General features: G+C 35.4%; 53 protein-coding genes (2 of these 53 running past the window's edge). 45 read left to right on the top strand and 8 right to left on the bottom strand.

The annotated features are described in order from the left end of the window. The 3 genes from copZ to NSQ08_RS16940 all read left to right on the top strand — a co-directional run. Window positions 1–167, top strand: the 3' portion of a protein-coding gene (gene copZ, locus NSQ08_RS16950; protein WP_002033654.1) for a copper chaperone CopZ. 40 nt of this gene lie to the left of the window's left edge; 167 of the gene's 207 nt are visible here — the last part of the coding sequence; its start codon lies off the left edge, out of view; it ends in the stop codon at window positions 165–167. Window positions 168–261: 94 nt separating this feature from the next. Beyond that, complete coding sequence (locus NSQ08_RS16945; RefSeq protein ID WP_340777157.1) at window positions 262–2,682, top strand: heavy metal translocating P-type ATPase; 2,421 nt, start codon at window positions 262–264, stop codon at window positions 2,680–2,682. Window positions 2,683–2,900: 218 nt separating this feature from the next. Then, window positions 2,901–3,380, top strand: coding sequence for a GNAT family N-acetyltransferase (locus NSQ08_RS16940; RefSeq protein ID WP_002142798.1), 480 nt, complete (start codon window positions 2,901–2,903; stop codon window positions 3,378–3,380). A gap of 19 nt (window positions 3,381–3,399) precedes the next feature. On the opposite strand, the gene NSQ08_RS16935 is transcribed toward NSQ08_RS16940, so the two are convergent. Both NSQ08_RS16935 and NSQ08_RS16930 read right to left on the bottom strand, forming a co-directional pair. Next, a complete protein-coding gene (locus tag NSQ08_RS16935) occupies window positions 3,400–3,672 on the bottom strand; it encodes an HU family DNA-binding protein (protein ID WP_002033657.1) in 273 nt (90 codons plus the stop codon). Between the two features lie 140 nt (window positions 3,673–3,812). Further along, window positions 3,813–4,628 carry a formate/nitrite transporter family protein gene (locus tag NSQ08_RS16930; RefSeq protein ID WP_002014675.1) on the bottom strand — a complete coding sequence of 272 codons (816 nt, stop codon included), beginning with the start codon at window positions 4,626–4,628 and terminating at the stop codon, window positions 3,813–3,815. A 196-nt stretch (window positions 4,629–4,824) separates the two neighbouring features. Between NSQ08_RS16930 and NSQ08_RS16925 the strand changes: the two genes are divergently transcribed. Beyond that, window positions 4,825–5,718: a metallophosphoesterase gene (locus tag NSQ08_RS16925; protein WP_002033659.1), complete on the top strand. Its 894-nt coding sequence runs from the start codon at window positions 4,825–4,827 to the stop codon at window positions 5,716–5,718. A 124-nt stretch (window positions 5,719–5,842) separates the two neighbouring features. Beyond that, window positions 5,843–7,054, top strand: coding sequence for a M20 metallopeptidase family protein (locus NSQ08_RS16920; protein WP_215590088.1), 1,212 nt, complete (start codon window positions 5,843–5,845; stop codon window positions 7,052–7,054). Window positions 7,055–7,108: 54 nt separating this feature from the next. Here the strand turns inward: NSQ08_RS16920 and NSQ08_RS16915 are convergent, their stop codons facing one another. Continuing rightward, window positions 7,109–8,191 carry a chitinase gene (locus NSQ08_RS16915; protein WP_002128633.1) on the bottom strand — a complete coding sequence of 361 codons (1,083 nt, stop codon included), beginning with the start codon at window positions 8,189–8,191 and terminating at the stop codon, window positions 7,109–7,111. Between the two features lie 270 nt (window positions 8,192–8,461). Here NSQ08_RS16915 and gabP point away from each other — a divergent pair, with 270 nt between their 5' ends. The 8 genes from gabP (at window position 8,462) to NSQ08_RS16875 (ending at window position 17,476) form a co-directional block, all read left to right on the top strand. Next, on the top strand, window positions 8,462–9,856 hold the full coding sequence (gene gabP, locus NSQ08_RS16910) for a GABA permease (RefSeq protein ID WP_340777143.1): 1,395 nt from the start codon (window positions 8,462–8,464) through the stop codon (window positions 9,854–9,856). Window positions 9,857–9,989: 133 nt separating this feature from the next. After that, window positions 9,990–10,328: a hypothetical protein gene (locus tag NSQ08_RS16905; protein ID WP_078175321.1), complete on the top strand. Its 339-nt coding sequence runs from the start codon at window positions 9,990–9,992 to the stop codon at window positions 10,326–10,328. Window positions 10,329–10,644: 316 nt separating this feature from the next. Then, the gene (locus tag NSQ08_RS16900) at window positions 10,645–11,187 is read left to right on the top strand and encodes a DUF420 domain-containing protein (protein ID WP_000228316.1); all 543 of its coding nucleotides are present in this window, start codon (window positions 10,645–10,647) and stop codon (window positions 11,185–11,187) included. Between the two features lie 118 nt (window positions 11,188–11,305). Next, window positions 11,306–12,469 carry an iron-containing alcohol dehydrogenase gene (locus NSQ08_RS16895; RefSeq protein ID WP_002142793.1) on the top strand — a complete coding sequence of 388 codons (1,164 nt, stop codon included), beginning with the start codon at window positions 11,306–11,308 and terminating at the stop codon, window positions 12,467–12,469. A 159-nt stretch (window positions 12,470–12,628) separates the two neighbouring features. Further along, window positions 12,629–13,381 carry a DeoR/GlpR family DNA-binding transcription regulator gene (locus NSQ08_RS16890; protein WP_002142792.1) on the top strand — a complete coding sequence of 251 codons (753 nt, stop codon included), beginning with the start codon at window positions 12,629–12,631 and terminating at the stop codon, window positions 13,379–13,381. Beyond that, the gene (gene pfkB / locus NSQ08_RS16885; RefSeq protein ID WP_002142790.1) at window positions 13,378–14,289 is read left to right on the top strand and encodes a 1-phosphofructokinase; all 912 of its coding nucleotides are present in this window, start codon (window positions 13,378–13,380) and stop codon (window positions 14,287–14,289) included. Before NSQ08_RS16890 ends, pfkB begins: the two co-directional genes overlap by 4 nt. Window positions 14,290–14,302: 13 nt before the next feature. Beyond that, entirely contained in the window at window positions 14,303–16,162 is a 1,860-nt protein-coding gene (locus NSQ08_RS16880; protein WP_002142789.1) for a PTS fructose transporter subunit IIABC, read from the top strand. A 348-nt stretch (window positions 16,163–16,510) separates the two neighbouring features. Continuing rightward, complete coding sequence (locus tag NSQ08_RS16875) at window positions 16,511–17,476, top strand: SH3 domain-containing protein (RefSeq protein WP_340777128.1); 966 nt, start codon at window positions 16,511–16,513, stop codon at window positions 17,474–17,476. A gap of 62 nt (window positions 17,477–17,538) precedes the next feature. Here NSQ08_RS16875 and NSQ08_RS16870 read toward each other — a convergent pair whose 3' ends face one another. Then, the gene (locus NSQ08_RS16870; protein WP_002033671.1) at window positions 17,539–17,784 is read right to left on the bottom strand and encodes a hypothetical protein; all 246 of its coding nucleotides are present in this window, start codon (window positions 17,782–17,784) and stop codon (window positions 17,539–17,541) included. A 181-nt stretch (window positions 17,785–17,965) separates the two neighbouring features. Between NSQ08_RS16870 and miaA the strand changes: the two genes are divergently transcribed. Both miaA and hfq read left to right on the top strand, forming a co-directional pair. Beyond that, the gene (miaA, locus tag NSQ08_RS16865) at window positions 17,966–18,919 is read left to right on the top strand and encodes a tRNA (adenosine(37)-N6)-dimethylallyltransferase MiaA (protein WP_340777125.1); all 954 of its coding nucleotides are present in this window, start codon (window positions 17,966–17,968) and stop codon (window positions 18,917–18,919) included. Between the two features lie 21 nt (window positions 18,920–18,940). Continuing rightward, window positions 18,941–19,165 carry an RNA chaperone Hfq gene (gene hfq, locus NSQ08_RS16860; RefSeq protein WP_000813896.1) on the top strand — a complete coding sequence of 75 codons (225 nt, stop codon included), beginning with the start codon at window positions 18,941–18,943 and terminating at the stop codon, window positions 19,163–19,165. An 81-nt stretch (window positions 19,166–19,246) separates the two neighbouring features. On the opposite strand, the gene NSQ08_RS16855 is transcribed toward hfq, so the two are convergent. Together NSQ08_RS16855 and NSQ08_RS16850 are read right to left on the bottom strand one after the other, a co-directional pair. Next, window positions 19,247–23,158, bottom strand: a complete 3,912-nt coding sequence (locus tag NSQ08_RS16855; RefSeq protein ID WP_340777123.1) for a Gly-Xaa-Xaa repeat protein — start codon at window positions 23,156–23,158, stop codon at window positions 19,247–19,249. 116 nt (window positions 23,159–23,274) lie between these two features. Beyond that, on the bottom strand, window positions 23,275–24,237 hold the full coding sequence (locus tag NSQ08_RS16850) for a tyrosine-type recombinase/integrase (protein ID WP_002128613.1): 963 nt from the start codon (window positions 24,235–24,237) through the stop codon (window positions 23,275–23,277). A 113-nt stretch (window positions 24,238–24,350) separates the two neighbouring features. Here NSQ08_RS16850 and spoVK point away from each other — a divergent pair, with 113 nt between their 5' ends. Beyond that, a complete protein-coding gene (spoVK, locus tag NSQ08_RS16845) occupies window positions 24,351–25,307 on the top strand; it encodes a stage V sporulation protein K (RefSeq protein WP_002014481.1) in 957 nt (318 codons plus the stop codon). Between the two features lie 31 nt (window positions 25,308–25,338). Here the strand turns inward: spoVK and NSQ08_RS16840 are convergent, their stop codons facing one another. Continuing rightward, window positions 25,339–25,476, bottom strand: a complete 138-nt coding sequence (locus tag NSQ08_RS16840; RefSeq protein ID WP_002087943.1) for a hypothetical protein — start codon at window positions 25,474–25,476, stop codon at window positions 25,339–25,341. A 99-nt stretch (window positions 25,477–25,575) separates the two neighbouring features. Beyond that, entirely contained in the window at window positions 25,576–26,199 is a 624-nt protein-coding gene (locus NSQ08_RS16835) for a trimeric intracellular cation channel family protein (protein WP_002014478.1), read from the bottom strand. A 92-nt stretch (window positions 26,200–26,291) separates the two neighbouring features. On the opposite strand from NSQ08_RS16835, the gene hflX reads away from it, so the two are divergent. The 29 genes from hflX to NSQ08_RS16690 form a co-directional block, all read left to right on the top strand. Beyond that, window positions 26,292–27,563 (top strand): GTPase HflX, encoded by a 1,272-nt coding sequence (hflX, locus tag NSQ08_RS16830; RefSeq protein WP_340780181.1) that lies wholly within the window; start codon window positions 26,292–26,294, stop codon window positions 27,561–27,563. Then, complete coding sequence (locus NSQ08_RS16825) at window positions 27,556–28,827, top strand: methionine gamma-lyase family protein (RefSeq protein ID WP_002142781.1); 1,272 nt, start codon at window positions 27,556–27,558, stop codon at window positions 28,825–28,827. The genes hflX and NSQ08_RS16825 overlap by 8 nt, the downstream gene beginning before the upstream one ends. A gap of 173 nt (window positions 28,828–29,000) precedes the next feature. Beyond that, a complete protein-coding gene (glnR, locus tag NSQ08_RS16820) occupies window positions 29,001–29,390 on the top strand; it encodes a transcriptional repressor GlnR (protein WP_002014475.1) in 390 nt (129 codons plus the stop codon). Between the two features lie 48 nt (window positions 29,391–29,438). Further along, the gene (gene glnA / locus NSQ08_RS16815; protein ID WP_002014472.1) at window positions 29,439–30,773 is read left to right on the top strand and encodes a type I glutamate--ammonia ligase; all 1,335 of its coding nucleotides are present in this window, start codon (window positions 29,439–29,441) and stop codon (window positions 30,771–30,773) included. A 270-nt stretch (window positions 30,774–31,043) separates the two neighbouring features. Next, on the top strand, window positions 31,044–31,784 hold the full coding sequence (locus NSQ08_RS16810) for a YveK family protein (RefSeq protein WP_012261458.1): 741 nt from the start codon (window positions 31,044–31,046) through the stop codon (window positions 31,782–31,784). After that, entirely contained in the window at window positions 31,733–32,395 is a 663-nt protein-coding gene (locus NSQ08_RS16805; protein WP_002128609.1) for a CpsD/CapB family tyrosine-protein kinase, read from the top strand. Before NSQ08_RS16810 ends, NSQ08_RS16805 begins: the two co-directional genes overlap by 52 nt. Window positions 32,396–32,700: 305 nt before the next feature. Then, on the top strand, window positions 32,701–34,527 hold the full coding sequence (locus tag NSQ08_RS16800; protein WP_340777107.1) for a polysaccharide biosynthesis protein: 1,827 nt from the start codon (window positions 32,701–32,703) through the stop codon (window positions 34,525–34,527). A gap of 32 nt (window positions 34,528–34,559) precedes the next feature. Beyond that, a complete protein-coding gene (locus tag NSQ08_RS16795) occupies window positions 34,560–35,717 on the top strand; it encodes a glycosyltransferase family 4 protein (protein ID WP_061689934.1) in 1,158 nt (385 codons plus the stop codon). After that, on the top strand, window positions 35,702–36,811 hold the full coding sequence (locus NSQ08_RS16790) for a glycosyltransferase family 1 protein (protein ID WP_012261455.1): 1,110 nt from the start codon (window positions 35,702–35,704) through the stop codon (window positions 36,809–36,811). Before NSQ08_RS16795 ends, NSQ08_RS16790 begins: the two co-directional genes overlap by 16 nt. Before the next feature lie 5 nt (window positions 36,812–36,816). Beyond that, the gene (locus NSQ08_RS16785; RefSeq protein ID WP_012261454.1) at window positions 36,817–37,710 is read left to right on the top strand and encodes a glycosyltransferase family 2 protein; all 894 of its coding nucleotides are present in this window, start codon (window positions 36,817–36,819) and stop codon (window positions 37,708–37,710) included. A gap of 35 nt (window positions 37,711–37,745) precedes the next feature. Continuing rightward, window positions 37,746–38,810: an EpsG family protein gene (locus NSQ08_RS16780; RefSeq protein ID WP_012261453.1), complete on the top strand. Its 1,065-nt coding sequence runs from the start codon at window positions 37,746–37,748 to the stop codon at window positions 38,808–38,810. Between the two features lie 42 nt (window positions 38,811–38,852). Continuing rightward, the gene (locus NSQ08_RS16775) at window positions 38,853–40,001 is read left to right on the top strand and encodes a glycosyltransferase family 1 protein (protein ID WP_012261452.1); all 1,149 of its coding nucleotides are present in this window, start codon (window positions 38,853–38,855) and stop codon (window positions 39,999–40,001) included. A gap of 80 nt (window positions 40,002–40,081) precedes the next feature. Beyond that, complete coding sequence (locus NSQ08_RS16770; protein ID WP_012261451.1) at window positions 40,082–41,284, top strand: glycosyltransferase; 1,203 nt, start codon at window positions 40,082–40,084, stop codon at window positions 41,282–41,284. A 67-nt stretch (window positions 41,285–41,351) separates the two neighbouring features. Continuing rightward, complete coding sequence (locus tag NSQ08_RS16765; protein ID WP_340777097.1) at window positions 41,352–42,539, top strand: glycosyltransferase; 1,188 nt, start codon at window positions 41,352–41,354, stop codon at window positions 42,537–42,539. Between the two features lie 111 nt (window positions 42,540–42,650). Beyond that, a complete protein-coding gene (locus tag NSQ08_RS16760; RefSeq protein ID WP_012261449.1) occupies window positions 42,651–43,850 on the top strand; it encodes a glycosyltransferase in 1,200 nt (399 codons plus the stop codon). A 151-nt stretch (window positions 43,851–44,001) separates the two neighbouring features. Then, window positions 44,002–45,180 carry a glycosyltransferase gene (locus NSQ08_RS16755; protein ID WP_340777093.1) on the top strand — a complete coding sequence of 393 codons (1,179 nt, stop codon included), beginning with the start codon at window positions 44,002–44,004 and terminating at the stop codon, window positions 45,178–45,180. 22 nt (window positions 45,181–45,202) lie between these two features. Next, the gene (locus NSQ08_RS16750; protein WP_061689942.1) at window positions 45,203–46,177 is read left to right on the top strand and encodes a glycosyltransferase family 2 protein; all 975 of its coding nucleotides are present in this window, start codon (window positions 45,203–45,205) and stop codon (window positions 46,175–46,177) included. Further along, on the top strand, window positions 46,174–47,073 hold the full coding sequence (locus NSQ08_RS16745; protein WP_012261446.1) for an SP_1767 family glycosyltransferase: 900 nt from the start codon (window positions 46,174–46,176) through the stop codon (window positions 47,071–47,073). Before NSQ08_RS16750 ends, NSQ08_RS16745 begins: the two co-directional genes overlap by 4 nt. A gap of 52 nt (window positions 47,074–47,125) precedes the next feature. Continuing rightward, the gene (locus NSQ08_RS16740; protein ID WP_316281592.1) at window positions 47,126–48,664 is read left to right on the top strand and encodes a lipopolysaccharide biosynthesis protein; all 1,539 of its coding nucleotides are present in this window, start codon (window positions 47,126–47,128) and stop codon (window positions 48,662–48,664) included. Between the two features lie 265 nt (window positions 48,665–48,929). After that, a complete protein-coding gene (locus tag NSQ08_RS16735) occupies window positions 48,930–51,260 on the top strand; it encodes a right-handed parallel beta-helix repeat-containing protein (RefSeq protein ID WP_002137802.1) in 2,331 nt (776 codons plus the stop codon). Further along, window positions 51,235–51,435: a hypothetical protein gene (locus NSQ08_RS16730; protein ID WP_002137801.1), complete on the top strand. Its 201-nt coding sequence runs from the start codon at window positions 51,235–51,237 to the stop codon at window positions 51,433–51,435. Before NSQ08_RS16735 ends, NSQ08_RS16730 begins: the two co-directional genes overlap by 26 nt. 70 nt (window positions 51,436–51,505) lie before the next feature. Next, window positions 51,506–52,120, top strand: coding sequence for a sugar transferase (locus tag NSQ08_RS16725; RefSeq protein WP_078185604.1), 615 nt, complete (start codon window positions 51,506–51,508; stop codon window positions 52,118–52,120). After that, a complete protein-coding gene (locus NSQ08_RS16720) occupies window positions 52,117–52,749 on the top strand; it encodes an acetyltransferase (protein WP_215577300.1) in 633 nt (210 codons plus the stop codon). The genes NSQ08_RS16725 and NSQ08_RS16720 overlap by 4 nt, the downstream gene beginning before the upstream one ends. Window positions 52,750–52,765: 16 nt before the next feature. Further along, window positions 52,766–53,911, top strand: coding sequence for an aminotransferase class I/II-fold pyridoxal phosphate-dependent enzyme (locus NSQ08_RS16715; protein ID WP_078185602.1), 1,146 nt, complete (start codon window positions 52,766–52,768; stop codon window positions 53,909–53,911). 282 nt (window positions 53,912–54,193) lie between these two features. Continuing rightward, a complete protein-coding gene (locus NSQ08_RS16710) occupies window positions 54,194–56,131 on the top strand; it encodes a lasso peptide isopeptide bond-forming cyclase (RefSeq protein ID WP_012261441.1) in 1,938 nt (645 codons plus the stop codon). A gap of 14 nt (window positions 56,132–56,145) precedes the next feature. After that, window positions 56,146–56,271, top strand: coding sequence for a paeninodin family lasso peptide (locus tag NSQ08_RS16705; RefSeq protein WP_040963111.1), 126 nt, complete (start codon window positions 56,146–56,148; stop codon window positions 56,269–56,271). A 93-nt stretch (window positions 56,272–56,364) separates the two neighbouring features. Further along, window positions 56,365–57,342 (top strand): aldolase, encoded by a 978-nt coding sequence (locus tag NSQ08_RS16700; protein ID WP_340777078.1) that lies wholly within the window; start codon window positions 56,365–56,367, stop codon window positions 57,340–57,342. Beyond that, the gene (locus NSQ08_RS16695) at window positions 57,293–57,598 is read left to right on the top strand and encodes a lasso peptide biosynthesis PqqD family chaperone (RefSeq protein ID WP_012261439.1); all 306 of its coding nucleotides are present in this window, start codon (window positions 57,293–57,295) and stop codon (window positions 57,596–57,598) included. Before NSQ08_RS16700 ends, NSQ08_RS16695 begins: the two co-directional genes overlap by 50 nt. A gap of 36 nt (window positions 57,599–57,634) precedes the next feature. Further along, on the top strand, window positions 57,635–57,671 hold the 5' portion of the coding sequence (locus NSQ08_RS16690) for a lasso peptide biosynthesis B2 protein (RefSeq protein ID WP_061689952.1). 437 nt of this gene lie beyond the right edge of the window; 37 of the gene's 474 nt are visible here — the first part of the coding sequence; its start codon is at window positions 57,635–57,637; the stop codon falls past the right edge of the window.

The raw sequence follows: 57,671 nt of genomic DNA, 5'->3' as shown, positions 1-57,671 counted from the left end.
GGCATTGTGTAAATTCTATTGAAAGTAATGTGAAAGAACTAAACGGCGTTGAACAAGTAAAAGTTCAATTAGCAGAAGGAACTGTTGAAGTTACTATCGACTCATCAGTTGTAACGTTAAAAGATATCGTTGCTGTAATTGAAGATCAAGGCTATGAAATTCAATAATAATTTTTAATATAGAAATAAATCGTACTTTATATGGAGTACGATTTATTTTGCTAAAAATTATACCTTATAAGGGTATATAGAGGTGAGAGACATGAATGAGCAAAAAGAGGCCAATCTCCAAATATCAGGCATGACATGTGCAGCCTGTGCAAATAGAATTGAAAAAGGCCTGAAAAAAGTAGAAGGTGTTCATGATGCAAATGTAAATTTTGCACTTGAAAAAACAAAAATAATGTATGATCCCCATAAAACAAATCCACAACAATTTAAGGAAAAAGTTGAGTCGCTAGGATATGGAATTGTAAGTGATAAAGCTGAGTTTACTGTTTCAGGGATGACATGCGCAGCATGTGCGAATAGAGTAGAAAAGCGTTTAAATAAGTTAGAAGGTGTGAACGGAGCGACAGTAAATTTCGCTTTGGAATCAGCTACAGTAGATTTTAATCCTGATGAAATTAATGTAAATGAAATGAAGAGTGCAATCACGAAATTAGGATATAAATTGGAAGTGAAATCAGATGAGCAAGATGGATCAACAGATCATCGCTTACAAGAAATTGAACGACAAAAGAAGAAATTTATTATTTCGTTTATTTTATCATTCCCGTTATTGTGGGCAATGGTGAGTCATTTCTCATTTACATCGTTTATTTATTTACCTGATATGCTAATGAACCCTTGGGTGCAGCTAGCTCTTGCAACTCCTGTTCAATTTATCATTGGTGGACAGTTTTATATTGGAGCGTATAAAGCGCTACGCAATAAAAGTGCAAACATGGATGTTCTTGTGGCACTTGGAACGTCCGCAGCTTATTTCTATAGTGTGTATTTAAGTATTAGGTCGATTGGTTCTTCAGAACATATGACAGATTTATATTTTGAAACGAGTGCGGTACTTATTACTTTAATTATTTTAGGTAAATTATTTGAGGCGAGAGCAAAAGGGCGTTCATCAGAAGCTATTAAAAAGTTGATGGGACTACAAGCGAAAACTGCCACAGTTGTGCGAGATGGAACAGAGATGAAAATTTTAATCGAAGAAGTGGTAGCTGGTGATGTTGTCTATGTTAAACCTGGTGAAAAAATCCCAGTAGATGGAGAAATTGTAGAAGGAAAATCAGCGATAGATGAATCGATGTTAACAGGCGAGAGTATTCCAGTTGATAAAACAATTGGGGATGTAGTAATTGGCTCTACAATGAATAAAAATGGATTTTTAAAAGTTAAAGCAACTAAGGTAGGAAGAGATACTGCATTAGCTCAAATTATTAAAGTAGTAGAAGAGGCTCAAGGTTCAAAAGCTCCTATTCAAAGGGTAGCAGATCAAATTTCAGGTATTTTCGTACCTGTTGTAGTTGTAATTGCTATTATTACATTTGCGGTGTGGATGATATTTGTTACACCTGGTGATTTTGGCGGAGCACTTGAGAAAATGATAGCAGTACTTGTTATCGCTTGTCCGTGTGCATTAGGTCTTGCAACACCTACATCTATTATGGCGGGATCAGGAAGATCAGCTGAGTATGGTATTTTATTTAAAGGTGGAGAGCATTTAGAAGCAACGCACCGATTAGATACAGTTATTCTAGATAAAACAGGTACTGTGACAAACGGGAAGCCTGTTTTAACAGATGTAATTGTAGCAGATGGATTCCATGAAGAAGAAATACTACGTTTAGTAGGTGCGGCAGAAAAAAATTCTGAACATCCACTTGCAGAAGCGATTGTAGAAGGAATTAAAGAAAAGAAAATTGATATCCCAAGTTCAGAAACGTTTGAAGCGATTCCAGGATTCGGTATCGAATCAGTCGTAGAAGGGAAACAATTATTAATTGGTACACGTCGATTAATGAAGAAATTCGATATTGATATTGAAGAAGTTTCTAAATCGATGGAAGAGCTAGAACGAGAAGGAAAAACAGCAATGCTTATTGCGATCAATAAAGAATATGCTGGTATAGTGGCCGTTGCAGATACTGTAAAAGATACTTCAAAAGCAGCTATCGCAAGACTTAAGAAAATGGGTCTAGACGTTGTTATGATTACAGGAGATAATACACAAACTGCTCAGGCAATCGCTAAGCAAGTTGGTATTGATCACGTAATTGCAGAAGTATTACCTGAAGGAAAAGCAGAAGAAGTGAAAAAACTTCAAGCGCAAGGTAAGAAAGTAGCAATGGTTGGAGATGGAATAAATGATGCTCCTGCACTTGCTACGGCGGATATCGGTATGGCAATTGGAACAGGTACGGATGTAGCGATGGAAGCGGCAGACATTACGTTAATCCGTGGTGATTTAAATAGTATTGCTGATGCAATTTTTATGAGTAAAATGACGATTAGAAATATTAAGCAAAATCTATTCTGGGCGTTAGCTTATAACGGCCTAGGAATTCCAATTGCGGCGCTCGGTTTCTTAGCTCCTTGGGTTGCAGGTGCAGCAATGGCATTTAGCTCTGTATCAGTCGTATTAAATGCATTAAGATTACAAAGAGTTAAATTGAAATCTTAAACACTTTCAGCTATAAAGCGAATTTAATATGCTTTTTTACAATAAACAATACTTTGTATGAGTATTGTTTATTGTTCGTTTAGAAGGAAAAGTCGATATAATATAGAAAGAGCAGAAGTAGAATCATATATAGTGGAAGAAACTGTTTCGAAAATAAACACGAAATAATTATCCGGATAACCGAAATAAAAGAGTTAGTTTGATAAGGAGTTTTACATATGTTTAAAGATATTAAAATTAGAACATTCCAGAAGGAGGATTTAGAGCAAGTATTACAATTGTTCTATGAAACGGTTCATACGGTGAATGCAAAAGATTATAACGAGTTACAGCTACAGGCGTGGGCCCCGGAGCGACTAGATAGAGAGAGATGGCTACAGTCTTTAGAAAAGAATATTTGTTACGTTGCTGATTATAAAGGTGTGATAGTGGGATTTGGGGATTATAATGATGATCATTACGTAGATCGCTTATTTACGCATAAAGATTATCAAGGAAAAAGGATAGCATCATACATACTACAGAAGTTAGAAAAAGAAGCAGTGAACTTGCAGCATAGGGATATGTATACAGAGGCGAGTATTACAGCAAAACCTTTCTTTGAAAGCAAAGGTTTTATTTGCATAAAGGAACAAAATAAGCAGCATAATGGTCAGATTTTTATTAATTATGTCATGAAAAAAATAGCCTTCTCATAAATGAGAAGGCTATTTTTCATTATTTTACAGCTTCTTTTAGTTCTTTACCAGCTTTAAAAGCAGGTACTTTAGAAGCTGCGATTTGCATTTCTTCACCCGTTTGTGGGTTACGGCCTGTACGAGCAGCTCTTTCACGAACTTCGAATGTACCGAATCCGATAAGTTGTACTTTTTCGCCAGCAGCTAAAGAGTTAGTGATTGATTCTACTACAGTTTGTAAAACTACAGTAGCTTCTTTTTGAGAAATCTCAGCGTTTTGTGCTACGTTTTTAATTAATTCTGTCTTATTCATGTTTTTCACCTCATATGTAAATAATGCTATTTAAGTTGTTATTATAACGTATAAAACATTCGAGAACAAGTGTACGTACATATATTCGCAAAAAAAATGAAATTTGTAATATTTTTAGGACCAATTTATAGACATTCAATTTAAGCGGATACAGATTTTTTCTTTAATGCAGTTTGCTCTTTATTGGAAGGTAGTTTTTTATTATAAGATATGAAATAAGGTAATGCTACAAATAACATACCCCCTACTAAATTTCCGAAGAAAACAAAAATGAAGTTTGGAAAATATTCAACCCAAGTTAAATGACCAGAAAAAATTGCAGCTGGGATGACAAACATATTGGCTACAACGTGTTGAAATCCAATCGCAACAAAAGTCATAACAGGGAACCAAATACCGACAATCTTTCCGATAAATTCTTTACTTCCCATACTGAGCCAAACAGCTAAACAAACGAGCCAATTACACCCGATTGCAGAAATGAAGGCTTGCAGTGGTGTATCTTGTAGTTTAGCTTGTGCAATAGAAACTGTTTTTGCTAAAAAAGCTCCCTCCGTTAAGCCGACGATATGACCAAAAAAATAAGCGACGAATATAGCACCTATGAAGTTGCTAAACGTAACAATAACTAAATTTCGTATGAAGTGAAATAAGTCGATTTTTTTGTGAAGCCATGCCATTGAAACGGTCATCATGTTGCCAGTTACTAATTCACCGCCTGCAAGGATAACGAGTATAAGACCGATAGGGAATACGGCAGCACCTAAAAAGCTAGTAAATGATCCCCAAGATTTTGGCATTGTTCCGATAACATGGATATCAAGTAAATATCCTAATGCTATGAAAGCACCACCAAAAAAACCGAGAATTAGCATAGGGAGCAATGATAAATGAGCTTTTTTTCTTCCAGAATTAGCAGCAAGTTCCGTAATTTCTTCTGGTGTAAATACAGACATGAATAACCTCTCCTTAATAGAATGATGGAATGAATAGAAGAAACATTTTAAAGAATCTATGTATGATAAAAATATGATATGATTTCTGTATAAATTTGTCAAAGTGAGTGGGGCTGAAATTGGATATAACGAACATTGTTCATGTTGTCACATTAATGTAACAATAAGGATTTAAAGTGATTTTAGAGGTGAAAACATGAATACGCATCATGTAAAAAAAGAACGGAAAAAATCAATCGTAAAGATATTTATTATTAGTTTCATAAGTATATTAATGATACCAGTAAGTTTGTATTTCTATGCGACTGAAATAGAAAGAAGACTAGTAACAGTTACGTGGAATGAAATAGAAGCTCCTACAATTCCTAAAGAGTTTAATAATAAAAAAATATTGCAGTTCTCAGATGTACATTTAGGACCAGATTTTACATTGAAACAACTAGAAAATTTGGTGGAGAAGATGAATGAATTACATCCAGATATAGTAGTTTTTACAGGAGATTTAATAGATAAGTTTGGATCCTATAGTGCGGAAAGAGAAGAAGCAAAGGTTATTTTGCAGAAAATTAAAGCTCCCCTAGGAAAATATGCTGTGTTTGGGAATCATGATAGAGGTGGGGGCGGTAGTTTATTTTACAAAAAGTATATGGAGGAAGCTGGTTTTTCTGTGTTAGTAAATGAAGTGCAGAAAATTAAAGGGGAAAACGGCAAGTATATTACAATATCAGGTTTGGATGATTTTTTATTAGGGAAGCCACAAATAGACTCGACTTTAAAAAACTTAAGACAACAAGATTTCAATATGCTATTAATACATGAGCCGGATGTTGTAGATAAAGTATCTCGTTATCCAGTCGATTTTCAAATGTCAGGACATAGTCACGGAGGACAAGTTCAAATTCCTTTTGTAGGTCCTTTAATTACTACAAAACTAGCTGAGAGTCATGTTGAAGGTATGTATGAATTAGAAGGGAAGAGTAAGCTGTTACATTTATACGTAAATCGTGGTATTGGGACAACCCGAATGCCTGTTAGATTTTTAAGTGTACCGGAACTTTCACTATTTGTATTGAAGCAAAGTAGTGACTGAAGTAGAACGTTTAATATTTTGAAGAATTAAGAGTACTTTTAAAGAAAGTTCTCTTTTTTTATTGATTAAATACAGAATATTATGTATTTTTTATTTAAACTGTTAAAAAGAAAGGGGAATTTCTATGATAGAAACATGGCATAAAGAATTGGAAAGTTTATATAATCAAATGGTTTCGTGGCGAAGAGATTTTCATCAATACCCAGAGCTATCGTTTCAAGAAATAGAAACACCGAAAAAAATAGCTGAAATTTTAAAAAGTTTTCATATTGATGTGAAAACAGATGTCGGGGGAAGAGGGGTAATCGGCGTAATTGAAGGTGGAATACCTGGGAAGACGATGGCGCTACGTGCTGATTTTGATGCACTACCTATTCAAGATGAAAAGAAAGTTTCATATAAATCAAAGGTTCCTGGTGTAATGCACGCTTGTGGCCATGATGGACATACAGCAACACTTTTAGGAGTTGCAAAAATATTAAGTGATAACAGAGACCAACTTTCAGGAAAAATAGTCCTTATTCATCAACATGCAGAAGAGAAAGAGCCTGGCGGAGCAATTGCCATGATTGAGGATGGTTGTTTAGAAGGAGTAGATGTTGTTTTTGGTACACATTTATCTTCTCAGATGCCTTTAGGAATTGTTGGAACGAAAGCTGGAGCAATGATGGCGGCAGCTGATACTTTTGAAGTGAAGATTCAAGGGCGAGGCGGTCACGGCGGTATGCCACATCATACTGTAGATGCTATTATCGTTGCAACACAAGTTATTAATCAGTTGCAACTTTTAGTGAGTAGAAAAGTCGATCCACTTCAATCAGCAGTTTTAACAGTTGGTATATTCCATGCCGGGCAAGCCGATAATATTATTGCGGATACTGCTACGTTTACAGGAACCATTCGAACGTTAGATCCTGAAGTGAGAGAATATATGGAGAAGGAATTTAGACGAGTTGTTGAGGGGATTTGTCAGTCCCTTCATGCTGAAGTTAATATTCAATATAAACGAGGTTATCCAATATTAATAAATCATGTAGCTGAAACACGTCATTTTATGACGGTCGCGGAACACGATCTTGGCAAAGAAAGGGTCATGGAAGTACCACCTATTATGGGCGGAGAAGATTTTGCATACTACTTAGAACATGTTCCAGGAGCATTTTTCTTCACAGGTGCCGGTAATGAAGAAATAGGGGCAACATATCCACACCATCATCCTCAATTCGATTTTGATGAACGTGCGATGTTGGTTGGTGGGAAGTTGCTTTTAAGTCTTGTGAATAGTTATTCAAGAGATGGAAAAGAATTTCTTCATCATGTAGAAGTGAAAAAGTAATTTACATAGATAAAAAACAACAATAGGTCATATAAAACCTATTGTTGTTTTTTATTATTTTTGCAAGGAAAGACTATCAAAATATGTTCTATAGTTATTAGAGAATTCAAAGTTGTTTTTTGCATCCCAATTAATAGACCAAGACATTAGGCCACGGAATGCAGGATAGCCACTCTGACTTGAAAGTTTATACTTTCCTCCGAAAGGAATTCCTTTAATGATATAATCTAAAGCTTTTTTCATTTCAGTGGGGGAAATATATCCGCCACTTGGAGCGGCCGCTGGTGCTGCAGGAAGTCCAATCATGACTTGATCCGAACGAAGAGGCGGGAAAATGTTATTTGCATTACCACCTACAGGAAAACCATGTAAGAGCATATCTGCCATAGCGACTTCGTAGTCTGCAGTACCTTGATTGTAGTTATTACCGTCCATTCCAATCCCGCTACCAGCGTTGTAGTGTTGAACGTGAATGTATGTTAGTTTGTCTTTCACTCCGTAAATAATCGGTAAATATGCACCCCAGATGCTTCCATATGCGCTATAGCCGCCTTGAACATAAGCTGTTTCAGGAGCCATGCTTAATAGAAAATTTGGACCATAATGATCTGAGATTGTCCGAATAGCCGAAATAAGATTTACGATTTGAGGAGTCGTTGGGTTTTTGAAATTAGTGTCATTACCGTTTAAGTAAATTCCTGATTCAAGGTCAATATCTATTCCATCAAAACCGTATTTATCAATTAGAGATTGTATGGAATTAATAAAACGTTGCTTAGCGGCATTATCAGGAAGTAAAACGACCCCATTTTGTCCACCTATTGAAAGAACTACTTTCTTTCCTTTACTTTTTAAATAAGCAATATCTGATTTGAATTCTGCATCTGTACCATACACAGGAGAAAATTCAACAGTGGAACGATCACCACCAGTTTCACCGAAAGATACATTGAGTACATCCCATTTTGGTGAAACGTCTCTTAATTTAATAATGCCAGTACCGTTATCAAAGTTATGCCAGTATCCAACGAGTAATTTTGATCCTAAATTGTTTGCTGCTTGTGCTTGAAAGGGAGCTAGCGGTAGCAGTAAGAAAATTACTAAAGTACAACAAATGAATTTGAACTTGTTTAACATATCAACACTCCTATACAAAAAGTTGTCTAGATGTATAATCTTGTTTATTTAATGATATCTGAAAATTCATTCTCTTGTAAGGTGACTATAATTTTCTCAACAATTGTGTATGGGAAATTATTAAACCTAATGAAATAATTTTTGAAGGAGGTCGAATTGCGATTGTTAAATTCAGAATATTTTGATATATTTTAAAGTATAGGATAAGATTTTTCACATAATACTCTTACATAAATTTCAAAATTAAGTTTGGAAGGGGATGTACAAGAGTTGGATAAAAATCTTAAGAAAGACCTCAAAATACGCCACATTACAATGATTTCCATTGGTGGCGTAATAGGAGCTGGTTTGTTTGTTGGGAGTGGCGCGGTTGTGCATTCAGCGGGTCCAGGTTCTATCGTTTCATATGCATTAGCAGGACTTCTAGTTATTTTCGTTATGAGAATGCTAGGAGAAATGGCAGCTATTAATCCGACAAGTGGTTCATTTGCAACATATGCAAGAGAGGCAATTGGTCCATGGGCAGGTTATACAATTGGGTGGCTATATTGGTTTTTCTGGGTAATTGTTATTGCAATAGAAGCTACAGCAGGTGCTGGTATTATTCAATACTGGATTCCAGAAATCCCACTCTGGTTATTAAGCTTAATATTAACGATTTTATTAACGTTGACGAATGTTTTCTCGGTGAAATCATTTGGAGAATTTGAATATTGGTTTTCATTTATTAAAGTAATAAGTATTGTTTTGTTCCTTTGTCTTGGACTAGCTGTTATTTTAGGATTTGTACCAGGAACGGAAGCACCTGGCACTTCGAATTTGGTAGGTCAAGGAGGATTTATGCCAAATGGTATAAGTTCGGTGTTACTTGGAATCACCGTCGTTATATTTTCATTTATGGGATCTGAGATTGTTGCAGTGGCCGCTGGAGAGTCTGCCGAACCTGTAAAGGCAGTCAAAACAGCAACAAATAGTGTAATTTGGCGTATTCTCGTATTTTTCATTGGATCGATCGCTGTAGTTGTTACACTCCTTCCGTGGAATTCGGCGAACATACTAAAAAGCCCATTTGTGGCGGTACTGGAACATATAGGGATACCAGCGGCAGCGCAAATTATGAATTTTATCGTTTTAACAGCTGTACTTTCTTGTTTAAATTCGGGTTTATATACGAACTCAAGAATGCTTTTTTCAATGGCAGAAAGAGGAGATGCGCCAAAGGTATTTTTGAAATTGAATAGTAGTGGTGTTCCAGTTCGGGCGGTTTTATTTGGAACTTTCTTTGCTTACATTGGAGTTGTTTTTAGTTACATATCTCCAGATAAAGTATTTTTATTTTTAGTGAATGCATCTGGCGGGATTGCGTTACTCGTTTATCTCGTTATAGCAGTTTCACATTTCAAGATACGTAAAAAAATGGGGAAAGCGGAACAACAAAATTTGAAAGTGAAAATGTGGCTTTTTCCATATGTAACATATGTTACAATTGCTGCGATTATAGCAGTTTTAGTTGCCATGCTCGCAATTGAATCTTTACGTTCACAAGCGCTTTTAACAATGCTTGTTACTGTTCTTATAATAATTTCTTATTTTATTTTTAATAGAAATAAAAATAGTACATTGTTGAATCCTAAAAGTAAGAATGAGGAATCTGTTCGATTCTAATTTCTTGTTTTAGAAGAGAGTTACACCCAATCATTGCTATAAAAGAATCATATATAATCATAGAAACAAGTAATTACTATTGTCATAGTGAATATAAACTTTTTTCTTGACTTTTTATATGAAGGCGAGCAAAATGGTAAAAAAGGAAGGGGGGATGACGATGGAAGAGTACGTATTAGAGCTGTATAACTTTTTATATACGACAGAATGGCAAGATATTGTTTCATTTCTAGGAATAATGTTTTGTATGAAAATTGTAATTGTATATATGGAAGAGCAAGGTATGTTCTATTCCTTCTCATCTCCGTTCGATGTGCAGCGCGAGCCGTTGCCAAACTATGCCAAGGTAAATTACGAACAATTTCCTTTTGTGATTTTCTTTATGATTCGATTTATAACAGCAATTGTAAAGAAAAAGGAAAGTGACGATGAAGAGTGCCACTCAACTTGTAATATAGCGACTGCTTTTTAAGCTAAATACAAGGAGGAGATTTATATGTGGTTTCGATTTCTTATGATTGGTTTCTTTTCATTAACAGCAATTTCATTAATGGGATATCAAGTGTCTGAAATATATCAAGCGTATAGCAGTACGTTTTTTAACAAAAACTAATCGCATTGCTATTTGAATAATAAAGCGATAAAATCCTTCTTAAGAAGTATTGTTAAGAAGGGTTTTTTCTTTGCCCTGTCTTACTGTGTCAAACTATTGTCACATTTACACTGTGAATAATATGTTAAAATAGTGAGGTTACGTATACATATTTGAAGGAAGAGGAGTGACCATTTTGGTGGATCAATCAACGAATCAGAAAAGCTATGCTCCTATTGTGATAACGCTTTCTGTAATTGTAAATGCGATTATTTTATTTTTGTTCTTTGGACCTGTTGGCTATGAAGGAGAAGTACATTTTGATGTAACAATTTTACCAATGTTAAATGCAATTTTTAATAGCTTTACGTTCGTATTCTTATTAGCAGCTTTATACTCTATTATTAAGAAGAATGTGAAAATGCACCGTGGTTTCATCCTAGCAGCATTTACAACGACGTTGCTATTTTGTGTTTCTTATTTATCGTATCATTACTTGGCGCCAGCAACACATTTTGGCGGAGAAGGATTCATTAAATATGTGTATTTCATCATTTTAATTACACATATTATCCTAGCAGCAATTATTGTACCGCTTGCATTGTTTGCACTTGTGTTTGGTTTTACGAATCAATTAACACGTCACCGTAAAATTGTACGTTGGACGATGCCGATTTGGTTATATGTAAGTTTATCTGGTGTTATTGTTTACTTAATGATCTCACCTTATTATCAATAAAAAAAATCTCAGCCTGTAGGCTGGGATTTTTTTATTAGGCAAATATTTTTGTGAAATGAAAAAATTGTGGTATACAAAAGTATAGTTGCTTTTTATATAGAAGGGATGGTAAAGATATATGCAAAATTTTGTATTTCGTAATCCGACAAAACTTATTTTTGGTAAAGGACAGTTAGAGCAGTTAAAAACGGAAATTCCACAGTTCGGTAAAAAAGTTCTTCTCGTGTATGGAGGAGGCAGCATTAAAAGAAATGGTATTTATGATAATGTGATTTCTATTTTAAAGGATATAAATGCGGAAGTATTTGAGTTGACAGGAGTTGAACCGAATCCTCGTTTATCAACAGTAAAGAAAGGGATTCAAATTTGTAAAGACAATGGAGTCGAATTTATTTTAGCGGTTGGCGGAGGAAGTGTAATCGACTGTACGAAGGCGATTGCTGCTGGTAGTAAATATGATGGAGATGTATGGGATATTGTAACGAAAAAATCATTTGCTAGCGAGGCGTTACCGTTCGGTACTGTACTCACTCTTGCGGCAACAGGTTCTGAAATGAATGCAGGATCTGTAATTACAAACTGGGAAACGAATGAAAAGTACGGCTGGGGCAGTCCAGTTACATTCCCTCAGTTTTCAATTTTAGATCCACTACATACTTCGTCTGTGCCGAGAGATCAAACGATTTATGGTATGGTCGATATTATGTCGCACGTATTAGAGCAATATTTCCATCACGGCATGAATACAGAATTACAAGATCGTTATTGTGAATCTGTTTTAAGAACAGTAATTGAAACAGCTCCTAAGCTTTTAAGTGATCTAGAAAATTATGAGCATAGGGAAACAATTTTATATTGCGGTACTATGGCGTTAAACGGCATTTTAGCGATGGGAGTAAAAGGAGACTGGGCAACTCATAATATTGAGCATGCAGTTTCTGCTGTTCATGACATACCGCATGGGGGCGGACTCGCGATTCTATTCCCGAACTGGATGAAGCATGTTATAGATGAAAATGTGAGTCGCTTTAAACAGTTCGCTATTCGTGTATTCGATGTAGAAACAGATGGGAAGACAGATAAAGAGGTTGCATTAGAGGGAATTGAGGCGTTACGTCAATTTTGGACTTCAATTGAAGCTCCAGTAACATTAGCTGATTACGCTATTAGAGAAAGTGAAATTGACTTAATGGCGGATAAAGCGATGGCTTATGGTGAATTCGGTAACTTTAAAAAATTAAATAAAGACGATGTTTTAAGTATATATAAAGCTTCTTTATAAGTGAATCGAAAAAAGAAACCCATTTGATATAACAATCAAATGGGTTTCTTTTTTTGTTGTCTATAACTGTTTGTGATTGGTTTTGGTTATTTGTGAATGTTTATGGTTGATTTTTGTGATCGTTTTCATTATACTGTAATCAAAGAAGAGGTGAAGAAAATGTTAACTCCTGAACGTCATCAAATGATATTGCAACTTGTAAAAGAACAAAAAGTTGTTAAATTGCAGCAATTAGTTGAAAGAACAGAAAGCTCTGAATCGACAATTCGTCGTGATTTAGCACAATTAGAAAAACAAAGGTTATTAAAAAGAGTTCATGGTGGTGCCTCTGTTTTAACAGGAAAAGGACAAGAGCCAACGATGGTTGAAAAATCATCCAAAAACATTCAAATAAAACAACAAATTGCTAACTATGCGGCTAGTATTGTTGAACAAGGTGATTGCGTTTATTTAGATGCAGGAAGTACAACATTTGAAATGATTCCATTTTTAATAAATAAAGATGTTACTGTCGTTACGAATGGACTTATGCATATTGAAGCTTTAGTTGAAAATAATGTTCGTGCATATTTACTAGGCGGGATGATGAAAAGTAGGACGAAAGCTTTAATTGGTGCTATGGCACAGGAAAGCATGCAAAAGTACCGTTTTGATAAATGTTTCTTAGGAGCAAATGGTGTACATGAACAGCTTGGTTTTACAACTCCAGATCCAGAAGAGGCACTTTTAAAACAAATGGCATTAACATTTGCGAACGAAGGATATTTCTTAATTGATGAAAGTAAGTTCTCAGAAGTTGCATTTGCGAAAATTGCCAATGTTGAAGAAGCGAATATTATTACAAACCATTTAGAAATTGATTTAGAAAAATATAGAAGACAAACCAATGTAATTGAGGCTGATAAACAATGATCTATACAGTTACTTTAAACCCATCTATTGATTATGTAGTACAAGTTAATTCCTTCGATTTAGGCGCAGTAAATCGAGCAGAGAAAGATATGAAATTTCCTGGAGGGAAAGGCATTAACGTTTCTCGTGTTCTTTATCGTTTAGGTGTTGAAAATGTAGCGCTTGGATTTACTGGTGGATTTACCGGTCGATTTATTAAAGATGTATTACAGGCGGAAGGTGTAACAACAAACTTCGTCCAAGTAGACGGTGATTCCCGAATTAATGTGAAAATAAAAGGGCAAGAAGAGACAGAATTAAATGGGCAAGGTCCTAATGTGACAAATGAACAATTTGAACAATTAATGAAACAAATCGAAAGTATGAGGCAGGGAGATTGTGTTGTACTAGCTGGAAGTGTACCGGCGTCTATCTCAACTACTTTTTATGAATCAATCGCAGCGCTCGGAGCTGAGAAAGGTATTCGCGTAGTAGTCGATGCAAGTGGAAGTGCGCTGCAGCATGTAATTAAAAATAAACCATTTTTAATAAAGCCTAATCATCATGAACTTGGTGAGTTATTCGGAGTAGAGATTTCAACAGTAGAAGATGTTTTACCGTTTGGAAGAAAATTAGTTGAACAAGGTGTAGAGCATGTTATCGTATCAATGGCTGGAGATGGGGCTTTATTATTTACGGCAGAAGGTATATATGAAGCAACTGTTCCGAAAGGTGTTGTAATTAATTCGGTTGGGGCTGGAGATTCTCTCGTTGCAGGGTTTGTAGGTAAATACGAACAGACAAAGGATATTGAAAAGGCATTTCAATATGGTGTTGCAACAGGAAGTGCAACAGCATTCTCGGCGGATTTATGTACAAAGGAAAAGGTAGAAGAATTATTGTCGCAAGTAATTGTAGCTAAGCGATAGGGGGAAGCAATATATGAAAATTACAGAACTATTAAAAAGGGATACAGTCATTATGAATATGACAGCTTCAAATAAAGAAGCTGTCATAGATGAATTAGTTGAGAAATTAGACGGGGCAAATCGTTTAAATAGTAAAGCTGAATTTAAAGAAGCTATTCTAAAGCGGGAGTCACAAAGTACAACTGGAATTGGTGAAGGTATTGCTATACCTCATGCGAAGACGAATGCCGTTAAACAACCATCGATTTGTTTTGGTAGAAGTGTAAGCGGTATCAACTATGAGTCGCTTGATGGACAGCCTGCACATCTGTTTTTTATGATTGCTGCGAGTGAAGGGGCGAATAATACTCATTTAGAAACGTTATCTCGTCTCTCTACGTTATTGATGGATGAAGGGTTCCGCAAGCAATTATTAGAAGCAAAGGATGAGGATGAGCTTCTCCGTTTATTTGATGAAAAAGAGAATGAAAAAGAAGACGAAGAAGTTGAAGTAGCAAAGCCGGAAGGGAATGAGCCATACGTATTAGCTGTTACAGCTTGTCCGACTGGTATCGCTCACACATATATGGCTGCGGATAGTTTAAAAGCAAAAGCGGCAGAGTTAGGGATTGCGATTAAAGTTGAAACGAATGGATCAACAGGTGTAAAGAACGGTTTAACGAAAGAGGATATTGAACGCGCAACAGCGATTATCGTTGCGGCAGATAAACAGGTAGAAATGAACCGTTTCGCTGGGAAGTATGTCATTCAAGTGCCAGTAGCTGATGGTATTAGAAAAACTGAAGTCCTTCTTAATAGAGCTGTAAAACAAGATGCACCAATCTTTAAAGGTGTCAAAGAGAATGGGAAGGCAGAAAATGTAGAGAAAGAAAAAGGGCTAGGAATTTATAAGCATTTAATGAGCGGTGTAAGTAATATGCTTCCGTTCGTTGTTGGTGGCGGAATTTTAATTGCATTAGCATTTATGTTCGGTGGAATTAAGGCGGAAGGTCCTATTGCTGAAATATTAATGAATATTGGCGGTGGAGAAAAAGGAGCCTTTTTATTCCTTGTACCTATTTTAGCTGGATTTATTGCAAGTTCTATTGCTGATCGACCTGGTTTTATGCCTGGTGTTGTAGGTGGGTTTTTAGCAGCACAAGCGAATGCGGGATTTTTAGGTGGATTAATTGCTGGTTTCTTAGCTGGATATGTTGTTTTAGGATTGAAAAGATTATTTTCAGGATTACCAGTACAGTTAGAAGGAATTAAACCTGTTTTGTTATATCCAGTCTTTGGATTGTTGATTACAGGAGTTGTTATGCAAAAAGTAGTAAATCCGCCTGTAGTAGCATTAAATGAAATGTTAACAGGATGGTTAAATGGTTTGAACGGTACGAATGCTATATTATTAGGACTTATTTTAGGCGGTATGATGGCAATTGATATGGGTGGTCCAATTAATAAAGCGGCATTTACATTTGGTATTGCTGCAATAGAAGCACAGAATTTTGGAGTGCACTCAGCAGTTATGGCTGGTGGTATGGTACCGCCACTTGCGATTGCATTCGCAACCACATTCTTTAAAACAAAATTTACAGAAGCAGAACGTAAATCTGGTTTAACAAATTATATTATGGGAGCATCATTTATTACAGAAGGTGCGATTCCATTTGCAGCTGCCGATCCGGTTCGAGTAATAGTAAGCTGTGTTGTTGGTTCAAGTATCGCGGGTGCCTTATCTATGTTATTCCAAATTACATTGCCGGCACCGCATGGTGGATTGTTTGTTATCGCATTAGTGAATAAACCGTTGCTATACATTTTCTCTATATTAATTGGGACGATTGTTTCAGCTATTATGATAGGTGTTTGGAAGAAGAAAGTTAAATAAAAGATAAAAAGGGACAGCTAATAGGAGTTGTTCCTTTTTCGTTACAAAAAGTAATTTAATAATTGGATTATGATGGATTTTGGTAAAAGATGTAATGAAAAGTGATTTTTTTGTAACAAAAAAGTAATACTGTAATTTTTTCTGGAAAAAAATTCTTATACTAATTTGTGAGAAATATATGAAAACTATTGCTAATTTTGGTAGAAATACAATTCTTTAATATGGAAATTTATGTTACAAATCATTAATCGTTTATTACGAATGCTTTGTAATTGTGTGATTTTCGAAATTCTACAAAAAACTGTTGCTATAATGAGAACACGAAAACAAAGCAAATGGAGGCTATTCATGAAAAAATTATTAGGTATAGCAACAGCAGCAGTTTTTGGTCTTGGGATTTTTGCAGGTTCTGCTAAAGCGGAAACGATTGTAACAACAGATGTATTAAACGTTAGAGAAAACCCAACTGTAGAATCAAAACTTGTAGGTAAAATGTTAAGTGGAAATAAATTAGATGTTATAAATACAGAAAACGGATGGTCCAAAATTAAATTAGATGGTAAAGAAGCTTTTGTAAGTGCTGAGTTTACGAAAAGTTCTTATTATGTAACAGCAAACGTATTAAACATTCGTGCTGGAGCGAATACTGATTCAGAAATTCTTGGCACGCTTAAAAAAGATGACTTGATTGAAACGACAAATCAAGTACAAAACGAATGGTTACAATTCGAATATGGCGGGAAAGCGGCGTATGTTCACATACCATTTTTAACAGGTACAGCACCTGTTATTGAAAGAAAAGAAGTTCCAGCTCAAGATGAAGCGCCAACTAAGGTGAAAACGGCGGTTAAAAATGATACATCAGTTAAGGAGAAAGCGCCGGCTAAAAATGATACGGCAGTTAATGGAAAAGAATCAGTTAAAAGTGGAGCATCAAGTAAATCAGTAGCGCAAGCGAAGCCGGCAACTAAGCCAGTGGCGAAATCTACTGAAACAAGTGAACCTGCTGGTCGTGAAATAACAGTAGAAGCGACAGCTTACACAGCTCACCCGAGTGAAAATGGCACATATGGTGGTCGTGTGTTAACAGCGATGGGGCATGATTTAACAGCGAATCCAAATATGAAAGTTATTGCTGTTGATCCGAAAGTAATTCCTCTCGGATCAAAAGTGTGGGTGGAAGGATATGGAGAAGCAATTGCTGGAGATACTGGTGGCGCGATTAAAGGAAACCGTATTGATGTTTTAGTTGGTTCAGATAGCACTGCTGATAGTTGGGGGCGTAAATCCGTTAAAGTGAAAGTTATAAAATAATTTATTAAAATAAAAAACGGCTGCTTGAAAATGTCTAAGCGGCCGCTTTTTTTATATAAGAATTATTGAAAAGGGTAAATTGTTTTACCTGTAATAATTTTATACGCGGTGCAAAATTGAGTTTGTATATACTCTGTATTTTTATTTTCTGGATGTAACGTTGTTTCTTGAAGAGTAGAATGAAAGGAACGTAGTAAACAATTTAGTGCGAAGTATAATTCTTCTTGTGAACAATTTTGTTCTTTTGTAGCAGTAGCTAAAATAAGGTCTTTTATTAATAATGGAAAATCGATAGTCGCTTGTTTCATAGTCATTGCACCCTCTCCGAGCTATTTTTTATCATGTATATGCAGAATTGGACAAGCTATGCTCTTTTTTTTGTGTAATTTCATGTACTGGATTCAAAGAACTTGCAATCATGCCGTTAAAATTGGTAAGATTGGGTATAATCAATAGATGGAGTATATTACATAAAGAGAGTTGAATGATATGGGAGAAGTGCAACGTGAAAAAGTTGCTGTCATCATTGGGCCAACTGCTGTCGGAAAGACGAAATTAAGTATCGATCTTGCAAAAGCGTTGAATGGTGAGATTATTAGTGGTGATTCCATGCAAATTTATCGTACGATGGATATCGGGACTGCAAAGGTGACGACAGATGAGATGGACGGAATTCCACATTATATGATTGATATAAAAGATCCGGAAGATTCATTTTCTGTGGCGGAATTTCAAGAAAGTGTCCGTAAGTGCATTCGAGAAATTACAGAGCGCGGGAAATTACCAATTATTGTTGGTGGAACCGGTCTCTATATACAATCTGTTCTATTCGATTACCAGTTTACAGATGAGGCTGGGGACGCTACATACCGAGAACAGATGGAAAAGTTAGCATTAGAACACGGTGTGGAATATGTACATAAAAAGTTGCAAGAAGTAGATCCAGAAAGTGCGGAGCGTATTCATGCCAATAATGTAAGGCGTGTTATTCGGGCGTTAGAAATTTTTCACACGACGGGTGAAAAAATGAGTAACCAGCTCGAAAAACAAGAAAATGAGTTACTGTACGATGTTTCATTAATTGGCTTGACAATGGATCGAGAAATGCTATACGATCGCATTAACTTACGTGTTAACCTAATGATTGAACAAGGTTTATTAGAAGAAGTAAAAGGTTTACATGAAAGAGGAGTGCGAGATTGTCAATCTATTCAAGCGATTGGTTATAAAGAGATATATGATTATTTTGAGAATCGTGTATCTTTAGAAGAAGCGGTATCACAATTAAAGACGAATTCACGCCGTTATGCAAAACGTCAATTAACGTGGTTCCGTAATAAGATGGATGTCACGTGGTTCGATGTTACTGATGGTGAAAAAACGTCAGAAATTTTCCGATACATAGAAGGAAAGCTACAACTAAAGTCGAATAATAGTAAGTAGAGAAAAAGAGGAGGATTCGACATGAAGCAATCAATCAATATTCAAGATCAGTTTTTAAATCAACTCCGTAAAGAGAATACGTTCGTTACGCTGTACTTATTAAATGGTTTCCAGCTTCGTGGATTAATTAAAGGATTTGATAATTTTACAGTCCTGCTGGAAACAGAAGGTAAGCAACAGCTTATTTATAAACATGCAATTTCTACATTTGTACCACAAAAAAATGTTTCAATTGAATTAGAGTAGTAATGAATTATTGTACATAACAAAAAAAGAGCGAGTTTCTCGCTCTTTTTTTTATTTGTCATAAACAATAAATAGTGAAATTTAAGCGATTCTAAATACAGTAAGACGAATGTTAGTGTTTCCTGTTGCAGGGATCGTAATCTCGTTAAGAGTAGATTGGACAGAAATGTTTGCTCCAGCAGCTAATGTTTCGATTGTAGTAAATGAAAGTGAGTCGCCTATTAGATTTGAAGAGAAGTTGTCAGTAGCAACTGCTCCATTAATTGAAATTCCTACTCCAAGTGGAGCGCATCCTGGCGCAGTTGTAGAAATAGATACGCTAATTACATAAATACCAGCGTTAATAACAGTAACTGTATTTGTGCCGTTAAAGATAATATTGTTTACGTTAATTGCAGTACTAAAAATAAAGTTATTAAATTGGAGTACTGTTTGTTGGATGTTGTTTGTTACAACGATTGTTGCTACTGGGAAGCTAGGTCCAGTAGGTCCGGTAACTCCTATACCAGTAGCACCCGTTGGTCCTTGAACACCTTGAGGTCCGGTAGCACCCGTGTTACCTTGAGCACCTTGAGGTCCAGTAGCACCCGTGTTACCTTGCGCACCTTGAGGTCCGGTAGCACCCGTGTTACCTTGAGCACCTTGAGGTCCAGTAGCACCAGTGTTACCTTGAGCACCTTGAGGTCCGGTAGCACCCGTGTTACCTTGAGCACCTTGAGGTCCAGTAGCGCCCGTGTTACCTTGAACACCTTGAGGTCCGGTAGCACCAGTGTTACCTTGAACACCTTGAGGTCCAGTAGCACCAGTGTTACCTTGAATACCTTGAGGTCCAGAAGGTCCAGTAGGTCCAGGAGGCCCACCAGAAGGTCCAGTAGGTCCGGTAACTCCTATACCAGTAGCACCCGTGTTACCTTGAACACCTTGAGGTCCAGTAGCACCCGTGTTACCTTGAACGCCTTGAGGTCCAGTAGCACCCGTGTTACCTTGCGCACCTTGAGGTCCGGTAGCACCCGTGTTACCTTGAGCACCTTGAGGTCCAGTGGAACCAGTAGCACCTGTGTTACCTTGCGTACCTTGAGGTCCAGTAGCACCAGTGTTACCTTGCGCACCTTGAGGTCCGGTAGCACCCGTGTTACCTTGAGCACCTTGAGGTCCAGTGGAACCAGTAGCACCTGTGTTACCTTGCGTACCTTGAGGTCCAGTAGCACCCGTGTTACCTTGAACACCTTGAGGTCCGGTAGCACCGGTGTTACCTTGAACACCTTGAGGTCCAGTAGCACCCGTGTTACCTTGCGCACCTTGAGGTCCGGTAGGTCCAGGAGGCCCACCAGAAGGTCCAGTAGGTCCGGTAACTCCTATACCAGTAGCACCGGTGTTACCTTGAACACCTTGAGGTCCGGTAGCACCCGTGTTACCTTGAACACCTTGAGGTCCGGTAGCACCGGTGTTACCTTGCGCACCTTGAGGTCCGGTAGCACCCGTGTTACCTTGAGCACCTTGAGGTCCAGTGGAACCAGTAGCACCTGTGTTACCTTGCGTACCTTCAGGTCCAGTAGCACCCGTGTTACCTTGAACACCTTGAGGTCCAGTAGCACCCGTGTTACCTTGCGCACCTTGAGGTCCGGTAGGTCCAGGAGGCCCACCAGAAGGTCCAGTAGGTCCGGTAACTCCTATACCAGTAGCACCGGTGTTACCTTGAACACCTTGAGGTCCGGTAGCACCCGTGTTACCTTGAACACCTTGAGGTCCGGTAGCACCCGTGTTACCTTGAACACCTTGAGGTCCGGTGGAACCAGTAGCACCCGTGTTACCTTGGACACCTTGAGGTCCGGTAGCACCCGTGTTACCTTGGACACCTTGAGGTCCAGTAGCACCTGTGTTACCTTGAACACCTTGAGGTCCGGTAGCACCAGTGTTACCTTGAACACCTTGAGATCCAGTGGCACCTGTATTACCTTGCGCACCTTGAGGTCCAGTCGCACCCGTGTTACCTTGAGCACCTTGAGGTCCAGTAGCACCCGTGTTACCTTGAACGCCTTGAGGTCCAGTAGCACCAGTGTTACCTTGAGCGCCTTGAGGTCCAGTAGCACCAGTGTTACCTTGAGCACCTTGAGGTCCGGTAGCACCAGTGTTACCTTGAACGCCTTGAGGTCCAGTGGCACCTGTATTACCTTGAATACCTTGAATACCTTGAGGTCCAGTGGAACCAGTCGCACCAGTGTTACCTTGAACGCCTTGAGGTCCAGTGGAACCAGTCGCACCAGTGTTACCTTGAACGCCTTGAGGTCCAGTGGAACCAGTCGCACCAGTGTTACCTTGAACGCCTTGAGGTCCAGTGGAACCAGTCGCACCAGTGTTACCTTGAACGCCTTGAGGTCCAGTGGAACCAGTCGCACCAGTGTTACCTTGAACGCCTTGAGGTCCAGTGGCACCCGTGTTACCTTGCGCACCTTGAGGTCCAGTAGCACCTGTGTTACCTTGAATACCTTGAGGTCCAGTGGAACCAGTCGCACCCGTGTTACCTTGAATACCTTGAGGTCCGGTAGCGCCCGTGTTACCTTGAATACCTTGAGGTCCAGTGGAACCAGTCGCACCCGTGTTACCTTGAATACCTTGAGGTCCGGTAGCACCCGTGTTACCTTGAATACCTTGAGGTCCAGTGGAACCAGTAGCACCCGTGTTACCTTGAACGCCTTGAGGTCCAGTCGCACCCGTGTTACCTTGAATACCTTGAGGTCCGGTAGCACCCGTGTTACCTTGAATACCTTGAGGTCCAGTGGAACCAGTCGCACCTTGCGCACCTTGAGGTCCAGTGGAACCAGTCGCACCTGTGTTACCTTGAGCGCCTTGAGGTCCGGTAGCACCCGTGTTACCTTGAACGCCTTGAGGTCCAGTAGCACCCGTGTTACCTTGCGCACCTTGAGGTCCAGTGGCACCCGTGTTACCTTGAATACCTTGAGGTCCGGTAGCACCCGTGTTACCTTGAATACCTTGAGGTCCAGTGGAACCAGTAGCACCTGTGTTACCTTGAACGCCTTGAGGTCCAGTCGCACCCGTGTTACCTTGAATACCTTGAGGTCCAGTGGAACCAGTCGCACCTTGCGTACCTTGAGGTCCAGTAGCACCTGTATTACCTTGCGCACCTTGAGGTCCAGTGGAACCAGTCGCACCTGTGTTACCTTGAGCGCCTTGAGGTCCAGTGGAACCGGTAGCACCCGTGTTACCTTGAACGCCTTGAGGTCCAGTAGCACCCGTGTTACCTTGCGCACCTTGAGGTCCAGTCGCACCCGTGTTACCTTGAACGCCTTGAGGTCCAGTGGAACCGGTAGCACCTGTGTTACCTTGAACGCCTTGAGGTCCAGTAGCACCGGTGTTACCTTGAGCACCTTGAGGTCCAGTGGAACCAGTAGCACCTGTGTTACCTCTAGGTCCGGTCGCACCAGTAGCGCCCGTGTTACCTCTAGGTCCGGTCGCACCAGTAGCGCCCGTGTTACCTCTAGGTCCAGTAGGTCCAGTAGGTCCTCTGCCGAACGAAGCTGAATTAACTAGAGTAGTTTGTAACTCTGCAATTAATTTAAGGAGTTCTTGGAGTGTACAAGGATCAATTCGGAATAACTTTGTAATGTAAAGTAAATAATTAATTAAAATTTGAAGTTCAACAAATACAGCACTTGCTACGAAGGTTGGATTTTTTAATATAGTTATTAAGTTTTTAATGATGGCTAATCCTTGTGCTTTCAGAGCGGAAGTAGTGTCTAGTGAACAGATGAATTTGCTTAGTAGGTGCAATGTATCTATTAGATTCTCAATGTTTTTGGGAGATGGATTGGCGAAAAGTTTAGGGATTATTTTTATTAAATCGTTAATGATTGCACGGAATGTTCTAATTTGCGCTTTAGTAATTGGAATCGTTGGGGTAGTTGGAATTCGTCCAGCGCTAGTTGGAAAGCATGGATTGGAGTATTTATTTTGATTGTCGTTAAAGCGAGACATTAAATCTCTCCTTTCTAATAAGAATGTGAACGAAACTCATCATAGTAGATGCAGAGAGTAGTTAAATGGTCATAGTGAAATGGATTCTTTCGAGAAAAAATAAAAAAAACGCCTTATTATAGGGCGTTTTTTTTATTTTCAGCATATTGATAATATCGCTTTAGTGAAATTTTTGATTTGAAGCCAACTAATTTTATGATTTCTGGCTCTGGGGTTTGTTTTTTTATTAGGCGTAAAATAAACGTGTTCCGGAAATGTTGTCCAGAAATGCCTTTACGTAAATTGGCTCTTGCTACTTCAAGTCGGATCATTTTTTGGATAGCGATTTCTGTTAGTGCTTTTGGTGCATCGTTTTCGTATACCCATCTGTATGTTCCGCGGTTAAAATCGAATGCAACAAACAACGGGTCATTACTATGGTATTTAGGACGAACTGGTTCTGGAATACTTTTATAATATGTGTACAGTTGTTTTTTGTCTTCGATTGCTAATGTGATTGTTCTTTCTACTCCTGCGGTTGCTGGAATAGAAAGTGTATTAGTTTCAAAATGAACGTGATGCATAGTTAATGCTGTAAGCTCTTGTAAGGATAGTCCGTAGTCGATTAATATACTTAAAATGGCGATATTACGATCCATTAATAATGGACGAACGGGACGTTGTTTTTCTGAAAGTCCTTCTAATGAAGTGACTATATGCTTTAATCTTTTTTCTTCATCGGATGAAATGAAATCTTCATTACGCAATGCACGGTTTGGTTGAATAGTAATTTCCATATCATTCAATGGATTTGGAATGTTAAGAAAATGATGCATTCTATTTAATACAATAAATACACGATGCATTGTTTTCTCAGAGTAGTGTCGATTCTTTTTTAAGTCTGAAAAGTAATCTTCATAGTCTTTTGTACAAAGTGTTGCCCATATATTACTGGAAGGGAGCTTTTTGTTTTTTTCTAACCAATGTCCAAAATCTTCAATGTCATAAACATAACGTTTAATGGTTGAAGACTTTCGGCCTTTATTCAATAAAAAAATAGAAAAGGCTTGTATTGTATCATGGAATTCCGTTGTTTCCATAGTCCCACCACCTTGATTATTTCTTATATTATAGCAAACTTTTCTGAAAATAGGCATTTGCAAGAGGGACTGGAATAATAATATTTGGTGAGTGGATAAAATGAGGTGATTGTATGGAGCAATCGATGCGTAAGAAAAATAACAATCAAATTAATATTGTATTAAACCATCGAAAGAAAATTTCGTTACCGGCATCAGAAAATAAAACGGTAATTTCAAGTGAAACCACTACTAAACATGAGATGTTGCAGAGAATTGAAGAAGAGATGGGAAAGCTTGTTGGGATGGATGAAATAAAAAAGATAATAAAAGAAATTTATGCTTGGATTTATGTAAATAAAAAAAGGCAAGAGATGGGGTTGAAATCTGAGAAGCAAGTGCTTCACATGTTATTTAGGGGGAATCCCGGTACTGGGAAGACAACCGTTGCTAGAATGATAGGGAAATTGTTGTTTGAGATGAATATTTTATCGAAGGGGCATTTAGTTGAAGCAGAACGTGCTGATCTTGTGGGGGAGTATATCGGTCATACAGCGCAAAAGACGAGAGATTTAATAAAAAAGGCCATGGGAGGTATTTTGTTTATTGATGAGGCGTATTCTTTAGCGCGGGGGGGAGAGAAGGATTTTGGGAAGGAAGCTATTGATACACTTGTGAAGCATATGGAAGATAAGCAGCACGGTTTTGTATTAATTTTAGCTGGATATTCAAGAGAGATGAATCATTTTCTTTCATTAAATCCAGGGTTACAATCTCGTTTTCCATTTATTATTGAATTTGCGGATTACTCGGTAAATCAGCTGTTGGAAATTGGAAAGAGAATGTATGAGGAGCGTGAATATCAGTTATCTAAAGAAGCGGAGTGGAAATTTCGAGATCATTTACATGCGGTAAAGTATTCGTCGCAAATTACATCGTTTAGTAATGGGCGATACGTACGGAATATTGTTGAAAAATCGATTCGTACACAAGCTATGCGATTGTTACAAGAGGATACGTATGATAAATATGATTTAATTGGGATATCAAGTATGGATTTAATGCTTGAAGAGGAGACGCACAGTACGTAAACTGTGCGTCTGTTTTTATGCATAAGTTCGTTTACTCTTTTTTTGCTTTTTCTTGGTGAGTTTTATGAAGACGTTCCATTTTAGCGCTCTTTTCGTGCGCTGAATTTGGATCATGTCCAAATTGGTTTACTGAGCTTTTTTGAGCTCCTTTATTAACATGGTTTGTCATTTGCATTCACCTCGCTTTAAAAATTAGTATAAACATTATGTAAAGAAAAACTCGTTAGAAAAGAAAAACCTCTTTACGATATGTAAAGAGGTTAGATTGCTATTTATGCATTGAGCGCTCCTTTGTATCGATGCGTCTATGCGGTAAATGCCATTTGTAATGAATAGAAACCATGCGGAAGCAAACAATTAAAATGAATAAGGTGTATAGAGCCCAATCGCTAACGATGACTTTAGCGCCAATCAAAAAACCGGCTAAAATCGTCCAAAACGCATATACATCAGCTCGAAGGACGAGAGGTTTTCTACGTGCTAAAAGATCACGAATAATACCGCCGCCAATGCCAGTTAAAACAGCAGCTACAATTGTAGCGCTAATTGGTAAATTTAATTTTTGGGCGTATAGAGCTCCTTGTACGGCGAACGCTGATAAGCCGATGGCATCTGTGATGTTTTCCCACTTTTTCCAATGCTTAATTAATTTATTAGGAAAAAGAAAAATGATCGTCATTGATAATAGTGCGATTTGGAATAACATGTCTTGTTGCCAAAACGCGACGATTGGATAACCGATTAATAAATTACGAAGGGCACCTCCCCCAAATGCGGTTGCCATTCCTAAAATATATACCCCGAAAATATCATAATCCTCTTCCATTGCAACAATGGCTCCGCTTAGTGCGAAAGCGATTGTGCCTATGATGCTAAAAATCTCCCATGCCATGAATTTTCTCCCCCGCTAACTAGATGAAATGTGCTTCCTCTGCTATTATATTAGAAGGTTTAAATTTCGAAAAGGATGAGTGAACATATTTGATGGAAGAAACAGAAAAAATCATATTAGTTGGCTGTCAATTGCCACAAGATGATGATGAAAAATTTATGCATTCCATGAAAGAGCTTGCATCGCTAGCGAAAACTGCGCGAGCGGAAGTGTTAGTATCAACGACGCAAAAGCGCCCGAAGTTTCATCCGGCGACTTATATAGGAAAAGGTAAACTAGAAGAGCTTGCAGCGTTGACGGAAGAATTAGAACCAGCTGTTATTGTTTTTAATAATGAGTTAACACCAAGTCAAATTCGGAATTTATCTTCAGTATTAGATGCGAGAGTGATTGACCGAACGCAGTTAATACTAGATATTTTTGCGCAACGTGCGAAATCGAGAGAGGGTAAGCTTCAAGTAGAATTAGCTCAATTGCAATATACAATGCCGCGCCTTATGGGACAAGGTCTTGCTTTATCACGTCTTGGTGGTGGAATTGGTACAAAGGGACCAGGAGAGACGAAGCTTGAGACAGATCGTCGTCATATTCGATCTCGTATTGATGAAATAAAGAGACAACTTGCGGTTGTTGTGGAGCATCGAAAGAGATATCGTGAGAGAAGAAAAGATAATAAAGTGTTTCAAGTTGCGTTAATTGGGTATACAAATGCAGGGAAATCTACGTTGTTTAATAGATTAACGGAAGCTGATACGTTTGAAGAAAACTTATTGTTTGCAACGCTAGATCCGACGACAAGAAAGATGCCGTTACCTTCTGGTTATACAGTGCTTTTGACTGATACGGTTGGTTTTATACAAGATTTACCTACGTCACTAATTGCTGCTTTTCGATCTACGTTAGAAGAAGCTGGGGAAGCGGATGTTATTTTACATGTTGTTGATTCTGCAGATCCTAATTATGTAGGGCATGAGCAGACAGTAAAACAATTATTGTCGGACCTTGAAATTAATCATATTCCTATTATTACGTTATATAATAAAAAAGATAAATTGCATCAAAACTTCATTCCATTTCCGAAAAGTGATTTCTTAATGACTAGTGCTTTTGAAGAAAGTGATTTATTGCGTATAAAAGAAGCGCTAGAAACGAAGATGAAGGAAGAAATGAATGATTATCAAGTGGAAATCCCTCCGAGTGAAGGTAGGTTATTAACGCTTTTAAAGACAGAAACAATATTAACTAAAATGGAGTTTCTAGAAGATAAATTTGTATATGATTGTACAGGGTATATATTTGCTCATTCATCGCTTAAGGGGCAATTAAAGAGATTTTTAGTGGAAGAAGGAGAAAATAATGTTTGATCGTTTGAAAAATGGAGAAAAAATTGCTCCAATTGTAAAAGAAGTAGAAAGTCAAATTACAGAAGTACATAAACATGTGGATGAAGTGATTGAGAGTAACCAATTTCGTGTATTAGAAAGTTTTCGTAAACACAAAATTAGCGATTCGCATTTTATTCCGACGACAGGTTATGGTTATGATGATATTGGTCGTGACACGTTAGAAAAAGTGTATGCTGATGTATTTGGGGCAGAAGCGGGTCTTGTTCGTCCACAAATTATTTCAGGTACTCACGCAATTTCGACAGCTCTATTCGGTATTTTACGTCCAGGAGATGAACTGCTATACATAACAGGAAAACCATATGATACGTTAGAAGAAATCGTTGGTGTACGCGGAAAAGGTGTAGGTTCATTTAAAGAATATAATATTGGCTATAACGCAGTTCCGTTAACTGAAGAGGGATTTGTAGACTTTGAAGCTGTTGCAGCTGCGATCCATAGTAATACGAAGATGATTGGTATTCAGCGTTCAAAAGGATATGCTACTCGTCCGTCGTTTACTGTTTCACAAATTAAAGAGATGATTGCGTTTGTGAAAGAGATTAAACCTGATGTTGTTGTATTTGTAGATAACTGCTATGGCGAATTTATTGAAGAAGAAGAGCCATGTCATGTTGGTGCGGACTTAATGGCAGGCTCTCTTATTAAGAATCCTGGCGGTGGAATTGTTAAAACTGGTGGTTACATTGTTGGTAAAGAGCAGTATGTTGAAGCATGTGCATATCGTCTAACATCTCCAGGAATCGGTGCGGAAGCAGGGGCATCTTTATACAGTTTGCAAGAAATGTATCAAGGTTTCTTCTTGGCGCCGCATGTAGCGGGACAAGCGCTAAAAGGTGCGATTTTTACAGCTGCATTTTTAGAAAAGTTAGGGATGAATACATCACCAGCTTGGAATGCACCAAGAACAGATTTAATTCAGTCTGTTCAATTTGATGATAAAGATCGTATGATTGCGTTCTGTCAAGCGATTCAATATGCATCTCCAATTAATTCTCATTTCACTCCATATGCAAACTATATGCCGGGTTATGAAGATGATGTAATTATGGCTGCGGGGACGTTTATTCAAGGTGCAAGTATTGAGCTGTCGGCTGATGGTCCGATTCGTCCGCCTTATGTTGCTTACGTGCAAGGTGGGTTAACTTATTCTCATGTAAAGATTGCGATTTGTTCTGCGATTGATGCGTTAATTGAAAAAAAACTATTAACAATTTCTTAAAGGAAAGCTGTCGATTTCGGCAGCTTTTTTCGTGTGAAAGTAATGATTTGTGCCATTAGAAAAAAAATGAAAAAATCCACAAAAAATCATGTAAGAAAAGCTAACATCTATTGACACTAAACATAACATGGTATAAAATGAGAAACAGTTAAGGCGAAGGAGGAACTGAAACAATGAAAGAAGATAGACGTTCTGCTCCGCTGTTTCCAATTGGTATTGTAATGGATTTAACACAATTATCTGCACGTCAAATTCGCTACTATGAAGAGCATAATCTTATTTTTCCAACCCGTACAAAAGGGAATCGTAGATTATTTTCATTTAACGATGTAGATAAATTGTTGGAAATTAAAGATTTGTTAGATCAAGGCTTAAATATGGCCGGAATTAAACAAGTATTGCAAATGAAAGAAAATCAAACAGAAGCAGTGAAAGTAAAAGAAGAAACGAAAGAAATTTCAAAATCCGAGCTTCGCAAAATTCTTCGAGATGAACTACAACATACAGGTAGATTTAATCGGACCTCATTGCGACAAGGTGACATTTCAAGGTTTTTTCACTAAAGATAACTGATTCTGAAGGTGTTTAGAGGGACTAAGGAGGAATTTATAATGGCTAGGTACACAAAAGAAGATATTTTCCGTTTGGCGAAAGAAGAGAATGTAAAGTATATCCGTCTGCAATTTACGGACCTTTTAGGGGTAATTAAAAACGTAGAAATTCCAGTGAGCCAATTAACAAAAGCTCTTGATAACAAAATGATGTTTGATGGATCTTCTATTGAAGGTTTCGTACGTATTGAAGAATCTGATATGTATTTATATCCGGATTTAGATACTTGGGTAATTTTCCCTTGGACAGCTGAAAAAGGTAAAGTAGCTCGTTTAATCTGTGATATTTACAATGCTGATGGTACTCCGTTTGATGGCGACCCACGTAACAACTTAAAGCGTGTGTTAAAAGAAATGGAAGCATTAGGATTCTCAGATTTCAATCTTGGACCAGAGCCAGAATTCTTCCTATTTAAAGTTGATGAAAAAGGAAATCCAACATTAGAATTAAACGATAACGGTGGATACTTCGACCTTGCGCCGATGGATCTAGGGGAAAACTGTCGTCGTGATATCGTTCTTGAACTTGAAGAAATGGGCTTTGAAATTGAAGCATCTCACCATGAGGTTGCGCCAGGTCAACATGAAATTGACTTTAAATATGCAAATGCAATTCGCTCATGTGATGACATTCAAACATTCAAGCTTGTTGTAAGAACGATTGCTCGTAAACATGGTTTACACGCAACATTTATGCCGAAACCATTATACGGTGTGAACGGTTCAGGTATGCACTGTAACTTATCACTATTTAAAAATGGTGAGAACGTATTCTTCGATCAAAACGGTGATTTACAATTAAGTGATGATGCTCGTCACTTCATCGCAGGTATTTTAAAACACGCACCAGCATTTACAGCGGTAGCAAACCCAACTGTAAACTCTTACAAGCGTTTAGTACCTGGATATGAAGCACCTTGTTACGTAGCATGGTCTGCACAAAACCGTAGCCCATTAGTACGTATCCCTGCATCTCGCGGTATCAGTACACGCGTAGAAGTACGTAGTGTTGATCCAGCTGCAAACCCGTATTTAGTAATGGCTACATTATTAGCAGCAGGTCTTGATGGAATTAAAAACAAATTAACTCCGCCAGCTGCAGTAGACCGTAACATCTACGTAATGACAAAAGAAGAGCGTGAAGAAGCAGGTATCGTTGACTTACCAGCAACATTAGCGCAAGCGTTAGTTACTTTACAATCTAATGAAATCGTATGTGGCGCATTAGGTGATCATTTACTTGAGCACTTCATTGAAGCAAAAGAAATTGAGTGGGATATTTTCCGCACGCAAGTTCACCAATGGGAACGCGACCAATATATGTCTCTATACTAAGAGAGAAAAAAGCCCTAATACTACGGTATTAGGGCTTTTTCGTCATTTATCTACAGTGAAAAAACACGAATATTGTCGCATTTTTTTTAGTGTCATCAGGAAGTAATTTAGTGAAAATAATTTGTGTTGACTCGTTCTGTATAAAGAACTAAAATGGCATTAACTAGAAATGTTTGTATATTAAAAAGAATGAAAATATTGTTTTTTTTCTTAAGCTTTCGATGTCAATTTCAAGTTGAAGCTCATTGGTTTTAAATGAGGAGGGAAGTTATGGATAAGGAAATAAATTTGAAAAATCTATTTACTATTATACGGAAAAGAATTTGGATCATTCTATTATTTACAACTCTCACAACAGTAGCAGGAGCGATGTATACTATATATGTAAAAACACCATTATATGCCTCTTCAGCAAGAGTTATTGTTCAAGCTAATGCTGAAACGATGAATACATTGAAAGCGATGGTAAATGAGCCTGTAATATTAGAAAAAGTGGCTGCTGAATTGAATATTAACAGATCTGCAGGTGCATTAAGTGGACAAATAAGTACAGAAAGTGTGCAAGGGTCCCAGATTATGAGAATAAATGTAGTGGATATAGATCCTGTGCTTGCTCATAAAATTGCAAATACTACAGCCACTGTTTATAAGAAAGAAGTAGCGAATATACTGAATTTTAATAATGTGAGTATATTACCAGAAGACCCAGTTCAAAAACATTCTATGCCTATAAATATAAATCACCTTAAGACGATACTAATTGCATTCGCTATAGGTATGGTGCTCAGTATTGGATTCATTTTTTTATTGGATTCACTTGATGAGAGAATCAAATCGGAACGGCGAATTGAACAATTGTTAGATGTCCCTGTTTTGGGCGGAATATCTAAAATGAATAGAAAAAATGTGAAAGACAAATTCAGTAAAAAAAATACGGTATTATTGGGGGAGGGAACGGAGTGGCTTACAAAAATAGACGAAAAACAAATAAAGTTAAAGGAGAAAGTATAATTGTACATACCGCTCCAAGATCGAAAATTTCGGAGCAGTATCGTTCGCTTCGAACAAACCTTCAATTATCTTCATCTATTCATAAAAGCAGAACTATAGTTATAACTTCTCCGAGGTATGGTGAAGGAAAATCAACGATTACAGTTAATTTAGCAGTCTCAATAGCACAAAAAGGTGAAAAAGTATTGGTAATAGATGCAAATTTACGAACACCAACGATTCATGAAATGTTTGGAGTAGAAAATACAATTGGATTAATTGATATATTGAACGGAAAAACAACTTTAGAGGGCGCCGTGAAAAAAACAGAGATGGAAAGTCTGGATGTATTAACTAGCGGACCAGTACCATTTAATCCATCTGAAGTGCTTAGTTCAGATGCAATGGATATGTTAATTCAAAAGGCGCTGGAACGATACGATATTATATTATTTGATTCTTCTCCTGTACTAGAAGTAACGGATACGAGTGTATTGGCTGATAAATGTGAAGGTGTATTATTGGTGATCCGTTATAATCATACTGTGAATGAAGATGCGCTTGAAACGAAAAGGGCGTTAAGTTTTACGAAAAGTAGGATATTAGGTGCGATTTTGAATGGAAAAGTATAAATAACATAAATGTACTTTAGAAAAATGAATTTAATATCCTTATATCAGGATGTTCTTTATAAAGAATTTTTTAAAGGGATACGATGTGGTGATGTCTCCTTACCGCTATCAACGGAGGCACTCGATTATGCTGTGGGTTGTGAAAACAACCTTAGATGCGAGTCATCAAGAGTGTAATGTGAGGGAGGGTTAGATGCCCCTATTTTATTAAAGTTTCTAACTATGTGTTTTTAATAAAGAGAATATAGTTAGAAACTTTAAATTTGAAAGAGTTAAGTATGGAATTGATTAAAGGAGGAAGTTACATGACGTATCGGCGGAGGATATCGTTATTGCTTTTAATGGATTCAATGATTGTGTTAAGTGCTATTTTCTTTAGTTATTTCTTTGTAAATGCTAGCTTTAGTGTTATCACTTTATCATCAATTATTAGCTCTATCACTCTATTAGTCAGTCATCATTTATTTGCTTTAATATATAAGTTGTATAATAAAGCTTGGGAATATGCAAGTATAGGAGAATTACTCATTATATGCAAAGTTGTTACATTTTCTATAATTGCTACAGCAGTTGTGCAGCAACTAATCATGCCAAAAATGTATTTTCGGCTGTTAGTTGTAACTTGGATGATTCATATTTTATTAATTGGTGGTTCACGTTTTATATGGAGAATGTACAGAGATATTTATTATGTAAAAAAGGGTGATAAAAAAAGAACGTTAATTGTTGGTGCGGGATCTGCTGGGACAATGGTTGCAAGGCAGTTGTTGAAGAATAGTGCCGCTGAATTAATGCCAGTCGCATTTATCGATGACAATGCAAAAAAACATAATCTTGATATTTGGGGTATTCCAGTAATTGGTGGTATGAATCAAATTGAGTACACTGTTAAAAAACTGAATATTGAAATAATTATTTTGGCAATCCCCTCATTAAACAAAAGAGAGCAAAATGTTATTTTGAAAAGATGTTTAAAAACAGAAGTGAAAACTCAAATTCTTCCGATGTTAGAAGACTTAGTAACGGGTAAAGTATCGGTGAACGAATTCAGGGATGTTCAAGTAGAGGATTTATTAGGGCGTGATCCTGTAGAACTTGATGTGGATATTATTTCAGATTATATAACTGACAAGGTTATTTTAGTTACTGGTGCAGGAGGTTCAATTGGTTCGGAAATTTGTAGACAAATTGCAAAATTTAGGCCGAAAAAGTTGATTTTACTAGGTCATGGGGAGAACAGTATTTATTCTATAGAAATGGAATTAAACAGAAAATATGGAGATATGAAAGGCACGTTTATTCCTGAAATCGCAGATATACAAGATGAAAAGAAGATGCAATTAATTATGAGCAAACATCTTCCGAATGTTGTATATCATGCAGCTGCACATAAACATGTACCACTAATGGAGAATAATCCTGAAGAGGCTGTTAAAAATAATTTGATTGGAACTATGAATGTATCAGAGGCAGCGAGAGCACATGGAGTAGGAACGTTTGTTATGATTTCCTCTGATAAAGCTGTGAACCCGACGAGTGTTATGGGAGCAACAAAGAAATTAGCTGAGATGGTAATTCAACATAAAGATAAAATAAGTCATACAAAGTTTGTTACTGTACGCTTTGGGAATGTCTTAGGAAGTAGAGGGAGTGTTATACCTTTATTTAAGAAGCAAATTCAAAATGGTGGACCAGTTACAGTTACTCATCCTGATATGGTTCGGTATTTTATGACAATCCCGGAAGCATCAAGACTCGTAGTGCAAGCTGGTGCTTTAGCTAAAGGTGGAGAGATTTTTGTATTGGATATGGGAGAACCAGTGAAAATAGTCGACCTTGCCAAAAATCTTATTCGATTATCAGGAAATTCTGTGGATGAAATAGGAATAGAATTTACTGGTATACGCCCGGGGGAGAAACTTTTTGAAGAATTACTAAAAGAAGATGAAATGAATGAAAAGCAAATTCATCCGAGGATTTACGTAGGACAAGAAATGAATGTTCGTATAGAAGAAATTGAAGAGTTTATTTCAAGTTATACAGATTTAAACGAAGTAGAATTAAGAAAACGATTGTTAAAGTTAGTAAATCAGCGTAAAACTTTAAAACTGTTAATACCTGTATCAGGTTAATAGAAAAAATTTATATAAGACGGGTGCGTGGGATGGTGTCTAAAAAAGTTCTGTTTTGTGCAACTGTAGATTATCATTTTAAGGCTTTTCATTTACCGTATTTGAAATGGTTTTCAGAACAAGGATGGGAAGTACATGTTGCAGCGAGTGGGAATATACATCTTCCGTACGTAACTCGAAAATATAATATTCCTATTCAAAGGTCACCTCTTAGTATACAAAACCTCCACGCATATAAAAAACTAAAATCAATTATTGATCAAAATAAATATCATATCATTCATTGTCATACGCCTATGGGAGGAGTAATTGCTCGTTTAGCTGCTCAGAAAGCCAGGCGGCAAGGAACGAAAGTCGTATATACAGCACATGGATTTCACTTTTGTAAAGGATCACCGTATATGAATTGGTTGCTTTATTATCCAATTGAAAGAATTCTAGCTTCTCATACGGATTGTCTAATAACAATTAACCAAGAAGATTATGATTTAGTAGTTAAACATCGCTTTCCAGTGAGAGATATTAAGCTAGTTCACGGTGTAGGAATAGATGTACAACGGTTTACTCCTGTAACTGAAATTGAGAAACGAGAATTAAAGCTACAATGTGGCTATAAATCACAAGATTTTTTAATGTTTTATGCTGCTGAATTTAATAAGAATAAAAATCAAAACTTTTTAATCCATGTATTAGCACAATTAAAAAATGAAATGCCACATGCGAAGCTTTTGCTTGCTGGCGAAGGACCGTTAATGGAAGAGTGTAAAAAAATAGCTACTCAACTAGGAGTGACTAACATGGTTCATTTTCTCGGTTACAGAAATGATATAGCTTCCTTACTACAGATGTCTGATCTTGCAGTTGCATCTAGTTACAGGGAAGGTTTGCCAGTTAATATTATGGAAGCCATGGCTTGTGGACTTCCGGTTGTAGCTACTGATAACCGGGGACATAGGGAATTGATTATTAATAATAAAAATGGTTGGATTGTAGATCGTGATGATATAAAAGCAATGGCTGACAGGATAAAGGGTATTTCTATAAATCCTAAAGTATTAGCTCAGATGGGGCAGTATGGATGTACTAGTATTAAAAATCAATATTCAGTAAATGAAGTGTTAAAGGAGAAACAAGAAATCTATACAACATTTATGGGTGAAATGGAGGATTTAAATTGGGCACTCCATTAAGAGTATTACATGTAGTCGTAAATATGAATAGAGGCGGAGCGGAAACTTTAATTATGAATTTATATCGCAATATAGATCGTTCCAAAGTTCAATTTGATTTTTTAACATGTAAAGAAGGAGTGTTTGATGAAGAAATAGTAAAGTTAGGCGGGGAAATTCATAGAATTCCATATATCACAAACGTTGGACATAGAGGATATATAAAAGCACTGGATAATTTTTTCACCTCTCATCAAGAATATAGAATTGTACATTCACACATGGATAAAATGAGTGGATTTGTACTTCGTTCTGCTAAGAAGGCGGGAATACCGGTTAGGATTTCACATAGCCATAGTACAAGTAGTGAAGGCGGAACTATAGCGAAGATATATAAATGGTATGCAGGAGCATTTATTGTGCCATGTGCAACACATTTTTTAGCATGTTCAATTACAGCGGCAAAATGGTTGTTTGCTGATAGGGTAAGTACAACTGAAATTTTAAAGAATGGAATTGAATGTGATAAGTTTGCATTTTCTTCAGAAATTAGAGAACAAGTAAGAAAAGAACTGAAACTTCATAAGGATGCTTTTGTAATTGGACATGTAGGAAGATTTGCGTATCCTAAAAATCATACTTTTCTAATAGATATTTTTGTTCGATTAATAGAAACTCGACCGAAATCTATTCTTTTGTTAGTGGGAGATGGTCCTCTTCGATCAGAGATTGAGAAGAAAGTAGAAAAACTGAATATAAAAGGTCGAGTCAAATTCTTGGGGATACGAGATGATATCAATCGCTTGTTGCAGGCATTTGATATGTTTATTTTTCCGTCTATTTATGAAGGGTTACCCGTTACCCTTATTGAAGCGCAAGGGGCGGGTTTACCATGTATTATATCAGACACTATTACGCAAGATGTAGATCTGGGTTTGAATTTAGTTGAACAGTGCTCTTTGTTAGATGTAAGAGAGTGGACAGGGAAATTACAAAGTATAGCGGATAGGAAGATATCGAGGGGCATTGCACAATTTACGTTAGCTGAAAAAGGATACGATATAAAAAATATTACTGGATTCACTCAAAAATTTTATGTAGCAGTATCGAGGTGATAAATTTGAAAAAACTAACGGTTTTTACCCCTACATATAATAGAGCGTATTGTCTTCAGGGGTGTTATGAAAGCTTGAAGCAGCAAACGTGTAAAGATTTTATATGGCTTATTATAGATGATGGATCTGATGATAATACAAAAGAGTTAGTGCATTCTTGGGTTTCTGAAGATTACATAGACATACGGTATTATTGGCAACCAAATCAAGGGATGCATGGTGCTCATAATACGGCTTATGAAATGATTGATACAGAACTCAATGTATGTATTGATTCAGATGATTCAATGCCCAGTGATGCCGTAGAGAAAATCATTAATTTTTGGAATGAAAATGGAAATGAACAGGTAAGTGGGATAATTGCTCTTGATTTATATAAAGATGAGAAGGTAATTGGTTCAAAGTTACCATTACATCTTAACCGTTCTACACTTTTTAATCTCTACAATAAACATGGTGTAACTGGAGATAAGAAATTAGTATATCGTACAGAACTAACAAAGAAGTATCCATATCCGATTTTTAAAAATGAGAAGTATGTAGGTTTGGCATATAAATATTATATGTTGGATCAGAAATATGAGATGTTACTGATGAATGAAGCTCTTTGCTATGTTGAATATATGCCTGATGGTTCTTCGATGAATATGTTAAATCAGTATCGTCAGAATCCAAAAGGTTTTGCTTTTTATCGTAAGGAACTGATGAAGCTACCATTTACAAATAGGTTATTTAAATATAGGCAAGCTGTACATTATGTATCAAGTAGCTTTATAGCAAAAAACATAAGATTTATAAAAGAGTCACCATGCAAAGTACTTACACTTTGTGCACTGCCATTTGGAGTTATCCTTTATAGTTATATAACAGTAAAAACAAGAGTGAAAGCAAATATATAGAAATTTATTTGGTAGTTAAATGAGAGGGAATAATAATGACTATACTTTGGATGAATCTTTTTATAGTGCTCATACTCGCATTTTTTGCAAGGTATTTTGCTATGCCGGTAACTACAGGAATTGTGATGTTAAAACCAAATCGATTATTGATTTTAATGGCGACTACCTCTCTTGTATTAGTATCTGGTTTTAGAAATAATATTGGTGATACGTATTTTTATATGCATGCTTTTAAAGTTACTGATTTCAATTGGGGGTATATTCGAAATAGTAAGGATGTTGGGTTTAGTATTTTACAAATGATATTAAAAGTATATACGGATAATCCCCAAGTTCTAATTTTTATAACAGCGTTAATAACAAATATATTAATAGTAGCAGTTTTATATAAATATTCAAGAATGATTGAGTTAAGTTTATATGTATATATAGCATCGGGTATGTACTTAGTTTCAATGAATGGAGTGAGGCAGTATTTAACAGCAGCAATTATTTTTACCGCCACAAAATATATTTTAGATGGGAATTGGAAAAAATATTTTTTAATAGTTCTGTTTGCATCTACTTTTCATCAAAGTGCTCTTGTATTAATTCCTATTTATTTTGTAGTCCGAAGGAAAGCTTGGTCGACAATAACATTTATACTACTCCTTCTTGCGGTGCTTATTGTGATAGGATTTAATCAATTTGCAGAAGCTTTCTTTGCGACTATAGGAGATACTCAATATGGACATTATAAGGATTTTCAAGAAGGGGGAGCTAATATTCTTCGAGTTGCTGTGGAAGCAACCCCGCTCATCCTTGCTTTTATTGGGAGGCATAAACTAAGAGAGCTTTTTCCGAAGAGTGATTATATCGTAAATATGGCATTATTAGGTCTAGTTTTTATGATTATTTCAACTCAAAATTGGATTTTTGCTAGATTCTCCATATATTTTGGATTATACCAATTGATATTGATATCGTGGGTTATAAAGGTATTTATTGAAAAGGACCAAAAGTTAATTTACTATGCAGTAATATTATGTTACTTTATTTATTTTGTATATGAACATGTTATTACTTTAGGGATAGTTTATAAGAGTAATTTTTGGGGATAAAATGTATATTTGAAAATCATTCTTAGATGGGAGTAATTTTCAATGTGTAAACTAGAACGACCTAAAAGGGTGTTGCATATCGTTAGTGCGATGGACCGAGGTGGTGCAGAGGCGTTGCTAATGAATGTATATAGGAATGTAGATAGAGAAAAGGTACAATTTGATTTTGTTTCCCATAAAAGTGAAGAATGTGATTATGATAAGGAAATAATTGCATTGGGTGGGAAAATATATCGAATATCTAGCTTAGGACAGGCAGGCCCTCTTTCGTACATTAAAGAGCTTGTTAAGGTAATGTCTAGTAATCAATATGTGGCAGCACATGCACATACTGATTACCAAGGGGGATTTGTTGCTGTTGCTGCCAAAATAGCTGGTATAAAAATAAGAGTTTGTCATTCACATAGTAATAATTGGCCGATAGGATCAGGGATGAAAGGGAAAGTTTTGTTGTTTTTTTTACGAACACTTATTGCTTATGCTGGAACAAATTATTGTGCGTGCAGTGTTGAAGCTGCACGCTTTTTATTTAATGAAAATATAGGTAATACAAAGGTAAAGATAGTGAAAAATGCAATAGATACTAATCAATTTGTTAATGTAGATATACAGGATAGTAATAAAGTAAGAGAAGAATTCAACATACCAGTTGGAGCGAAGGTGATAGGTCATATTGGTCGTTTTTCTGAATCTAAAAATCATATTTTTATGTTAAAGGTATTCAAAGATGTATTAAAGTCTGATTCGAAATTTATGCTTGTTTTAGTAGGAGAGGGTCCGTTACAGGATTCTATTGAGTTAGAAGCAAAAAGTTTAGGTATCTATGAAAAAATTAGATTTTTGGGGGTAAGAAAAGATATTCCAAGAATTATAAGGATGTTTGATGTTTTTCTTTTTCCATCTTTATTCGAGGGATTCGGTATTGTGGCATTAGAAGCACAATGTGCGGGGATACCATGCGTAGTAGCAAATACAATAACTAAAAATGTCGATATGGGTTTAGGAATAATATCGTTTATTAGTTTAGATGAAAAACTGGAAATATGGTCTGCAGAAATTCATGGAGCTTTATTAAAAGAAAAATTGAATACACAAATAGTAGTTAATAAGATTTCGGAATTAGGTTTTGATATTAAGAATAATATTCCAGATTGGTTAGCATTATATGGAGTAGAGTATAGGGAGTCATAATTAATTGTAAGTATTTATATATGATGAAGGTAAGGCTATTATTATAAAAATTTACAATAAATTGGGTGAGGGATTAGAAAATGAAAAAGAAAAAAATTCTCATTACATCATTTGATATGGCAATTGGTGGAGTAGAAAGAAGTTTAATCGGTTTATTGAATACAATCGATTATAGCAAATATGATGTAGATTTGATGTTATTTAAACACGAAGGAGAGTTTCTTTTTTTGTTGCCTAAAATGCCTAATTTGTTAAAGGAAGTAAAACAATATACTACTTTTAGAAAATCTATCAAGCAAATATTGCAAGAAGGACAAATTACAATTGGATTGACAAGAACCTTGGGGAGAATTTTAGGTGATGCACATGGTAGATATGTAAAAAGTGAAGAAGCTGGATACCTTGTTATTCAATATGGTTGGAGAATAACGTTACCCTTTATACCGAAATTGGAAGAGGAGTATGATGTAGCAATTAGTTTTTTATGGCCACATTATTTTATTGGAGATAAAGTTCGAGCGAAAAGAAAAATTGGTTGGATCCATACGGATTATTCAAATATAAAACTTAATACAGACATGGAGTATAAAATGTGGAGCAAGATGGATAATATCGTAGCTGTTTCAGAAGGATGTAGAGATTCATTTCTTAGTAGTTTACCAAATGTGAATAAAAAGGTTGAAATTATAGAAAATATACTATCTCCTGAGTTCGTGCGTGAGCAAGCTTATCAAGAAGATATTACCGAAGAAATACAGGTGAAATCAGAAAAAGTAAAGCTTGTTACGGTAGGACGGTTATCGTATGCAAAAGGAATAGATCTTGCTATGTATGCATTAAGAGATTTAGTAGATCAGGGATATGATATTGAATGGTATGTAGTTGGTTATGGAGCACAAGAAGCTGAACTTAGGAAGTTATTAGCTGAACTTAATCTGGAAAAAAGATTTTTTTTACTGGGTAAAAAAACAAATCCTTATCCATATATAAAAGCATGTGATATATATGTGCAACCGTCTAGGTATGAGGGGAAAGCTGTAACAGTTCGTGAAGCGCAAATTATTGGAAAGCCAGTACTTATTACTAATTTTTCAACTGCTAATAGTCAGGTGCGGGATGGGGTCGATGGAATAGTAACTGAGATGGGGATAAATGGGATAGCTAATGGAATAAAGAAACTTATTGGTGATAAAGAGCTGAGGGAAAAACTGGCGGAAAATACGCTTAAAGGTGAATACGGAAATCGTAATGAAATTGATAAATTATATGCATTATTTTCATAAAGCTAGAATCAATAAATGATGTTTAATATTTTGAGCGCAATAAAAACACTTTAGGGTAGTGATAGTTATGAAAAAAAAAGTTTTATTCGTCATAGATTCGTTACAAAGTGGAGGGGCAGAAAAAAGTTTAGTTTCTTTACTTTCTTTATTGGATTATGAAAAATATGAAGTGGATTTGTTAATGTTTTCTGCTAGTGGATTGTATTTGTCATTACTTCCAAAGCAGGTAAACGTATTAGATGTACCGATAGTTATTAAAAGGCAGGCGGAGAAATTTAAAAATTTAATTAAACATAAATACTTTAAAGAGTTATTTCTTAGAATTGGAGCTTCGATATCTCTTAGAAATCCATACATAAATAATAATTTACATGCAGCTCAAATAGTTTGGAGATGGGTGTCTAAAGGGATGGATAATTTAAAGGGAAAATATGATGTTGCCATAGCTTATAGTCAAGGAATGCCGACATATTTTGTGGCAAATAAGGTTTACGCAAGTAAAAAAATTGCCTGGGTGAATACAGATTATAGGTTAGCTGCATATAATAAAGATTTTGATTTGAACTATTATGAGGAATTTAATGAAATAGTAGCCGTGTCCGATGTTTGTAAGGAAGTATTGATTCAAGAAATTCCTAAAATAGAGTCAAGGATCCAGGTTGTATATGATATTATATCGCCGACTCTAATTAAATCGATGGCAAATGAGGGGCAGGGGTTTAGTGATCAGTTTGAGGGATTACGAATATTAACTATTGGTAGGTTAGTGTATGAAAAAGGGTATGAACTGGCCGTAGAAGCTTGTTATAAATTAAAGCAAAAAGGGTATAAATTTAAGTGGTATGTAATAGGAGAAGGGAATCTTCAAAATAAACTCGAGGAGATGATAAGTAAATATAATTTACACGATACTTTTATACTATTGGGTACTCACAAGAATCCATACCCTTTTATAAAACAAAGTGATATATATGTACAACCGTCAAGGTATGAAGGATATGGATTAGCGATAGCAGAGGCTAGAATATTTCAAAAACCTATAGTAGTAACTGATTTTATAACCGTTCATAACCAAATTAAAAATAGAGAAAACGGCTTAATAGTGAAGATGAATTCGGAAGAAGTGTACGAAGGGATAGAAGAAATTATAGAGGACAATTTACTGAAGAAATATTTGTGTGAGAACTTAAAGAATGAGCAGGTTGGAACGGAAGGGGAACTTAAGAAGGTGTATGCCTTATTAGAAAAATATTAACCTGAGTAAATCTAAGAATCCAAAGCTTATTAATAAGAGCGGGAAAGTGAATCTTTAATCAATGAAGATTGTATTCTATTAAATAGTAGGATAAGGTGATTCGGAGGAAATATGAAGAAGAAAATTATATTTATGGTTATAAATATGAATATAGGCGGTACGGAGAAGGCTTTGTTGAATATGGTTGCAGAAATTCCAAAAGATAAGTATGATATAACAATTTTGATGTTAGAAGAAAAAGGGGGTTTTTTGGAGTTTATCCCAGATGGGGTACATGTAGAATATTTAACAAATTACGGGGAAATAAAAGAGGTGTTAAATAAACCACCACGAGTCGTTATAAGCAGTTTTATTAGACAAGGAAAAGTTATAAAAGCTGTTCAAACAACTTTTTGGTATTTAGTATCAAAAATTATGAAAGAAAGGAGTGTTATTTTTAGATATTGTTTGCGTGAGTACACTGTTATAAACAACAACTATGATATTGCAGTTGCTTATGCCGGACCTATGGATTTTATAAGTTATGTTGTTGCAAATAAAATAGAAGCTAGACGAAAGGTTCAATGGATACATTTCGATATTGAAAAGATATATTTTAACAAATACTTTGTAAGTAAAGTATATAAAAAGTTCCAGCATATTTTTGTAGTTTCTGATTTAGGAAGGGAAAAACTTACTCAAACGATGCCAGAATTAATTAATAAGACAGGAACTTTTTTAAACATTATTTCACCTGACATGATAGTAAAGATGGCAAATGAAGGAATCGGATTTTTGGATGATTTTGATGGAGTAAGGGTTCTTACTGTTGGTAGATTGAGTGTAGAAAAAGGACAGGATTTAACAATATCGGTATTAGCTAAGCTTAAAGAAGCTGGCTATAAGGTTAGGTGGTATTGTATAGGAGATGGAAAGGAAAAAGTAATGTATGAAAAACTCGTAGAAAATTACGGTATTCAAAGTGACTATATATTTTTAGGGGCAATGTCAAATCCATATCCTTTTATGAAGCAATGTGATATATATGTACAACCATCTCGTTATGAGGGATACTGCATAACACTCGCAGAAGCTAGATGCTTTAGCAATCCAATTATTAGTACAAATTTTACAGGAGCGAGTGAACAAATAAACCATAACCACAATGGATTAATAGTTCAATTTGACGAGCAGCAAATGTATGATGCAATTGTACAAATATTAGGTGATAAACTGTTGGAAGGACGGCTGAGAAAAAACATAGAAAAAGAAATGGTAGATACGAGGGATGAGTTGGAAAAGTTATATAGAATAGCAGATTCTAATGTATAACCTGTTTCATACGGGATTGTTATTATTCTTTTTATAATATTTCAAGAATATGGAACGTTAGTCGTTATGAATTGTATTGCGTGCGAAAACATCTTGGAGAGGATGTTTTTAATTTTGCTATAAAACATTTTGATGGTAGAAGGAGATAGTTATGAAGAGAGTGCTATTTATGATAAGTAGTATGAATATAGGTGGGGTAGAAAAATCACTACTTTCTTTGTTATCTGTTTTACCAAAAGACAAATATGACGTTACGGTATTGATGTTGGAGAAGAAAGGGGGATTTTTAAAACAATTACCAAGCTGGGTAAAGATAGAAGAAGCAGCTTGGTTTGAAAGTATAAAACCTAAAATTATGCAACCACCAAAGAAAACGATTAAAGAGTACTTTAAAAATAAAAGATATATTAAGGCTTTAAATTTTTTACTATCTTATGTGGTATCTAAAAAATTAAAGGATAGATATGTTTTCTATAAAGAGATTTTTAAAGACATTCCACATAATAAGAATAAATATGATATTGCAATAGCATATCAAGGACCTACAGACATAATTGATTATTATGTAGTAAATAAAGTAGCTTCAGAAAAGAAGATTTCTTGGGTACATTTTGATGTTTTTCAACATCAAATTAATACCAAATTATATGAAAAATTATACGATGAGCTAGATAATATATTTGTAGTTTCTAAAGAAGCGCAAAAACATTTAATAGAGAAGTTTCCTATAGTTAAAAATAAGACAAGTGTCTTTTTTAATATTGTACTTCCGGATTTAATAAACGAAATGGCAAAAGAAAAAATAGAATTTGATAATGGATATAAAGGTATGAAGATAGTAACAGTAGGTAGACTTTCAAAAGAAAAAGGTCAAGACCTTGCAATTAAAGTTTTATCAATGTTACGTAAAGACGGATACGATGTAAGGTGGTACTGTATCGGGGAAGGGGAAAATAGAGCGTATTATGAGACGTTAATAGGTAAGTATAATTTGAAACAGGATTTTCTATTATTAGGATCAGCAAAAAATCCGTATCCATATGTAAATCAATCAGATATATATGTTCAAACTTCTAGACATGAAGGATATTGTCTCACCTTAGCTGAGGCAAAATGTTTAAAAAAACCTATTGTAACAACTAATTTTACTGGGGCATATGAACAAATAAAAAATGGGCATAATGGTTTTATCGTCGAATGGAATGAGGAAGATTTGTATAACAAAATTAAGTATCTTTTAGATCAAAAGATAATATGTGAAAAAATAACGACGAATTTGTTGACAGAAGAATTAAATAATATAGAAAATATTGATAGAGTTTTTGGATGAATTTAAATGAAGGGAGTCAATTATGAATCCTAAAATTAGTATTATAGTACCGGTATACAAGGTTGAACGATACATTCATAAATGTATTGATTCTATATTGGTACAAACGTTTGAAGATTTTGAATTAATACTTGTTGATGACGGTTCTCCTGATACTTGCGGAGAAATATGTGATAGATATGCAGATAAAGATATGCGGATTAAAGTAATTCATAAAGAGAACGGTGGATTATCTTCTGCGAGAAATGCCGGATTAGAAAATGCAAAGGGAGATTATATAGGGTTTGTGGATAGTGATGATTGGATAGAACCAGATATGTATGAATTATTATATGGTATGTGTGTTGAACAAGGATGTGATATAGCTATTTGTAGTAGTCAAATCCATTACAGTAATAGAATTGTAACTTCAAGTAACCATCCATTTATTATTCACGATAGAAATACTGCAATGAAGACGATGTTAGAAGGGAAATTGTATGATGAAGTCGTTTGGACTAAACTATTTAAAAGAAATTTATTGGAGGATATTAAATTTCCAGTAGGTATGTCATATGAAGATACAGCATTTACGTATAAAGTTATTCATAAGTGTAAAAAAGTATGTTTCATAGGAGAACCTAAATATCATTATATAAAGCGTGATAATAGCATGATGGATCGGGCTGTAAAAGAGCTTAAAATTGACTCAGTCTTAATTTATGATGAAATGTGTAAATTTATGGAGCGATATTATAAGGAGTTGTATAGCTTAGTTATATTAAAACTAGGAAATTGTTCGATGGTAGTTTTAAATTTAATATCAATGAGCGGAAGGTTTAATGAACATAAGGTTAAATATTATAAGGTTATTGGTATATTGAATAATTATTTTTATAAAACGATGAGTTTAAAAGAGTATGGGAAAAGTGTAAAGTTCTTATTGTTTGCGACTAAGCTGCATCCATTATTGTATAAATTTTTAATAAACAATTTTGCAAAAAGGGGGCAGGTATGAAGAAGTCATTGTTAAAGTTATATTATTTATATATTGGAATGAAGAATAAGGTAACCATTCAATATAACAGGATGATTACAGTGAAAAGGCAGCCTCCAACAGTGAAAACTCTTGATGAAACGCTTGACTATATTATAGGTAATAATTGTTCAGTAAGTAGATTTGGTGATGGTGAATTCGCTCTTATAAATGGAGAAAGTTTAATCTTTCAGCCGTATTCAAATGAATTAAAGGATAGACTGGATGAAATTATTAAGAGTAATAAGGTGGGGCATTTAGTTTGTATTCCGAATGTTTTTAAAGATTTAAATTGGTGCACTGAAAAATCAAGAGTATATTGGAAAAGATATTTAGAGTTAAATCGTAGCAGAATTTATAAGAGTATAAGTATGAATAAAGAATATTATGATGCATTAGTTACAAGGTTATATATAGACCATCAAGATAAGAGTATGGCTGGAATTCGCTTTGATAAAATAAAAGATGTTTGGGATGATAGAGAAGTAATTGTTATTGAAGGGGTGCAAAGTAGATTAGGGGTAGGAAACGATCTTTTTAAAAATGTTAAAACAATTGATAGGATAATATGCCCATCGAAAAATGCTTTTGCGAAGTATAGAGAAATTTTAGAGATAGCAAAGAACCAAAAAAAATCTAAATTAATATTAATTGCACTAGGTCCAACAGCTACGGTATTAGCGTATGATTTATCTTCTTATGGATATCAAACTTTAGATATTGGTCATATCGATGTAGAGTATGAATGGTTTTTGAAGAAAGCAACAGAAAAACAGCCTGTAAAAAATAAGTATATTGGTGAAGTAGATAATGGAACTAATGTGAATGCAATTAGTGACTTAAAGTATGAGAGTGAAATTATTGCCAGGGTAATATAATTTTATTATTTCAAACTTTTTGAATAGATATAGTTAATGAAGGGAATTAATCATGCGAACGATGCATTCAATCAAGAACATATCAATAAGTATATTTTCTCAAATAGTTATTGTTATTCTAGGATTTATATCGAGGAAAGTTTTTTTAGATAGTTTAGGAATAGAGTATTTAGGAATAGATGGTTTATTAATTAATGTTTTATCCATGTTAGCGTTAATTGAGGCTGGTATAGGAGCAAGTATAGTATACAATTTGTACAAACCCTTGGCAGAAAATAATCAGCATAAAGTTATAGCCCTTGTTCAATTATATAAAAAAATCTATCAGATTTTGGCAATAATTATTCTAGCGATAAGTGCGATGATATATCCGTTTTTAAGCTATTTAATGAAAGATGGGGGGTCTATATCAAATGTCGCGATAATCTATTCAATATTTGTAGCAAAAAATGTAGTCACATATTTAAATGCTCATAAGAGGTCTTTAATAAATGCGGATCAAAGGGGATATATATTAGCTAGGGTGGATCTCGTATTCCAAGTGCTAACTACTATGTTCAAAATATTTATACTTCTTTATACGCAAAATTATGTATTGTATTTAATTATAGAATTGAGCATATATACAGTTCAAAATGTGGTAAACGGTAGGATTGTGAATAAGAACTATCCTTATATAAACACAAAAAAGAAGTATTCTATAGATAAAGATACGAAAGAAAATTTAATTATAAATGTAAAGGCGATGTTTTTGCATAATATTGGAGGATATATTGTATTTGGCACGGATAATATATTGATTTCTTCTTTTATAGGTCTTGCTATGGTCGGGATATATTCTAACTACACAATGATAATAAATCAATTATCAGCACTAGTAAGTCCTATATTAAATGGTATTGAAGCGAGTGTGGGGAATTTAATTGCTACTGAGAATAATGATAAAAATTATTCTATATTTAAAGTGACTTATCTAGTGAATTTTTGGATATTCTCTTTTTGTACCATATTTTTATATAACCTTTTAGAGCCGTTTATAGGGTGGTGGCTTGATAAGAAGTATTTATTAAATAACATAGTTTTTGTAGTGATATTAATAAACTTTTATTTGACAGGTATGCGGACGGCGATAGCCATTTTTAAAAATAAAGCGGGATTATTTGTACAAGATAAGTATATTCCGTTAGTTGAAGCGTTAATCAATTTAAGTTTATCTATTGTATTAGTTAAAATTTTTGGATTGGTAGGTATATTCATAGGCACGGCGATAAGTACAATTGCTACTGTACTGTGGATTCAGCCTTATATTGTATATAAAAATCTTTTTAAGAAATCGGTTTTGAATTATTTTACAACATATGTATTTTATATATTTTTAACCATAGTTACAGGTTTCATTACTACGAGTATATGTAATTATTTTATAGAAGGAAGTACTTTTATTTCGTTAGTCGGAAAAGGTGTAATTTGCTTATTAGTACCAAATGTAATATACGTTTTAGTTTTTTATAAAAGTACAGAATTTAAATATATAAGGAACATCTTTAGTACGATGTTTTTACAAATTAAAAAGAAACAAAACGTTATTTAGGTATAAAAAAGTATGGACATTATACTGATTTGAATTAATAAGGAAGTATAATATTGTTGAAACCGGTTAGTATGAAATGAAACCTGATTTTAATTAGAAAACATGAATCATTAGCCCTAACATAGTATTTATATAATGCATAGTATTCTATTAAAGGGATACGTATGTAAGCAGAATATAAAATATTTATCCCAATCTACTGATATAAGTTTGAATTTTCTGGTGAAATTCAGCTTGCATCTTAGTTGGAGGTTATATATAAATCATGGCAAAATTTCAGGTGACATGTGTTTTAAAAAGTAATCTTCCTGTGTTAAGTGAGGGAGAATTTTGTTTTTGTATAGATACTAGTGAGTTATTTATTGGAACGAAAAAAGGGAATGTAAAAGTATCAACAGAGAATACATTTGAGAGGTTAGTAAGTAAACTTAAAAGCAATACATTTGGAGGTTTTAAGTCCAGAAAATCACTGGTTGGAGAAACAGAATCTGCTAATGTGGTTTCAGGCACATATTTTCTTGAGTTAGAGAGATGGAATGTTAAAAATGATGGAACGGACGCTGATAATACTTCTAAAGGGATTAATAATGCATTATTATGGGCATCCCAACAAGGATTTATAGAAGTTGTGTTACCCCTGGGGACATATTTAATTGATGAAAATACACCAATTGAGCCACAAAGCTTTATGACTTTAAATTTAGGTGGATCAACTTTAAAAATAAGAAGTAATGGATTAGTTAAATATGCAATCGTACGATATCAAAGAAATCAAAAATTTTCTCGAGTTACAAATGGAAGGATTGAAGGGGATAAAAATACACACGATTATACAACGATTCCTCATACTCATGAATGGGGGTATGGAATTGAAGTTGGAAATACGACTCCTGCTGAGGGGAGTAATATGAATTATATTTCAATAGATAATATGGAAATTTTAAATTGTACTGGCGATGGTATAGCAATGGAAAGTACATGGGGACAAATTGGAGAATATGATTTTGCTGGTACATTTGAAGTGGGTGGGATTAGTGATGTCAATGGTGCCCTAATAGTAGATGATAATAAAATTAGATCGAATTTAAAAATAGATTTACATCATAGTAGCATTATAAAATGGGGATATTTCGGTTTGTATGGAGATGGCTATGGTGGGACTGGTTCAGAAATATACACAGAATTATATGATGTGTTATTTTATAGGGCTGATAATACTTTTGTAACGGCTGCTAAGAGAGTAAAGTTTTTTGAAGAAGTGAGTGTTCCAGAAGAAGCAGATTATGCGAAAATAGTTCTTCACCAAGGTACAGTACCTACAGAAAACGGTTGTAAAATAACTGTTAGAATTCCGGAATTCTCTAAAAATGTATTTATTGAGAAATGTAAAATACATGATTGTAGAAGGCTTGGGGTAAGCGTATCTGGAGCGAAACAAATTTATATTAGAGATTGTGAAATTTACAAAATGAAAGGTACAGCACCTCAGGGAGCAATAGATATTGAAGATGGATATCGATTAAATCAATATATAAACATTGAGCGTAATAACATATATGATAATCAGGGATATAACGTTGTTGTAGTCGGTGGTAGATATATTAATATCATTCAAAATAAATTAGCTAACAATTCATTAGTAGTAGGCGAAAATGTAGAGAAAGTGATTATAAGCAATAATCACTTAAGGGAAGTAAGTTGTGTTTTAAGCGGAGAAGTAACTTTTACGAATAATCAAATGTATGCTACTCGAGTCACGATAGATCAAGGAGATAAAGAAGCGCTTATTGGTAACTGTACTTTCCATAATAGCGCATTGTTAATGGGAAGAGATAAAGCATATTGTATTCAAGTCAACCAATGTGAATTTTTTAGTGATCGAGATTTATTTCATACTTTTTCACAATTGGGTGCAATAATTGGTTTCTCAGCAGAACCGCAAACTATATCAGATTGTGTTATTAAAGGAGGGGCTGTAGAGGGTACAAGTTTGACAGGCGTATCACCTGGTATGAAAAATGGATGGAGATTAAATAATATTTCTTTTATAGATACGAAACACCCGCAAGGAATCATTATGAATTTACCACCAGGAGTATATACGGGATGTAAATTTGAGAACAGTGGTACAATATCATTTGTTACAAACACTCCTCAAGCAGAATATGAATTTAATGGATGTTCATTTAGTTGGGATGCTTATAATCTGTTTACTGTTGAGTCCTCTCAAAGGATAGCGATGCTAAAAGTGAAAAATAGTAATTTTAGAGGGGGAAGATGGGGCTCAGCATTTTTTTTATGGGACATTGGGGGAAGAATAGAATTTAATAATAATGCATTTGAATACCTTAATTCGGAATCGACAGACAGTATAATTAATTTTTGGAATGAAACATTTACGAGTGAGTTTATGTTAATAGAAAATAATATATTTAGGTCAAATAAAAGTATGATAGGCTTGAATGCAATTCAGATTTCATCCTCAATCACTTTGATTTTTAAAGATAATATTGTGGACACAGTAGTTATAAAGTTAAGGGATGAACATATAAAAAAGGATAATTATATTAATGGCGTCTTTGATCCGTACGTGTAAAGTTATAGGGACTAATGGAGTAACAGATCCTTTGCAAGTAAGTAGTGATAGCGCATGGAAATATTCACTTAGGCTAGCTATGTTTAAACTATTTGATGAGATAGAAGTAATGATAGATGACGTAATTAAACAAAACAAGAGGCAACTAACTTTAGTTGCCTCTTGTTTTGTTTAATTGCATATAAAGTTTTAAATGGTCCTTCGTGTTAGGGGTATTAAACGTAAATAAGTAAGGGGGATAGTACATGAAAAGAATTTTTGATGTATGTATTTCTTTATTGTTATTATTTGTATGTTTGCTTCCTATTCTTGTAGTAGCAATCTTAGTTAAGCTGAAATTAGGGTCCCCTGTATTATTTAAACAACAGCGCCCGGGACTACATGGACAACCGTTTAATCTTTATAAGTTTCGAACTATGTTGGATAAGAGGGATAGTAATGGGGAATTACTTTCAGATCAAGATAGGCTGACTACTTTTGGGGAAATCCTTAGAAAATATAGTCTAGATGAGTTACCCCAGCTTATGAATGTTGTAAGAGGTGATTTAAGTTTAGTAGGCCCACGCCCATTATTGATGGAATACTTACCCTTATATTCTAGTAAACAGGCTAAAAGACATGATGTAAAACCAGGAATTACGGGATGGGCACAAATAAATGGGAGGAATTCGATTACTTGGGAAGAAAAGTTTGAATTAGATGTATGGTATGTAGAGAATCGTTCTTTTTTATTAGATTTGAAAATAATTGTACTTACAATAACAAAAGTATTTAAAACAGAAGGGATAAATCATGTTGGGCATGTAACAATGGGGCGATTTACTGGAGAGAAAATAGAGATAAAGGGGGAGGGGAAATGAAAATTTTGATAATTGGGTGTGGTGGTCATAGTAAGGTTGTGAAGGACATCATCTTATCAAATGAAGGATACGAGATAGTCGGTTATTTAGATGATTTATATACAGGTATAACTATTATTGATAACCTTTATTTTGGGGGAATTGAAGATGCACGGGAAATTATCAACAATTTTAATGATATAAAGCTTGTTATTGCTATAGGGAATAACAAAATGAGAAAGATAATTTTCGGAATATTAAATCAACCGGTCGGCATATATGCTACATTAATTCATAAAACAGCAATTATAAGTCCTCATGCGCATATAGGGAACGGAACGGTAATTATGCCGAATGTGGTTGTTAATGCTGATACTATCATTGGTAACCATACGATAATAAATACGGGCTCAATAATAGAACATGATAATATAATTGATGATTTTGTTCACATTTCACCACATGCTACACTTACAGGTTCTATCACAATAGAAGAGGGGGCACATATAGGAGCATCAGCTACTATAATTCCAGGTGTTAAAATTGGGAGTTGGTCTATTGTTGGGGCGGGCTCTGTTGTAATAAATGACTTTCCATCTAATTGTACTGCTGTTGGCATTCCAGCGAAGGTTATTAATGTAGTAAATTAAGAGGGGATGAAGAATAATGATAAAAAATAAGGAGAAAATATACCTTTCCTCACCGCACATGAGTGGAAATGAACAAAAATATATTCAAAATGCATTTGATACAAACTGGATTGCCCCTCTTGGCCCAAATGTAGATGAATTCGAAAGAGAACTTGCATCTTTTGTAGGAGTGAAAGGTGGGGCTGCAGTTAGTTCAGGTACGGCTGCTATTCATTTGGCTTTGAGACTATTAGATGTTAAAAAGGGAGATACAGTGTTTTGTTCAAGTTTTACTTTTGTAGCGAGTGCGAATCCGATTGTTTATTTGGGAGCTGAACCGGTGTTTATTGACTCGGAACCAGAAACATGGAATATGTCACCGCAAGCGCTAGCGCTTGCATTATATGATGCTAATAAAGCAGGGAAATTACCGAAAGCTGTCATTCTTGTTCATTTATATGGTCAGAGTGCTAAGTTAGATGAAATTCTTTCGCTTTGTAATCAATATGATGTTCCTATAATCGAGGATGCAGCAGAATCTCTAGGTTCTACATATAAAGGAAAAGCGAGCGGTACTTTCGGGAGGTTTGGGGTTTATTCATTTAATGGAAATAAAATCATTACAACTTCAGGTGGTGGAATGCTTATATCAGATGATGCGGAAGCATTAGTGAAAGCAAAATTTTTAGCGACGCAAGCAAAGGATCCAGCACTACATTATGAGCATAGTGAGATAGGTTACAATTATAGAATGAGTAATATATTAGCTGGTGTCGGGAGAGGGCAATTAGAAGTGTTAGAAGATAGAGTGAGGACTAGAAGGTGTATATTTAATCGGTATTATGAAGAATTATCTCACATACCTGGATTTTGTTTTATGCCGGAATTAGAAAATACTCGCTCGAATCGTTGGCTTACAACTATGATGATTGATGAAAAGGAATCTGGTATCTCTATTGAAAAATTATTGAAAACCTTAGCAGAAGAGAATATTGAAGCACGTCCTACTTGGAAGCCACTACATATGCAGCCACTTTTTAAAGAAAGTAAGTATTATTCTCATCAGAAAGATAATGATGTATCTAAAAGATTATTTGAAAAGGGGATTTGTCTTCCTTCGGGTTCTAATATGATGGATGAGGATCAACGGAGAGTTATTGAGGCTATTATAAATATTATATAACAGGGAATAATTCACAGAGAAACAAGTGGATTAATGTTCATTATAATGAATGTTAACGTTGTTAATTTGGTGTATATTCCCATTATTGTATTGACGTGAAAGTAATATAATGATAATTTAGATGTATCTATACCTAGGTTTATAAGTGGATTAGGATGTGTGGTTGATTGGGAGTTGAAATGTATATTTTTGTTCTTTAAAAAGAATTAAATCAAGGGAGAAAAGTTGCGTTAAATAAAAAAAGAACCTTTGCGGTAACTTGTTGTATATGGGGTGGGGAAAATGAGTGCTATAACAGGTATTATTCATTTTAATGAAGAAACTATATCGATTCAGCATGGCACACAGTTAATGAGTGACTTACAAAAGTACCCTGCTGATGATATTCAAATATGGCATAAAGAAAATGCCTTTCTGGGATGTCACGCACAGTGGATTACACCAGAATCTGTTGGTGAACAACTACCCTTTTATAATTACGAAAAGCAACTGGCAATTACAGCAGATGCTATTATTGATAATCGTAATGAGTTATTTGAAAAATTACAAGTGGATTATGCAGATAGAAAAAACATGACAGATAGTGAGTTGATTTTACTCTCTTATCAGAAATGGGGGGAAGCAGCTCCAAAATATTTGGTAGGCGATTTTGCCTTTATGATTTGGGATGAGAAAAAACAAACCCTTTTTGGAGCCAGAGATTTTTCGGGAAGCCGAACCCTTTATTTTTATCGTGGTGAGGAAAAGTTTGCTTTTTGCACTAATATAAACCCGTTATTTACTCTACCATATGTTGAGAAAAAATTGAATGAGCAGTGGCTTGCTGAATTTTTAGCCATCCCGGTGAATTTTGAATCGATAGATGCTTCTTCAACGGTATATAAAACTATTGAGCAAATCCCACCTTCCCATTCTGTTATTGTGAGAAATGGGAAAGTGAAGTTATCGAGATACAATACACCAATCGTTGGAGAAAGGCTTCAACTCAAATCAAACGAAGAGTATGAAGAAGCGTTTTTAGAAGTGTATCAAAATGCGATAAGATCACGTTTACGTACTCATCATCAAGTAGGGGCTCATTTGAGTGGAGGACTTGATTCTGGTTCTGTAGCTAGCTTTGCTGCACGGGATTTAAGAGCAGCAAATAAACGTCTACATACATATAGTTATGTCCCAGTAAAGGGTTTTGTAGATTGGACGCATAGAAGTAGAGTAGCTGATGAAAGACCTTTTATTCAATCGACTGTACAGCATGTAGGAAATATTAAGGAGCATTATTTGGATTTTGAAGGAAGAAGTCCTCTATCAGAAATAGATGAGTGGCTTGAAATTCTAGAGATGCCGTATAAATTCTTCGAGAATACTTTTTGGCTTAGGGGAATCTATGAGGAGGCACGGTTACAAGGAATTGGAGTACTCTTAAACGGACAGAGAGGCAACTGGACGGTGTCATGGGGCCCGGCTGTGGACTATCAAGCTATGCTTTTGAAAAAGATGAATTTACGTCGATTTTTGCAAGAACTATATTCGTATAGTAGAAATATTGGTGTAAAGAAATCACGAGTATTTTCAGTAGTGAAAAAAAAGGCATTTCCGTTTTTGAATCGAATATCTTCATCAAAAAATCAAATTGTTTTCCCGAGGTTTATTAATCCAGAATTTGCAAATAGAATGAATGTGTTCGATAAACTTCTAGAGCATGATGTTGATATAACAGGAACCTCTATAACAGATGTATATGAAATAAAAAAAAGGCAATTTGAACAGTTATATTATTGGAGCATAACTGGTGCATACGGATCCAAATTATCATTGCGTTATTCTTTATGGGATCGCGATCCAACGAATGATTTACGGGTTGTTCAATTTTGTTTAGCTGTTCCAGAAGAGCAATACGTTCAAAATGGTTTAGATCGGGCACTAATTCGAAGAGCAACGAAAAATTTCTTGCCTGATGAAGTAAGATTGAACCAGCGCACTCGGGGTGTTCAAGGTTCTGATGGTGTTTACCGTATGGCTCATCAATGGAGTGAATTTATTGAAGAGCTTGAGCAGCTTAGTAAGGATCCTATAATTTCAGAATTCTTGGATATAGGGGTTATTAGAACTGCGATTTCTAAGATTAAAGAAGAACCCCATCCAGAATATGCATTTGATTTGGATTTTCGAATTTTAATGCGTAGTTTAATAGTATATCGATTTATGAAAAAAATTATTTGAAGGGAGGTGACATCATGAAAAAGGATTGGACAATGCCTACACTGGAAGTGCTTGATATCAATATGACAATGGCTGGACCGGGTATTAAAATACCTGATGCTGCCCAACCAGATGTTGATGAAACGATTCACCATAGCTAATTTATCAATTAGGATGCACATTGTTATTCCCTTATACAGTAAAAGTATAAGGGTTTTTTATAAAAATTTTGAAAGCTATTTGGAGTGAGAGAGTTGATGGAAACTACAAATAAAAATGTATATAAAGTTTTTGGGTTAAGAGTTTTGAGTGAAATGAAGTTGCCGGAATTACCTCAAATTAATGAACAAGAAGAGAATGTAGAAGTTGTAATTCGACTAACTGATTTATCTCAGAAGTGGAGTGAACTTGCTAGCGCAAAACAAAACTTTGTAGTTGATAAAAACGTAGTTATGATTCGTATTCCTGATACTGCTATATTTTCTATACAAGGAGGAAAGCAAATATTTGTTTCACCAATGAAGGAAGCTTGTGAAGATAAGATCCGTCTTTATATACTTGGAACTTGTATGGGTGCCTTACTAATTCAAAGGGGAATATTACCATTACATGGTAGTGCAATAAATATTGATGGGAAGGTTTATGCCTTTGTAGGTAATTCAGGAGCAGGTAAATCAACTCTTGCAGCGGCTTTTTTAAGTAAAGGATACAAAATTTTGAGTGATGATGTAATTGCTGTGACAGTTTCGTCAGATAAGACTCCAATTGTGATTCCATCTTATCCGCAACAAAAATTATGGGCGGAAAGTTTGAATGCTTTTGGAATGGGAACGGCAAGTTATAATCCATTGTTTGAGCGAGAAACAAAGTATGCTGTGCCTGTACAATCTCATTTTTTCTCTGAACCATTACCTCTTGCTGGTGTTATTGAGTTAACGAAAACAGAGGGTGAGAACGTTGAATTGATTCGAATTGAAGGACTTGAACGACTGCGTACATTGTTTTTTCACACGTTTCGTAAGTTTTTAATTACGCAATTAAAATTGACAGAGTGGCATTTCACTACTTCTACAAGTGTGATAAACCAGGTAGATATGTTTCATTTGAAACGTCCAAATAATAGGTTTACAGCGCATGAACTTGTATCAATTATATTAAAAACTATACATGGAGGAGTAATAGATGATGTATACAGAGAGAATTTCTCTAGAGTGTCAGATTGTGCAAAGTGAAGGGAATATTGTGAGTGATATGGATGGGGAAAAAGTAATGCTAAATGTTCAAAAAGGGAAATATTATAATTTGGGAGAAACAGGAGGAGAAATTTGGGAACTAATAAAAACTCCAATTATGGTTACTGAACTTGTCAGTACATTGTTGTCAAAGTACAACATTGAACGGGGCGATTGTGAAGAGCAAGTTCTTTCCTTTTTAGAGCGTTTATTTCAAGAAGGTTTAATTCAAATAAAAGATCAATCTAATAGATAGATTCGCAATTTCAAGAGAACTGTTAGGAAGGGATTAATGAATATTGTGAAAAGGTTAAGGGTATTTTTATCAC

The sequence above is a fragment of the Bacillus sp. FSL E2-8887 genome, assembly GCF_038007205.1.
Classification (GTDB): domain Bacteria; phylum Bacillota; class Bacilli; order Bacillales; family Bacillaceae_G; genus Bacillus_A; species Bacillus_A mycoides.
This window is presented reverse-complemented; position numbering and strand designations above follow the sequence as displayed.

Excerpts from the sequence above, each read along its gene's own strand:
- NSQ08_RS16945 (WP_340777157.1), top strand. The coding sequence starts at position 262 with ATGAATGAGCAAAAAGAGGCCAATCTCCAAATATCAGGCATGACATGT.
- NSQ08_RS16940 (WP_002142798.1), top strand. The coding sequence starts at position 2,901 with ATGTTTAAAGATATTAAAATTAGAACATTCCAGAAGGAGGATTTAGAG.
- NSQ08_RS16935 (WP_002033657.1), bottom strand. The coding sequence starts at position 3,672 with ATGAATAAGACAGAATTAATTAAAAACGTAGCACAAAACGCTGAGATT.
- NSQ08_RS16930 (WP_002014675.1), bottom strand. The coding sequence starts at position 4,628 with ATGTCTGTATTTACACCAGAAGAAATTACGGAACTTGCTGCTAATTCT.
- NSQ08_RS16925 (WP_002033659.1), top strand. The coding sequence starts at position 4,825 with ATGAATACGCATCATGTAAAAAAAGAACGGAAAAAATCAATCGTAAAG.
- NSQ08_RS16920 (WP_215590088.1), top strand. The coding sequence starts at position 5,843 with ATGATAGAAACATGGCATAAAGAATTGGAAAGTTTATATAATCAAATG.
- NSQ08_RS16915 (WP_002128633.1), bottom strand. The coding sequence starts at position 8,191 with ATGTTAAACAAGTTCAAATTCATTTGTTGTACTTTAGTAATTTTCTTA.
- NSQ08_RS16905 (WP_078175321.1), top strand. The coding sequence starts at position 9,990 with ATGGTAAAAAAGGAAGGGGGGATGACGATGGAAGAGTACGTATTAGAG.
- NSQ08_RS16895 (WP_002142793.1), top strand. The coding sequence starts at position 11,306 with ATGCAAAATTTTGTATTTCGTAATCCGACAAAACTTATTTTTGGTAAA.
- NSQ08_RS16890 (WP_002142792.1), top strand. The coding sequence starts at position 12,629 with ATGTTAACTCCTGAACGTCATCAAATGATATTGCAACTTGTAAAAGAA.
- pfkB (WP_002142790.1), top strand. The coding sequence starts at position 13,378 with ATGATCTATACAGTTACTTTAAACCCATCTATTGATTATGTAGTACAA.
- NSQ08_RS16880 (WP_002142789.1), top strand. The coding sequence starts at position 14,303 with ATGAAAATTACAGAACTATTAAAAAGGGATACAGTCATTATGAATATG.
- NSQ08_RS16875 (WP_340777128.1), top strand. The coding sequence starts at position 16,511 with ATGAAAAAATTATTAGGTATAGCAACAGCAGCAGTTTTTGGTCTTGGG.
- NSQ08_RS16870 (WP_002033671.1), bottom strand. The coding sequence starts at position 17,784 with ATGAAACAAGCGACTATCGATTTTCCATTATTAATAAAAGACCTTATT.
- miaA (WP_340777125.1), top strand. The coding sequence starts at position 17,966 with ATGGGAGAAGTGCAACGTGAAAAAGTTGCTGTCATCATTGGGCCAACT.
- hfq (WP_000813896.1), top strand. The coding sequence starts at position 18,941 with ATGAAGCAATCAATCAATATTCAAGATCAGTTTTTAAATCAACTCCGT.
- NSQ08_RS16855 (WP_340777123.1), bottom strand. The coding sequence starts at position 23,158 with ATGTCTCGCTTTAACGACAATCAAAATAAATACTCCAATCCATGCTTT.
- NSQ08_RS16850 (WP_002128613.1), bottom strand. The coding sequence starts at position 24,237 with ATGGAAACAACGGAATTCCATGATACAATACAAGCCTTTTCTATTTTT.
- spoVK (WP_002014481.1), top strand. The coding sequence starts at position 24,351 with ATGGAGCAATCGATGCGTAAGAAAAATAACAATCAAATTAATATTGTA.
- NSQ08_RS16840 (WP_002087943.1), bottom strand. The coding sequence starts at position 25,476 with ATGACAAACCATGTTAATAAAGGAGCTCAAAAAAGCTCAGTAAACCAA.
- NSQ08_RS16835 (WP_002014478.1), bottom strand. The coding sequence starts at position 26,199 with ATGGCATGGGAGATTTTTAGCATCATAGGCACAATCGCTTTCGCACTA.
- hflX (WP_340780181.1), top strand. The coding sequence starts at position 26,292 with ATGGAAGAAACAGAAAAAATCATATTAGTTGGCTGTCAATTGCCACAA.
- NSQ08_RS16825 (WP_002142781.1), top strand. The coding sequence starts at position 27,556 with ATGTTTGATCGTTTGAAAAATGGAGAAAAAATTGCTCCAATTGTAAAA.
- glnR (WP_002014475.1), top strand. The coding sequence starts at position 29,001 with ATGAAAGAAGATAGACGTTCTGCTCCGCTGTTTCCAATTGGTATTGTA.
- glnA (WP_002014472.1), top strand. The coding sequence starts at position 29,439 with ATGGCTAGGTACACAAAAGAAGATATTTTCCGTTTGGCGAAAGAAGAG.
- NSQ08_RS16810 (WP_012261458.1), top strand. The coding sequence starts at position 31,044 with ATGGATAAGGAAATAAATTTGAAAAATCTATTTACTATTATACGGAAA.
- NSQ08_RS16800 (WP_340777107.1), top strand. The coding sequence starts at position 32,701 with ATGACGTATCGGCGGAGGATATCGTTATTGCTTTTAATGGATTCAATG.
- NSQ08_RS16795 (WP_061689934.1), top strand. The coding sequence starts at position 34,560 with ATGGTGTCTAAAAAAGTTCTGTTTTGTGCAACTGTAGATTATCATTTT.
- NSQ08_RS16780 (WP_012261453.1), top strand. The coding sequence starts at position 37,746 with ATGACTATACTTTGGATGAATCTTTTTATAGTGCTCATACTCGCATTT.
- NSQ08_RS16775 (WP_012261452.1), top strand. The coding sequence starts at position 38,853 with ATGTGTAAACTAGAACGACCTAAAAGGGTGTTGCATATCGTTAGTGCG.
- NSQ08_RS16770 (WP_012261451.1), top strand. The coding sequence starts at position 40,082 with ATGAAAAAGAAAAAAATTCTCATTACATCATTTGATATGGCAATTGGT.
- NSQ08_RS16765 (WP_340777097.1), top strand. The coding sequence starts at position 41,352 with ATGAAAAAAAAAGTTTTATTCGTCATAGATTCGTTACAAAGTGGAGGG.
- NSQ08_RS16760 (WP_012261449.1), top strand. The coding sequence starts at position 42,651 with ATGAAGAAGAAAATTATATTTATGGTTATAAATATGAATATAGGCGGT.
- NSQ08_RS16755 (WP_340777093.1), top strand. The coding sequence starts at position 44,002 with ATGAAGAGAGTGCTATTTATGATAAGTAGTATGAATATAGGTGGGGTA.
- NSQ08_RS16750 (WP_061689942.1), top strand. The coding sequence starts at position 45,203 with ATGAATCCTAAAATTAGTATTATAGTACCGGTATACAAGGTTGAACGA.
- NSQ08_RS16745 (WP_012261446.1), top strand. The coding sequence starts at position 46,174 with ATGAAGAAGTCATTGTTAAAGTTATATTATTTATATATTGGAATGAAG.
- NSQ08_RS16740 (WP_316281592.1), top strand. The coding sequence starts at position 47,126 with ATGCGAACGATGCATTCAATCAAGAACATATCAATAAGTATATTTTCT.
- NSQ08_RS16735 (WP_002137802.1), top strand. The coding sequence starts at position 48,930 with ATGGCAAAATTTCAGGTGACATGTGTTTTAAAAAGTAATCTTCCTGTG.
- NSQ08_RS16730 (WP_002137801.1), top strand. The coding sequence starts at position 51,235 with ATGGCGTCTTTGATCCGTACGTGTAAAGTTATAGGGACTAATGGAGTA.
- NSQ08_RS16725 (WP_078185604.1), top strand. The coding sequence starts at position 51,506 with ATGAAAAGAATTTTTGATGTATGTATTTCTTTATTGTTATTATTTGTA.
- NSQ08_RS16720 (WP_215577300.1), top strand. The coding sequence starts at position 52,117 with ATGAAAATTTTGATAATTGGGTGTGGTGGTCATAGTAAGGTTGTGAAG.
- NSQ08_RS16715 (WP_078185602.1), top strand. The coding sequence starts at position 52,766 with ATGATAAAAAATAAGGAGAAAATATACCTTTCCTCACCGCACATGAGT.
- NSQ08_RS16710 (WP_012261441.1), top strand. The coding sequence starts at position 54,194 with ATGAGTGCTATAACAGGTATTATTCATTTTAATGAAGAAACTATATCG.
- NSQ08_RS16705 (WP_040963111.1), top strand. The coding sequence starts at position 56,146 with ATGAAAAAGGATTGGACAATGCCTACACTGGAAGTGCTTGATATCAAT.
- NSQ08_RS16695 (WP_012261439.1), top strand. The coding sequence starts at position 57,293 with ATGATGTATACAGAGAGAATTTCTCTAGAGTGTCAGATTGTGCAAAGT.